Below are 57,671 nucleotides of genomic sequence, written 5' to 3' on the forward strand. Positions count from 1 at the left end.
AATTTCTGACATCACAGACTTTAACCAAATTCATCAAGCGAAGCCTATTCAAACTCTAGGCGATGAAATTCGCTCAGATAAGTTAACTCAAGGTATCTGGTCACACTGGGATTTAAATGTGGCCGAGCGCCGCATTATTCGTAAATCTATTAAGAACGGTACCTTGCTGCTCCGCGTTGAAGGCCCGAGAAAACTTCCTCTTGGTGCAGACTCGCAAATGATGCAATTTGATATTGGTTACGGAAAGTTTGGTTCAGGTATTCATTACCGACCTAACTTGGAAGTTATTTATACCCTTCCAAGCAAACAAGTAGAACTAACTCCCTCGTCAATCAATACCGTGTCTAAAGCTGAAGTAAAGCAAAATGAACTGCAGTCTGGTTTTGATAAAAACGGTGATGTGGTTTACGGGCAAATGACCTTCTTAACCGAAAATCTGCCTGATCCTAAGAAAACCGTGATCACCGAAGCCTATTTAACAATGAGCAACGAAAACGCCTTGCCCACATCGCAAGATATTCGTTTCACCATTGAATTAGCAGGCCTTGAAGATCTTGACTACCAAAGCGTTAAAAATAGAGAGAAAAAAGAGTTTATTGGCTATGAGGTGAGTAACGCTCAACTGAAAGACAAAAACTCACACAACTTTATTTTTGACAGTTATTGCCGTGAAGCACTGGAAGAAATGCACGCGAAGCATGTGCCATTTCATTTCGTGGTTCGCTCAACGTCATCAAGTGCTGAAAAGAACATGCTAGTGAATTGGCATGACTTACACAGCAACCAAGTGTGTAAGTTGGTTATTAAGTACATTGAACGCCGTAAAGAGCCTTTACCGGCACCCGCGAACTTAAGCGTAACCTTAGAGAATCGTCAGGTGAAATTGAGTTGGAGTAACCCTAAACATGCCGATTTGGTTGGCGCGTTTGTGGTAAGAAACCGCTTCCACTCACCACGTTCACCGCTTGACGGGGTGAAACTTTACGCAGGTTCTGATGAGTATACCTACGACAACTTTGGTAACCCCAATGTTGAAAAGTATTACTCTGTGTTCGCTTACGACGATGTACCTAACTATTCTGCCCCTGTCAGTGTTTATTATTCTTCTGAGGAAGTTATTCCTGTGGAAGAAGAGAAATACGAGAAGCAGGAAGAAGAAGACGACGATGAGCCGTTAATTGACTAGTCATTAGCTGCCACGCTGTACTTAAGGTAAAAGTGGTTTATCCAGTAAAAATGAGAATAGGCGCATAAAGCGCCTATTTTTTGTCCATGAACTAGGTTTACCTTAACGCTCGTTCAACGCCGTGCGTATAATTGGGCGAGCAATTTTTCTAGCCGTAACCTCTGAGGGAAAAGGCCTAATTGACCTTACACTCAGCGGTTTTTGCGGTACATCAAAATGTAGCTCCACGTCAGCAAAGCTATCGATAACGTTCTGAGTGATTAATACCACCCCCTTTTCGCTCACTGAAAATCCGAAGTGTTTGGCAATGTTCACGTCGTCAATTGCTAAGTTAGCGGGAATAGTCACACCTTTATCTACGATAACATTTTTTAATTTAGCGCCGGCCTCGATAGTCACATCAGGCAGCAATACACTGCCTTGAAGTGAGGCGCCATCACCAACTGTGCAATTGGATGACAAAACAGTGTGGTGTATTCGGCAATTGTTCAATTGGCAACCCGTGCCAATGAGTATTTGATTAAGATCGCACTGGCCTTTTTGAGCCCCGCCCCGTATTTGAGTTGGCGCGCTAGATAAGGCACTTCCCCAGATAGGCCAAGCCGGATCGGCTAAATTCAACATGTCACTGTTGTTTAGTAAATCCATATGAGCACGCCAATAGCTATCTATAGTACCTACATCGCGCCAATAGGGAATTTGGCAACCGTCGGCACCTCTAAAGCGATGCGCAAACACTTTGTGGTGTTCAATAATATTGGGAATAACGTTTTTGCCAAAGTCGTGATCTGATTCTAACGCTTTAGCGTCCGCTTTAAGCAGCCGATAAAGCACTTCAGCATTCACTACATAATTGCCCATTGAAGCTAAACAATATTCTGGAGCATCTAATAATGGGTGCGGTTTACTTGGCTTTTCATCAAAAGCGGTTACTTGCCCTTTGCTATCAGCACTTAACACACCCAGTTGATTGGCCGCATTTTTAGTAGGAACCTCTATACAAGACACTGTCATTTCAGCGCCGTTTTTCACATGTTCAGCAAGCAATTTTCGGTAATCCATTTGATAGACATGATCACCCGATAAGATCATCACATATTTAGGCGCTCTGGCTTTAATGTATTCTATATTCTGAAAACAGGCGTCGGCAGTGCCTTGATACCAGCTTTCTGACTGTTGCTGGGAAGCGGGAAGAATATCTAATCGCCCCCCAAAACTGTTATTCAACGTGCCCCAATGTTGCATTAAATGCCGTATTAAACACTGAGACTTATATTGGGTGAGTACTGCAATTCGATTTAGGCCAGAATTGACACAGTTTGAAAGGGGAAAATCGATGATTCGACAATGACTGCCAAACTCTAGTACAGGTTTAGCCCGGGTTTCAGTAAGTGCTTTTAATCGTGAGCCCTGCCCACCGGCTAGCACTAACACCATAGTATTTTCTATTATTTGCTGTAAATCAATCTCTGCATTCATAACTGGCTCCGGCTAGGATGATACCTAAATCGATGATGATTAAACTACAATCACAATTTAAATTATCTATTGAAGGAAGTTTGCCGACATTGAATTCAAAAAAATTCTACAACATGCCTTTCGCGTTAAGGCTAAGTAAACAAGGAATCTTCGTTTAGCGTATTGATCCGCATCAATACGATTGACGATGCGCGTCCATGAAGGCTTATATTCATTATAACGCCAGGCTATATAGCGTTTTCATCTGGCTTTCATTTAGCGTGCATTGGCTTGAATGAAACAAGCCAACTCCCCTCCTTGTTAATTGTAGTCACCATTGCTTAAGCCAAACAGCTTGTGCTAGTTTTAATGATTACATGCTTATAATTCAAACTAATAAGGAAAGAGAATGAGAGCAGTTTGTACGCTTGTGTTACTGGTAGTGAGTTTGCAATGTATGGCCAAGGATGTCATGGATATGCAAGCAAGGAGCGAGTTGGTCGATGAAATACTAGCACAACGATTCGAGCAGGTTTTACCCAGTCTTATGCAGCGTACTAATATTGATATGTGGGTAATCATGTCGCGGGAATACAACGAAGACCCCGTCATCAAAACCATGCTGCCATCAACGTGGCTATCGGCCCGCAGGCATACCATGTTAGTCATTTTTAACCCTGGCGAAGGAAAGCCTCTAGAACGTTTAGCGGTAGCTCGGTATGCCGTGGCTGATTTATTCGAAAAAGCATGGGACAAAGAAGCTCAGCCTAATCAGTGGGAAGCACTTGCTGATGTTATTGAAGCGCGCGACCCCAAACGAATTGCAGTGAATGTGTCAGATGCATTTGCACTTGCTGACGGCATGAGCAGCACCGAAAACAGCAAGTTCATAGCCGCCCTTTCTCCTAAATTTAAAGACCGTGTGGTATCGGGTGAAAAACTGGCCATTGCTTGGCTAGAAACTCGTAGTAAGCTTGAAATGCAACACTACCCTTCCCTGACTCAAATTGGCCACCAACTTATAGCAACGGCTTTTTCAAATGAAGTTGTTACTCCTGGAATCACTACTACCGACGATGTCATATGGTGGTTGCGTGACCAAAGCAAGGCATTAGGGTTAGAAAACTGGTTTCATCCTTCAGTGTCTATTCAACGTGCAGACAATGAAAAATTTGATCAAATAAAAGCGTTTAGTAAGCGCGCTGGTGAAAATATTATACAGCCAGGAGACCTTATCCATGTTGATTTTGGTATTACTTACCTGCGTTTAAACACCGACCAACAACAGCATGCATACGTATTAAAACCCGATGAAACCGCGCCCCCTAAAAGCATAATTGAAGCTTTTGCAGCAGGAAACCGATTGCAGGATATTCTAACCAACAATTTTAAGATGGGACGTACCGGCAATGAGATTTTGAAAATGTCTCGAGAGCAAGCCATAGAAGAAGGGCTAACCCCTGCTATTTATACTCACCCACTGGGATTTCATGGTCATGCAGCAGGCCCTACCATTGGTATGTGGGATGCACAAGAAGGGGTTCCCGTTCAGGGCGACTACCCTATGTATCCAAACACGGTTTACTCTATAGAGCTAAATGCCGCCACCTATATTCCAGAATGGGATAAAGACGTTCGTATTATGTTAGAGGAAGATGCGTTTTTTGATGGTGAAAAAGTAGAATACCTCGACGGAAGACAAAAAGTACTGCATCTTATTTCATCAGCGGAGTAGCCGTTAGTTACAACAGCGCGTTTATTTGACGCTCTCTAGTCACGATAAACGCGCTAAATTAAATGCTCAGGCGTATATGCAGTTGTTAAGCTAAACTATCACTGAGCGTTCAGCGCTTTAATATCCGCTATCAAATAATCGACAGAAGCACTATTGAGCCCGTTGTATATGCCGCGAATATGACGATTCTGATCTATTAATAAGAGGCTTTCGGTATGCAAAAAATCTTCTGTATTTTGCAAGTTACCCAAGTCGTCGCTAGCGAAGTACGCGCTTTTTGCCAGAGAATAAATAGCGTCCCGCTCTCCGGTTGCCAAATACCATTTATTACTCACAATGCCGTTTTTATCTGCATAGGCTTTTAACAATTCGACCGTGTCGGTATGGGGCCTAATCGAGTGCTGAAGAATTTTTACGTTATCGTTATCAATAAACGCCTCTTGCACCTTAGCTAATTTAGAACGGATCATGGGACATATACCAGGGCAAGTACTGAAGAAAAAGCCAGCCACGTAGATTCTATTTTCGAAATCCTTCTCGCTGACCTTTTCCCCGTCTTGATTGGTGAAGCTAAAAGCCGGTATTTGGTGAAAATCGTTAAGCGCATCACTACCGCTTTCAATCCAGTGCGGTGTGAATTCTTTACTATTATAGTAGGGTAAGTCGTCAGCGCCGTAGGCTGACGTGGCTGTTATTATACTAATGCTGCCTAACAACAGCATTGCACTAGAAACTAAGACTGGCTTGATTTTGGTAGTAATCAACAGAGATAACCTCATCTTCAAGCCCCACACAGTTGTTTGCTTTTCTAAGCCCATAAATCCGCCCATTCTTGTATTCAAAATTAGAGTATAAGGTGCCATTTTTTCGCCACGCTTGCTGCAAGCCTACCGGTTGCCCTTCGTGGTAGTTAAATTTCTTGAATTTGGCTCCACTTCTGTACCAACGCCAGCCTTCACCTTCGACCTTGCCGTTTTCATACACAAATGCCGACCGAAGGTTTCCGTTAACCCACCACGTTTTTACACTACCCTCTCTGGCGCCAGACGCATAATAGGCCTCGTAACCTAAGGTACCGTTCGAAAACCACTTTCTTGCCACCCCTGCGCGGCGACCGGCTACAAACTCATCTTCTGTAGCAAGGGCGCCTGTTGAGTGGTAGCTCACCACTTTTCCTGTAAATGGGGCGTTTTGATATATACGAACACCTTGCTTATTCAGCGATATGGCATTTTCATACACCACTAGTTGTGCTCTATCGCTAAAGGATACCGACCCAGAAGTTTCTGCCAGCCAAAGTGCACAAAACAGGAGTACTTTGTAACCTGTTGATTTAGTTAATGTCACTCGGCGTACCTTGGAAGTTACCCGGGAAAATTAGGTAATACTCGCCGTTTAAGTATTGTTCATTTGATATGTGGTAGTGATATTCAGCATCTTCCTCTGAAGCACCTGTATAAAGGGTGATTGATGTATGGCCGTTCGATTCATCTAAATCGGTGGGGTAGTCTACGGTTGAGTAGCAACGTCTCCCAAATATGAAAAATCCATCTGCCATAATACCTACCAGCGAATCATCATCATAAGAGATAGCTTGTGGCTCTAAATGGTAGTGGTAAGTTTGCGGGCCAGTATGCGCACCATTGCGATCAAAACCTTGTATCACGCCTATCGATACATCTCCTGTACCTTCGGAATCGTTGAAAATGGGCGCGCCGCTCAAAGCAATACCTATTGCACCTAACGGCGTGGCCGATGATGTGGCGGCTAGTTCCGGCGATACAGGGACGGTTAAATCAAAATCATTTAGGTAATCTTCAATATCACCCGGTGAGCGCTTTTGATTGAATAGAGTTTCATCTTCAGGCTCAACATATAAGCCGCTGGCATTGCCTGAATCCCAATATGATGATGTGTGATCGGGTTTACCTGCCGACTCGAGCGACACTGTGCATCCATCTTCAGACAACACAATAGTGACATTTGGTGCCGCAACAAATTCAAGATAGGCACTTGAAAGCTCTGTCATCGGCGAGTCGCACGTTGTGGTACTCGAGTCGCTGTCGTTACCCGTGTCTGTTCCGGTGCCCGCATCAACACTGGTGTCGCTGTCTACAGTTTCGTCAGTTGATGAGCCCCCGCCGCAAGCAGCTAACACTGATAGAATGCTTACGCATAACAATGTACGTATTGCGTAGTGACTTTTCGACATAATGATTCTCTCTATTGATATTTGTTGTCGCTGTATTCTTACGCTTATGCCCAGTGCAAACAAACGTAAGGAACGTGAGTAATCAGTAAACTAGCACAGCGCTTGCGTGCACAATGTGCATATTCAATGGAGATTTTGATGGTAAGACGGATAGGTAACTGGATACAAAAGTACAGGTGTCAAAACGAATAGCGCGGTGTTAAGGGTAAGTGGTACTTATTATTTTTAGGCTAAGAAAATGGGTTCGATTATTTATATTTCAAAGAGGGAATATCGTTCGAGTGAATATTTTCGGTGGGAGTCTTTTCGAGGGATATTTTCTAACACCAGTAAGCGTGGTGATTAAAATAAGTTACTGGCCCACCCAGTTGCCGAGTGGGCCATGAAACTGTAAACAAACGTTAAATCGGTGAGGCTATACTATTCAGAGAATGGACGTACAACAACTGTTTCAGCGTTATAAGAACGAACAAATGCTGACATTTCTTTGTGATTACAAATAATGGTTTCGCCTTCTAAGCCGTGCTTAGCAAGTGCTTTTTCTGTACCGATTGAAACAGCATCTAAACAAGCTTTAGAAGCGATATCTTCGTTCTTAGCAACAAGGGCAATGCCTTTAGTTTCATTAGTAGTTTTATCGCTGTATAAATCAGCAAACTTTCTCAAGCTTACATCGTTACAAAGCAATGATGCACTGAAAGACTCAACATTTAATCCGTTGTCACGAATTAAACGTTTTGCTGCTCTGTAGCCTTCTGTCGCGGCTGTGTAGCAAGCTTGCGTTTCAATGTTTTGATTAACTGGGTTTAAACGAACGTCTTGAGCAAAAGCATTTAAAGACGCTACTGAAGAGATAAGAGCAATGGCGAAAGTTGACAGTTTCATAATGTAATTCCTATTGTGTAACAAAATTAGAGTTTTCTTAAGCAACGAGTACATTATGACCAAAAATTACGTAAAAGAAAGCTTATTTTGTAATTAAATTACAGAAACTGACAAAAAACTGTACCTTTCACATCAATTCTGTAAGTTTTTTACAAAATTTAACCTTTTTAACAATCGTTGTTACAAAATGCGAATATATGTAACCTACATTATTGTTATCTAATATTGGATACGGCTGTATCCTGTAGCCTGAAGGTACCTATTTGAAGTAATCGACGTGCTTAAACCTTTTTACGAACTAATCGAAATAGTGCAAGAGTGATGGTAGGTATTTATAAAACGTTATTAGAAAGGCAATGAGGCTCTAGATACAAAAATGCCCACCGACTTAGTGCGGCAGGCATCAATAATTAAGTTAATAGCTGCAACTGGTTTTATACTTTCACGACTAGGTGATTAAATCGTGCATCCAGTTTAGTGAAGGAAGTTTGCGGTCTTCTTGGTAGAACAAACGATTTAGCCTACCTAAAAGGTTAACAGGTCTGGATGGATCGTGAGATTTAACCCTATGGGAACTTTCATTAAGCATAAACTCCCACGGTTGTAGATTCATATCATCAATCTCGTCCTGTTGAACACCTAAGCTTTTAAGCGTAGACAAAATACGTTCTGTCTTGCTTTCTACAACCGGCAAAATGGTATTGGCGTACAAATCAGTTAAAGGCGCATTAATCGCTGCCAGCGTGTGATTAATTGCCGCCCACACCATATCATGATCAAACTCCCAATCACGTGGTGCATAATAGCCCTCTATTTCCCACTCTAGCTCAGCGTTGCTTGCCGCAATACTGCTTTCTGCTTCTGGAGAGAAAGACAAATCAGGCCGCGCGCCAATATTGTATGCGTCTACACTCATGGCAACACAAATCACCAAATCGCCACATATTTCTTTGTTTTGGTATAAGGCTTCAAATGCTGCTCGCTTAACGCCCATCCAACCATGCACTTTTGAAGGTTGCTCTACAAAATGGCGCACATCGTTAGGTAGGTCTTCGCCATAAAGATCAATTAACAATGGTAACGGATTTTGCTCTGGCGCCTCATCGGGCATCCATACTTCATATTCTTGGCGGTTATCTGCTTTTCCGCGGCTTTTAATACCGTAAGATAAATTTACGGGTCGGCAAATACTACGATCTTCATCAACTTTATGAAAATACTCAGATCGCATTCGCTTAATAAAAGGGGCATCTAACCCCGCCAGCGCGGCGGTAGGATAGCGATAACCAATCTCGCTGTGCTCAACCATTGTGAGTGTAGGTATGGCTTTTTCAAGCTTACTCTTTACGCCCTTAAGTTGCTCTACATTAGGCAAAACAATACTTCGCTCCGGCTCAATGGTAAGCCGACGTCCATCTTCTGCAACGAACTTTGGGGTCTTGTGAAATTCGTACTGAGAAAGGCCTAAGCCCTGCACTGCGATGTTACGATAACGCGACAATTCACTGAAAAGCGCGGTGTGGTTTCGAATGTGTTTAAACAGGGGGCGGTTTGACGTCATACTACTTATTCCATGTCACGTATTTAAGTTGGAAAATCTGTGCGTATCTATGCAACCGTTTATCGGTAATTCAAATGACAGTGTGCCACAAAGATAGCATCAGGCAAGCACCTCCGTGCTCATACCTCTTTCCTCACTTCTTTATATTTAAAAATTCATACCAGACTTCAGCGCCAGCCTTATCGTACTCTTCTACTTTTGCGCGAAATGCTCTGCGAAGGTCGACATTAACCAAAGGTGCTGGAAGCAGTGGGTCGAACACTAATCGTTTTAGGGCATTATCGCCGACGATATAATATTCCTTTGCTGCATCATCTAGTGATAAGCCTTCTATACGCTTGCGTGACCGCGCGAGTTCAATTAATCCTTCTTCGTAACTGGCTTCAAGGTTTTTGGTTTGCCATAACCCTGCTGCTTTTTTTTCTGTCGCGCCTGCGAAGTCAGATGCATTAAAAACCACGGCGCTTTTATCTAACCCTAATCGGTACAATCGCTCTCGTGTTATACCAACCGTATCATTAAGATTATTTGGCCTAACATAAAAGTCCGCAGAGAGCTTTTTTAAGCCCATTAGTTTAAGCGCCCTGTCTTGTGCCCTTGTGGCCTTTCGATCACTTTTTGCTAATGCGGTAGTCAGCACGGTAAGCCAATCGCCACGCCATTCACACAACCTAGACTCTGCGGAATGCCAACTACTGATCTCCCCTGCAAATTGCTCGCCCTCTTTACCTAATTGGTAATAGCCACGTTCCACCAGCTTAAGCAATTTTGCCGATTGCAAGCGAGTAAGGGTAACGCGAATGTTATTTTCCGAAATACCAAACAAGGCGCCTACTCTTACCGCGCTGGCTGCATCCATTTTTATACCAGGACGTGAACCAAGTAACTTCATCAACAAATGGCGGGCTACGGGTTTACCGGTAGGTTTTTCGGGTAACATATTGCTTTACCAATCTATTAATAATTAAAACGAAATCAGGTAAGCACTTTACCTAAATGTCATGCATTTACAAAGATATCCTTTTTCCCTGTCTTACTTAGTCACAAGCGCATAAACATACGCACTTAAATAAGTCCTCTAGAATAACGGCGCTCGAGCAGCTTCTTTAAAGGTGACCCAACAACTAAATTACAAAAATTGACACAAAAAGACATAAAGGGTAATGTTTAATAAATTTTAAGGCGAGTTTATTATGACTTCACCGACGTCGTTCCAAACCCATGTTGTTGAGAATCAGCCAACCTTCCTTCCTTCATATAACTTATGGCACGGTGACGCACTGCTTAAGCATGCTGTGTTAACCAACTTAGTGTCGCCTAGTGCTGATGTAGAAACACAGTTAGGTGACTTCGGACAAGTCGCAGGCTTTGAATTAATGGAGCATGGCGAACTTGCTAATAAAAATAAGCCCGAGTTTCATCCTTTCGATCGGTATGGTCGCAGAATTGATGATGTAGCATTTCACCCTAGCTACCACGCACTTATGAGCGCGGCTATGCAGGGTAACGTGCATAACTACTCGTGGCAAAATGAAAGCCAGCAAGGTGCTCATGTTGTAAGAGCCGCGTTAATTTTCATGCAATATCAGGCCGATGCGGGCACAACCTGTCCACTAACCATGACCCATGCCGCCATTCCGGCACTACGACAAGCTAAAGGCTTACCTGACTATTGGGTAGATAAGGTGGTGCAAGGACAATACGATCACCGTACCTTGCCAGCAGCACACAAGAATGGCCTGTCTATTGGTATGGGAATGACCGAAAAGCAAGGTGGCTCCGATGTTCGCCGCAACACCACCACTGCGACAAAACAACAAGATGGTAGTTACCGTATTGTGGGGCACAAGTTCTTCTTTTCTGCTCCTATGTGCGATGGCCACCTAATACTTGCACAAACTGACGCTGGCCTAGGCTGCTTTCTATTACCAAGAGTAATGCCTAACGGCACCTTAAACGAAGTACGTATTCAACGTTTGAAAGACAAACTCGGAGACTGGAGCAATGCTTCATCAGAAGTGGAGTTTCAAGGCGCAACGGCCTACTTAGTCGGAGATGAAGGTCGTGGTGTACGCGTTATCATAGATATGGTGTCGCTTACACGCCTTGATTGCATGATTGGCTCGTCGGCTTCTATGAGACAAGGGTTAGTTCAAGCCCATCATCATGTCAGCAACCGTGAGGCTTTTGGTGACACGCTTATCAATCAGCCTTTAATGCAAAATGTCATCGCCGACCTTACGCTTGAATGTTCGGCGGCACTGGCTTTGACCATGCGGGTCGCTCGCGCCGTTGATGCTAGTAAAATCAATCCGAAAGAAGCCGCACTGGCTCGTATCGCAACGGCGATTGGTAAATACTGGATATGTAAGCGAACCCCTGCATTTATTAACGAAGCACAAGAGTGCTTAGGGGGGCTAGGTTATGTAGAAGAGAATATTTTGCCTAGGCTTTATCGCCAAGCTCCGCTTAATTCAATTTGGGAAGGCAGTGGTAACGTACAATGCTTAGATGTACTTCGCGCATTGCACAAAGAGCCAGAATCTAAAGCGGCGCTTTTTGATTTATTGCATAGCGCCAAAGGGAAAAACGCCTGCTACGATAACCACCTGCAAAATCTTTTAGACGCTTTCGAAGATACCGCCACCCTAGAAATTCGCAGCCGTTTAATTACAGAGCATACTGCCCTTGCCATGCAAGGTGCCTTGCTTCTGAATGAGAGCGATAGCGTGATGGCGAACACCTTTTGTGAAGCAAGGTTAGGCAAACAGCAAGGCTTGGCGTATGGAACACTGCCTGCTAACACACCTTTTTTAGATATTATTAAAAAGGGAATGCTTAGCAGTAGCAACAATTAAAACGGGTTAGTACTGAAACCCTGTTCACTTAAACGGGCATGGGCTGTCATCGCAGATAAGTCCATCTCAACGCCCTCTATTAGCATTTCAGAACTTACATCATTAGCGGCTGAGGATTGTCCGCAAACGATTACTCGTACGCCTTTATCCATAAGCGCACGCAATAAATCTAAGTTGCCGTTATCTTCACCTTTTTTCTTTTGATAGGCCGCGTTATTAATCACATCAAACGTGGCTGAGCCGTGAACCACTAACGCGAGTTGAATATTTTCAAGCTTAGCGCCATTGGTGACATGCATATTAATAAAACGAGCTAGTGAATCAAATTTGCGGTTAACCTTGCCCACATCAGCCCCTTTGGCTACATCGAAGGCGACTTTAAATTGTTGCTGAGGCGATACACTCACGCCTGGCACTGGTGCATGCTTGCCATAGTTATTAAAAACGGGGCCTGCGGCAAAATCATCAGTGCCCGCATGGGCAAACAATGGCGTCGATAAAGCAGATACTGCGGCAAGTGTTGAGGCTAAAAGAGGTAACGATTTCATGCATACTCCACGTTATTAATCAGAAATAAAAAAGCGCCCTACTCACCAAATGAATAGAGCGCGTTTTCAATTCAGTGTAACTATTTACTCGCTGTTTTCAAACTAGCAGCATAGTCTTGAGCCTGTTGAAGCACTCTTAATGCATTACCACTCCATATATCTGCTAAGTCTTCTTCGGTATAGCCCTCTTCTAACAATCGCTGTGTGATCATGGGTAAATTAACCACATCCATCATATCGTCTACACCGCCGCCGCCATCCCAGTCAGCGCCAATTCCTACATGCTTAGGCCCTACCACCGCTAACGCATGTAAAAAGTGTTTCATGTAAACATCAAAAGACGCTTTAACCGCGGGATGCTCATGCTCAATTTCCCTGCGCTTTTCTAACAAATCCTTGTGATCAGCACCTTGTTTGACCATGGCCATTAACCCCTTGTAAGCTTCTTTTCGCTCGGGGTTTTCAGGCAGTGCAGTAAGGTAGTCGCTGTAAGCATTCATTTGAATGACACCGCCAGATTCCGCAAGCTGCTTCAGTAAGTCGTCGTCAATGTTTCGCGGATGATCGTAAATTGCTTTCACGCCGGTGTGGGACAAAATGATGGGAGTTTTAGACAGCTTAATCATGTCTTTAACGGTTTCATCGTGAGCGTGGGAACCGTCAAGTACAATACCCAATCTATTGGCTTCGCTCACAAAGGTTTCACCTAACGGCGAAAGCCCGCCCCACTTCACCCCTTCGGGATCGGTAGAACTATCACCAAGCTGATTGTTTTTAAAATGTACTGGCCCCGCCATTCGTAGCCCAAACTTATAAAACGTTTCAAGTAGGCTCATATCCGTACCTAAGGGATAGGAATTTTCCATACTCATATAAACAATATGTTTGCCTGCTTTTTTAATTTCACTCGCATCATCAGGGTTAAGCGCTAACGCAAAAGTTTCAGGATGTTCAGTCACCATGGTGCGTACTGCAAGTGCGCGCAGTAAAGCAGTGTCGCGGCTTTGCTGGTAACCTTCTGTAGTTAGCGGTCCTTGCGGGGTATAAAGCACCCAAAAGCCACCGTCTAACGCTCCTTCTTGCATACGCGGTACATCAACTTGCGAAAAGTCGTGGCCATAAGTATGCCGTTCCATAATATCAAACCCAGGCCTTACCAAATGCGCAGGCGTATCTAGGTGTGTGTCTAAGGTCACCAGTTTACGCTGAATAGCTTCAGCTTCTTCTCGTGTTACAGCATCGGCTGCCTGCGTTACGGCGCTCGTTACAGTAGCTCCAAGACCTAGGGCGACCACTACCCCTAGCATTGTTTTGTTTAACTGATTTAGTTTTGTTTTCGTTGTCATGTTAGAAAGCCACCGTTAATGATGCCTGCACGTTACGAGGGCTCAAAGGGCGATAGAAAGCCGATCCTACAAACGCAAACGACAAGACTTCTTTGTCGAAAAGGTTATCTACGTTTAACCGTAAGCTCACATTTTCAGGCATACCGAAGGGGTTCACACCACCTAAATCTACATAGGCACTTACCGTGGTGTAGCTATCCATTTCATAGGTCTCGGCATAATCGGTAAAACGACTACTGGTATATTTTGCCGACACATTCGCTACTAACCATTCTGTTGGCTCGTAGGTAATGCCACCTGTCATCACCCAATCTGGACTATCAGCCAAGGCGCTGCCTTCAGGGTTACTGCCAAAGCCGTCTACTAAGCTGGCATTTTTGTACGAGACATTAGCGTTCATGTATAACTGTTTTTTGAATACTTCAGGCTGATAAACACCTGACAATTCAAATCCGTAGGCTTCTGAAGCGCCGCCATTAATATAAAAGCTCTCAGGTTGACCAGTCGCGGGGTTTAACACGTTACTGGCAAACAAACGATTATCAAAGCGGGTATAGAATAAAGCCAATGCCGCATTAAAGTTTTCTTTGTTGGTACGGTAACCTAATTCAAGGTTATCGGCTTCTTCACCTTCAGGAGTATCGGGTTCAAAGCTAACCGCATTGTCATAAATGTCGTCTGTACCATTAGGTAGCGCGTAGTTTTTCGAGTAAGATGCGAAAACTTGGTCGGTGTCATTTAGGGTGTATACCGCGCCTATTGAAGGTAAGAAATGGTTGCTAAATTTGCCGCCCACAGACTGAGGCCCATAACCTGCTTCACCGTCAATTTCGTAATCATCATAATCACGATACCCATCTAGTGAATAATCAACACTTAATGACTTTATCCCCAATTCAAGCTTCAAGTTGTCGTCCATTAAGCTAATGGTATCTTTCACGTACAACTGCGTAGTTTCACGGACCGAGGTGTAGTCTCGGCGATAATATGCCACCTCATCCCAAATCACGTCACCATCCGCACTACCGCCGGTTTTATTTAACCGCTGTTGCGTACGGTGGTAAGTGTCTTTTTCTTGCCAGCCACCAAATTGTATATCGTGGGCATCGAGTTCTAGGCTGAAATCAGCAACGAAGCCTTTTCTATCTCCCCCTACTGACGACAAACCATATTGCACACCCCGTGGGTGCACCACATCTAGCCCTGCGGCTGCCTGATCTTCGTAAATACTTAAGGTGTTACTATAAGAATCGGGAGAAACACCATAACCATCTTTGTCTTCAAAATAATAAGTACCGGTAAATAACAAGTTATCTAACAGGTAGGTTTCAAGCTGGGCAGAATAGAGTTTATCATCACGAACGTTTACGCGATCTTCGTAGTAACTTGTACAATTACTGCCGGTAAACACAGGGGTAAAATCGCTTTCATCCACTACCCCATCTTGATTGAAATCGTAAACACCCGTTAAAGGGGCAATACAGCCTTCAGGAATGGCATCTAGGTAGCTGTAATAATAGTTATCATCAAAAGTCGCTTCGGTACCGGAGGGCGAGTCGTAATCGAAGAAGTCGTTCGCCACATAGCTAACGGTAAATTTAGTCTCGTCACTAAAGGCATAAATTGCTTTACCTTCAATGTGCTCTCGGTCGATAGTACCTGGCCCGCGCCATAAATCACTGTCGGTTTTCGAGCGACTCACATAGGCTTTGAAACCATTTATGTCGCCGGTTTCCAGTTTAACGAAAGAGCGATTTAAATCATCATCGCCAATAGTGTAAGACATCATGCCACCGGCTTCGTCAGACGGGTCAACCGAATAGTAAGAAGCTATAGGCCCTAAGGTAGAATAACTTGGTGCGGAAACATCACCGGCTCCCGGAGATGCCACTACAGATGCTAAGTTCTCGTTATCTACATATCTGAAAATAGGGCTACCGCCGAAGGCATCTGAACGCCCCATGGGTACGCCGTTCAATACAAAGCCCATTTGGCTTAAATTAAATGCGCGCACATTCACAGAATTTCCAAACTCATATAATCCTAATGCACCGTCCGTTTGCACATTAAATCCAGGTAAACTTTCTAACATTTTGAGCCCAGATATACCACCTGGAGCCGACAACAACGCTTCACGTGTAACGGCTAGCGTATTGGTTACTTCACCAGTACCAATTGCTACCTCGGTAGTAGAGATACGACGACCTACTACTTGAATCTTTTCTTCTTCAGTTTCAGCACTGGCGGTTTCACTTTCTTGTGCATACGCAGGGCTGACGGCAAACATTGCCGCTATAGATACACTTAATAGTGTAGGACGCAACGGTGTATTTGTTTTTATCATGAGTGTGTTTCCTGCTTCAACTGCTACTACGTGCCCACTTGGAGGAAAACCAAGTGAGTGTTCAGTTAACACATCACAATAAACATACCAACAACGTTAAACTTTAGTATTAATTACCGCCTAAATTTTACTCAGCATAGTATTTCTCTAGCTTTAGCAACTCATCTGATGAGTTTCATCTTGACCGGTTTTGAATATAATTATTCACAACATCTTTATTTACTCTTTAACAATGCACCAAGAGATCGCTAGTAGCAATGAGAGGTGCACCACGACAGTGAACTTTTCACTTGAAAAATTAAAACACTCTTTAATTTTCAACAACTAAGATATACATTACGTAGTGGTTCTCACGCTATTTTGAAACACCTTATGAATGTTATAAACTGCGGTAAGTTTGCCATCCGCCTTTGCAATTTTTATATTGCTCAAATGATTTTACTAACTAATTGATACAAAATTCATGGAACCGAATTACGCAAATTACTCGTATCGCGAGTTACTTGAGGCATTAGAAAGTATTGACCGTGAAGCATTTCCTGGGCGAGTTAATAGCATTAAAGCTAGATTAGCCACACTAGATAAGGAAAGCGATAGCGTATCCATTCGTGGGGACTACAAAGACATTAGCCTATTACTATTTTTAATTAGTTCGGTAATTGGTGTGATATGTACATGGACACTAGTTAAAGGAAGCGAAGATGATTTTAGGCAAATAGTTGGCGCCTTAATGCTACCCGCCGCCCCCTTTTTATACTGGTACTACAAAAAAAAGTGGAAAACTCATGCTCAGGACCACTTCATTCTAAATAAAGATGGGGTGCTTTATAACTTCGAAGGGCAAGAAGCCAAGCTAGCATGGGTGGATATTACGTCTATTGAGTACTCCCGAACCAGATACCATTCCACTCTGTGCTTTGAAGCAAAAAATAGGGAAAAGAATATCTATATTGATATAGAAAAATTTCGATGTAGTCAGTCAATGGTGGACAACTTCACTAAACAAAAGGCTATCAAACACGATGTAATATACTATAAAAGCTCGAGATGGAGGGGGAAGAAACAAGTAATATAAGCAAGGCCCCAAACTTCCAAAGCCCTTGAAAAAAGAGACTTATATTAAAGACCTTGCATTAGCAATGTGGATATTAAACTAGCTTACGCCAGTTTAGCGTTAAAAAATGCTATGGTTCTAGACCATGCTAACTCAGCATTTTCTTTGTCAAACCGCCCCGTAGAATCGTTATGAAAACCATGATTTGCATTTTTGTACATATGCATTGCGTACGAGACATCATTCGCTTTTAAGTCTTCCTCGTACTCTGGCCACGTTGCATTTACTCGCTCGTCTAATTCGCCGAGCTGAATAAGTAAAGGCGCCTCAATATTTTTGCGTAACGCTTTGGCTGCTGGAGTGCCGTAAAAAGGAACACCTGCATCTATAAGGTCGCTATCGACGGCGGCTAGATAATTCACCATATAACCACCAAAACAAAAGCCCACTGCGCCAAGTTTTCCACTAGACAATTCATGCGCTTTTATAAATTCAGCGGCGGCCACAAAATCATGTTCTATTTTTGAACGGTCCAGGGTTCGCTGCATAGCGCGACCTTCATCGTCGTTGCCAGGGTAGCCTCCTAATGGAAACAAGGCATCGGGGGCAAACGCAATAAAGCCTGCCTTCGCAAGTCTTCTGGCTACATCTTTAACGTAAGGGTTTAGCCCACGATTTTCGTGTATTACCAATACTACCGGCGCTTTCTTTTGCGTGGTTTCATCTTGGGTTAAGGCGTTCGGTACGACTAAATAGCCCTTACCTTCTCCATGGCCTTTGGGTGAAGCAAAGGTTTCGTAGGTTGCGGTAATCTCAGGATCGTTAAAGGATATTTGTTCAGCCAACGCATAATTAGGCATTAATGACGAGGTTAAGAAAGACATGGAATAGCCAAGGGCAACTAATCCTGTGAGTTTGGTCATGAATGTGCGTCTATCCATACCACCGTGGGCATAAGCGTCGTACCAATCGAAAGCTTCTTGTGGAATGGCTTTGTTTTCCTGCTGCTGGCTGTTTTCCCGCTGAAGGCTCATAGTTAATCCTCAATGATACAAAGTGAAAAGGCTAGGTAAGTGAATTGCTAGTTAATAACTAAATACGTGTGGGTGTCCAGAATATTATCCAATATCTTATGAGAACAGGCATGTTTCTGCGTAGTACCGCATTTCCGGACTAGATAATCGTAAATGTAGTGCAAATAGGTTTTATTAGTCTCAATAAGGCGTTAACTTCACTCGCATATGATTATCACGATGCGTCATTATGATGTATCACACCATGAGGCTCGTATGGCAACGTTAAAAGAACAAACTGAAGCGAAGGTTGAGGCTGGCCGTAAAGGCAACCCAGATTTCATGAAAGGGGTAGATGCAGAAATAGCAAAAGCTAAGTCGTTTCAGCAAGGCAGTGATGCATTGGCAATTGGCGATAAAGCACCTGAATTCACGCTGCCAGATGCAAAAGCAAATACTGTTTCCCTCCCCACCCTTTTAAGCCATGGACCTGTTGTTGTAACTTTCTATCGTGGCAGTTGGTGCCCGTACTGTAATTTGCAGCTTCGTGCCCTACAGTCTCGATTAGATGATATTAAGAGTCTAGGCGCAACCCTAGTGGCTATAAGCCCGCAGGTACCCGATGATTCGCTCAGCGAAGATGAAATTAGCAAAATGGATTTTATCGTATTGTCAGATCAAAGTGCTAAAGTGGCAGCCAAGTACGGCGTAGCATGGGAAGTGCCTGAATTCCTAATTGAGCACATGAAAAACGATAGGCAACTTGACCTAGAAACCGTCAACAACGGCAATGGTAACATTCTGCCTATTCCAGCAACCTTTGTGCTCAATCAAAATGGCGACGTAACCTGGCGTTATGTGGATGTTGATTATAGAACTCGTTCAGAGCCGCAAGATATTATTGATGCACTTAAAAGTATGTAAGCCAATTTGGCCTACATTCTAGTAAGTAAGATACTAGGTATCGGAAGCTATATTTAAAACAGCAAAAAGGTGGCCATGGCCACCTTTTTTAGATTATGTGCTGAGCAACAACAATGTAAACGAAAACTCCATGCTCAGGCTTCAATTTACCAAATAACTACTTTTTTGTATTTGCTGCAGCCAAATCGATAATTTCAACGTTGGTATTAAATTTACCGTTAGTTAGCACGTTATTCATTTTATCTGGGTCTTCCGCATAATCTTGCACAAAGGCTAAGATATTTTGATCATTACAAGTAACATTTTCAGCAATATAGCTTTTGCTCAAACCAGAATCTTTAATCGATTTGTGCAGTTGAATTTTACTGCCTTGTGCTGCAACAACACATAATTTAGAAGACACTGAATCGTCTGCTGCAAATAATGAATCTGCTGCGTTTGCCATGCCAATAGTAGATAAAGAAAGTGTAATTGTAGCTAGTGTTTTAGTAAAAGTGTTCATCATTGTCATCCTTTAGGTTAAGTCGAAGTTAATTTTGCAACCTGGATGCCAACATTTTTAACTCTTAATAATCAATAACTTAAATAAAAAATACCTAACTCACAGATTTCAACAATTTTCATCAACACTACTGAATCGTCATTTTTACTAAATTTTAGTCTTTTGTACAATTGCATAAACGAATGCAAACACTTGCACTATTGCTAACCAATCAAAAAGTAAACTAAGGCGTTTGTGCGACAGCACTAGCTCGACACTTGTTGTAAATATTCTACTGATGCCATCTCTACCAATCGGCTTTTAGTGCGTTCAAATTCAAACATAAGCGAGCCACTGGTATAAATCTCATCCTGAGGCACGTAAGACGTTATTACCAAGTTAGTTTTACTGTCGTAACATTCATCTACCAATGCAATAAATCGACGTAATGCATCATCCATGGGTGCTAAAACCACTTCCCGCTCGCCGGTTTCGGCAGAGGCGATGTTAATATTCGAGCCGTTATCTTCTGTGCCCCGTGCCTTAATTCGCTCGTATGCCTGGCCACTCATAGGTGGCACGTTGAACACTAAAATGGTTTTGTACAACTTGGCTAATTCTACATAATCAAAGTGGCTTCGAGGCCCTTCACACAATGCCGAAAAATTGAAACAAACCGCCTTATGGCTTATGCCTGAGTTATTTGTATCCGCATCACTTTCGGCGATGATATCAATAGTTCGCCCTAACATGGTTATACTAGAAGGCGAACTATTAAATGTTAATTCAAACTGACGAAGTAGAGTTTGATGCAATGCCGCCTGCGCTTGCAATGGCTTAGGTAATTCGAAATAACGTTGAATGTAAGTGAGCGCACGCTTTCTATGGTCTTGTTTTCCATCTAGATGCAGTACGTTTAAATGAGCTTCAATTGCCGCAATAGCAGGCAAAAAGCGTGCGCGCTGCAAACCATTTCGATAAAGCTCGTTTGGTGCACAATTGCTGGTACACACCACCACCATGTTAAGTTCAAACATGTATTGCATTAAGTTACCTAGTAACATGGCATCGCCAATATCTGACACAAAGAACTCATCGAAACACAACACCTTGTATTGCTTACTTAGCTGCTTCGCAATGTGGCGCAAGGGCTCTGATTTTCCAGACAGTTCAGTGAGACGCTTATGCACGTCCTGCATAAAATGATGGAAGTGTTGCCGTTTGCATAAGGTGCTTGGCAAACTCTCGTCTAGCAAGTCCATTAGAAAGGTTTTGCCCCGCCCTACTTTGCCCCACAGATATATACCTTTACTTTGTGGTTGCGTACTTTTATGAGAAGCGTTTTCTTGAGCCTGCTGTAATGAAAGGTACAGCTGCTGTAGTAATGCTATGGCGTGTTGCTGAGAGGGATCTTTTTGAAGCTTACCCGAATCGACTAGTGCTTGATATTGCGTAAGCGGCGAGGAATGTGGCATGCAGGTTTAATATAGTGTGTTGCCAAAGAAAATAGCGTTACGCATAGTTTGAATATTCATACTTTTGCACACTTAACACGGTGCAAAGCGTAACGCCCATTAGTTATCAGTTCGCGATTAAGAGGTTTTACCCCACACTGAACTTGGCTTATTTGCTTTCTCTTTGGCTTTTTTCGCCTGAATATCCGCTTTTACGTTCTCGCGTACTTGCTCTTTTGTATGTGCTGATTTTTTCGCATCAGGGCGATACTTCTTCACCATGCCCTGTAATAAGTTACGCACTACTTGGTCGCCAGCCACTTTATAGTTTCTGTGATCTGGTTTTCTAAAAAAAGCTGAAAGCTCGTTTTTGCTTAATCTAAAATCCGCCATTTGAAGCGCGTTAATCATATCTTCGTCTTTGTAGCTCATAGCAATACGAATTTTTCGAAGCACTTCGTTGTTACTTAAACGCTCACCGGATTTTAAAATAACAGGCTCAACACCTTCTTGCTTGCCTCGTCTTTTAATAATTAAGCCGTCTAGGAACAAAGAGATAATTTTATCTCTGCAAGGCAAATAGCCCTCTTCACCTTCTTTTTTCATAATTGAATGAAGGTAGTCTACATCCATGTCGTAGTCTACTAACTTGAAAATACCAATAGCAGCGGTATCGTTAATTGCCAAAGCAAAGCGTAGGCGTCGTAGAACATCATTGTGGATCATGGTTTTTCGTCTTAATCTAGAAGGGGCTCATTTATTATGGTGTAGTTTATCGCAATGGCTAATAGACCGCGAATTAAAACCACGGGTTTACGTGAATTGATGAGGCTTAGTGTTCAATTTGCGTTATTTACGATAATAAATCGATCCTAATTGGTGGTTTTCAACTTTAAACCACTACAGCAGTTTTTTACTCGGCGTACTTATGACACCAACAAATAAAAGTAAACATATAGTAAGAAAACCCTTTTACATGCTTTTTGCCTTAGTGGCTTTAAGCTTTTTAGCAGGCTGTGCTAACAAGGGCCCGCAAATTAATATTGATGAAAGCCAGAATTTTGCTGACATTAATACGTTTTTTGTTCGACCGCCACTTAATAGCTTGAACCCCGAAATAGAAAGCCAACTCACATCGGCGATTAGCCGAGCGCTTATCGCCAAAGGTCTCAAGCCCTCGCCTGAAGAAGGTGCAGATGTACTGGTAGGTTTCCTTCCTTCAACTGCCAGTGAAGAAAATGACACCAGGTTAAACCTAGGGTTAGGCACGGGTGTATTTGGGCGTTCTGGTGGTATTTCCCTTGGCAGTATATTCAGCGTACCTATTGGTGAACGCGTGACGCAATATCAAAATCTTCAAATTGATGTGGTACGTGGCGATACGTTTATTTACAGTGCAGTAGGCAGTGTAGAGGTAGAGTCTACCGATTCCGTCACTATACAAAATAAACTAGGCGAGTTAGTGGCCAATTTACTTGAAGCCTTTCCAGCAAAATAAACGTCATTTATGTGAGGCAAATGGCATAATGGGAGTAATTAGCTTGCTTGTTACGAGATTTTTTCTTGTATTCATTGCAGGCTATAAACTCTATACAGAAGGTTTTTTATGAAAGTTATACTCTTTGCTATCACCCTTTTTCTTACCGGATGTGCAAGCACGAACGGCATAGCGGTTTTCTCTTTTTCAAATGCTGAAGTTCAATCATTGCTTAACAAGCAAATGCCGAATTTAACTGAAAACGTTAATCTTATGGGCTTGCCCGTACAGCTGAATGTGAACGACATAAATGTAAATATCGGTCCTGATAATCGCGATGTTATATCCCTTGGTTTAGACACAGGCGCAGAAATTAACGCCTTCGCGTTCAAATACCCTGTACGCTTGACCTTTCAGATTGAAGGCAGCCCTTATTATGACAGTGAGCAAAAAGCCGTATTTCTCCGCAATCTTAATTTGTTAGATTCAAGTGTAGAAGCGGGTAACTACAAAGGAAACTTAAAGCCTTTAAACAACGAAGTGATGAACTTACTTAACGCTTTTCTGGCTGCTAACCCTGTTTATAAATTAGATATGAATAATCCTAAAGTGGCACTATTGAGTAAAGTACCGCTAGACATGAAAGTTGTTGAAGGTGCTGTTCAATTAGTACCAAGAAACTGGAGCAACTAATTAATAATAATAATAATAAGAAGAAGAAGATAACGCATGAAGATTAGCTCAACACTGCTTCAAGTAGCCCCCCGATTAGTGGTTATAGGCACCTTAGCGCTAGTATCTACACCAGTGCCAGTGCTGATGGCCGCACAGAATTCTAGCGCTGAACCTATTGTTCAGCCAGCTCCGCTAGTGTCGATTGCCAGCCACGATAGCTTTTTTGACAGTATACGCGCGCTATGTGGAAAAGCGTTTGCTGGGAAAATAACGGTTGATAACCAGCCTTCTAGCAGCATGGCAGATAAACCTCTGGTCATGCATGTTCGCCACTGTACAGACGATGTATTGCACATTCCCTTTCATGTAGGCGACAATGCGTCTAGAACGTGGATCATCACTAAAACGGGCTCTGGACTATCGCTTAAGCATGATCATCGCCATGAAGATGGTAGCTATTCGGAATCGACAATGTACGGGGGTCATACCCTCGATGCTGGTTGGCCGCAGGTTCAATCCTTCCCCGCCGATGCCTACTCTAAAGCTTTGTTTGCTAAAAGTGGCATTCCCCAATCAAGCTCCAATATTTGGCAAATGTTTATTTACCCGGAAACCTTTACCTACCGATTGATTAGAGAAGGCAGAGAATTCCGGGTAGATTTTGATTTAACCCAATCAATACCCGTACCTGCAGCACCATGGGGCTACGCTGACTAAGCTTGGTTCTACAAAAATGGCGCGTCTTGCATTACTTGGTCAAGTGCGGGGCGCATACCTTTGCCGTTTGCTTAGCGTCGAAAATTTCAATCCAGTAATCATCTGGATCTCTAATAAATGCGATACCTTTCATCGAACCATCGTTAGGGCGTTTTTGGAAAGGAACATCTAGCGCTTCAAATCTTTCACATGCAGAGTCTAGATTCGGCACGTGAAAGCCAATATGACCAAAGCCTTTTGGTTCACTATTGCCATTATGATAGTGAACACTATCTGCGGTATCGCCCCAATTGTGAGTGAGTTCTAGCATAGCTGGCCTCCCAAAAGTTTGGGCGGTACGCTCACTATCGTCATCGCTAATATCAGAAAAATCATCACCCGCTGCTAAGAAATAAAGACTAAATTTCATCTCTTCAAAATCAAGGCGCTTTAACAATGTCATGCCCATTACTCGCGTGTAAAAATCGAGTGAGCGTGCAGGGTCGGCAATACGCAACATGGTTTGGTTGAAAACAAAGCCTTCAGTGGCTTTATCTTTCTGTTCACATAATCCTTCAGCGTTGTCAAAGTGTCGGCTCATTGAAATAGTATCCTTAGTTAAATGGCCCCTAGTTAAGTGGCCCCTAGTTAAGTGGCATAGTTAAGTGGCTTAGCTAAACGACTTAGTGGCTTCGTTTGTAGTGTAGGTGGGGGCAGTTAAAGCAATAGACAACAATAAAAGCAATAATAGATTATTTATTATACAACGCCTTATACTATTTGACCTTTGATAGCACCACATTCACTCTATTAGTACAAAGCGTGAGCATTTATACTTTGTACATTCAGTTGTTTTAACCCGAACCCATAGTCAATGCGCTTTTTTGTTTTCATACTGTTGTTGATTGTGCTTACTACTGCCCGTGCGCAGCAGGCTAGCCCCTTGCCTTCTCAGGATCAAGCTTCATTGCAGCGCGCTGATGCAATCCTTTCAAAAGCACAATTAGCACAAGATTCCTCACCAAAACGCAGTATTATATGGGCTAATCAAGCCTTAAAAATTTCACAAGAAATAGACGACTTCAGCACTACTGCACAAGCGCACTTTCTACTTGGAAAATTAACGAGTCGAACCGATCAAAATAAAACTTCACAGCAGCATTTTTTTGCCGCGTCAGCCATATTCGAAAAGCTCAAAGATACGGAAAATTACATATTGTCGTATGTGGGCTATATCGATGTATTGGTGAAAGATAAACAATTCACCAAAGCACAAAACGCTATTACAACGCTGGTACCTTTAGCTTTTCAATACGGTGAGTCTTTACCGATTGCCATCACATTAAGCGCCAAGGGCGATTATCATTTCGCAAAAGCTCAATACTCTATTGCGGTAGTACAATACTTGATGGCCATTGAATACCTCACCGCCAACGAAAGTCACATTCAAAAGCTAAACGCAAGAACCCACGTAAGAATTGCAGAGGCCTACAAGCGATTAGAGAACCGAGAAAAAACCGCCAAACATTACCAAACAGCATTAACCGTATTTACTGATTTAAATGAAGTAAAGTCTATGGCGCGTACCCTCAACACATTGGCTGAAGCGGAGCGATACCTAGGGAACTTAGTGCTTGCACTAGACTATGCATTACGAAGTTTGGCTCTTCACGGGCAAATAGATGATGCTAAAGGCCGTGCTAAAGCATTAATGGGAGCGGGAATTATTTACCGCCACATTGGTCGCTATGAACAGTCTTTAAAGCACGTTCACCAGGCTCATCAATATTATAAGAAAGTTAATAATACAACGGGCATTGCTAAAACGTCGAACCAGATAGGTCATATTTATTTTAGATTAGAACAGTTCGACCAAGCCCGTTCGTTTTACATGCTGTCTATTAGCTTGCCAGAGGAAAAAGTAGAGCCCAAAACCCTTGCTACCGCGCTTCGAGAAAGCGCGATTATTGATTGGAAAAAGGGTGACTACGCATCGGCAAAAACGTTAGCGAAAAAAGCAGATATTATTTATCGAAAAAGCAACGACAAGGCAAAACAATCAATAACCCAGCGAATATTGGCGAACATTCAACGAGACGAAAATAACGTTTCAAACGCGCTCAATTACTATAAAGAATCATTGGCTTTAGCCACAGAGATAGAAAGTGACTTTTACCAAATTAAAACCCTTATTCCATTCGCTACTATGCTTTTTGACACTGATATGGAAGAGGCCATAGCGCTGTTAAAAACCGCCGCAACATTAGCACACAAGAATGGCTACAAGGCCTTTATGTTAGAGAGTTATCGTTATTTACGTTTAGCAGAGAAAAACAGAGGCAATACAGAAGCATCTTTACAATACGCTGAACAAGAAATTGCCATGAGCGAAGTTATTCAAGAAGACATTAATAACAACGAACTCGCGCTTGAAAAAGCTAAACTACACTCTTTAAGACTAGAAATAGAATTAGAAACTCTGCGAGAAAAAACCAAACTCGATAAGCTCGAATTGGCTAGAAAGAACAATGAAATTGAGATAGCTCAACAGGCCACAACTATTTCAGAATTAGAACTGACTAAAAACAGATATGCCAGTGTCGCTTTAGCATTATTGTTAGCCGTTTGCTTAATACTGGTACTGCTTATTTATCGCAGGTTTATGGTATCGAAACAACGCAACCAAGAGCTGGGCTACTTAGCCACACGCGATCCATTAACGAACAGCTTTAATCGCCGTGTTTTGTTTGATTTGATGAAACGGGATTTTGCAAGAAATCCACAGCCAGAAGACTACTGCGTAATAATGGTAGACATCGACTACTTTAAATCTATCAATGATAATTACGGGCATACCATAGGTGACTCGGTACTTCGCGGGGTTGCTAATACCTTGCAAAGCTGCGTTCGCCAAAACGATGTGGTTGCACGATTCGGTGGAGAGGAGTTCTGTATTGTATTGCCAGATACCTCCTCTCACCAAGCTATGCGCATAGCTGAAAATTTGCGAGAAACCATTCAAGTTTGTCGCTTTGATGATATCGCGGTGACCTGTAGCCTAGGCGTATCATCTATTCGCTTTGATGCGAAAACGCCATCTGAACTTATAGACCAAGCAGATCTCGCGCTATTTAAGTCGAAATCGTTAGGCCGTAATAAGGTGACGTTATGGAGCGAAGCACTCGCTAGAGCGCAGGACTAACGTCACTACACTACGGTAATGACATCTTCCATTGGCAAACGAGCCTTGGGTAAACCGTGGTTCCAGTCTTGCTCTTCGTCGGCATAGCCAAGTGCTAGCGCCACTTCACAAATATGACCGTCAAGTTCTTCGCTAAACAACTCACCAATCAAGTCAGCATCTACGCCTTCCATCGGTGTAGATGCTATACCCAAGCGGGCTAATGTGTGAAGCAAGTTTCCAAATGCTAGATAAACCTGTGCTTTAGTCCATGCGCCGTTGTAGCCATTCTCATCCGTATTGGCTTCTGCAAAAGCGTAAGCGCCCATAAATGAGTCACGCATTGCTTCTGGTAAGTGACCAGACGCCACTTCTGCATCAACACGCTTAACAAATTTTTCTTTGGTGAACTTAGGGTCGTAAGCAAATAATATGGTGTGCGATGCTTCTTTTGCATGCAGTTGGTTGAACTGGTGCTTGTTAGCAAAAGTATCGTGTAGACGCTGTTTTGCACTGTCACTTTCAACTACAACAAACTTCCAAGGCTGCGAGTTTATTGAAGACGCTGATAACCTTAGTGCTTCCAATATAATGGCTAAATCTTCTGAAGAAATACGTTTGCTACTGTCGTACTTTTTAACGGTATAGCGCTGGTTTAAATCACTGATAATTTGATTAGACACAAGTAACTCCTAATATTTAATGCGAATACTTTAGATGCCGAGAAGTTTAACGAGTTATACTAATGGCGATAAGCCCATTAATGATTGAATGAGTTTACACAAATTTTTGATAATGGAAGCGCAGGCTAATTGCCAACTTTTCACTGCCGCACTAGAAATAAGAGGCATACAAAGGAAAATCGCGCTATTTTTGAAATAACTATCGATACAAAAGAGCAGTAATGACAGAGCAGCAGTCTCTATCAATTAAAAAGAATCTAACAATACGCCTGTTACGAGTACTTAGGTATAACAAGGCAAGAGTAGAACGTGCACTTATGCTTATGCCTCCTGAGCACAAGCCGTTGTTTCATGTACTGCCCTTTTTACTGCATGTAAATCATCCTGATCTTCCAGGCTATATTGAAGGTGAAGAAATTCCCTTTGGTATTCATAATTATTCATTTCGCGAAGTTGTCGAAAATGCGCTTTTGCAATGCTTCCCAGATAAGCGAGATTTATTTACTGATATCAAGTCTCTGTGGCCCCGGCACCGAGCTATTGATGCGTTAGTCCTTATGGGAAGTATTGGTACCATTGCCCAAACTAACACCTCTGATTTCGACTATTGGGTGTGTGTCGATGGCAATCAACTCTCAGAAGCGTCGCTTAATAAACTACAAGAAAAGTTAACGGCCATTGAAAGTTGGGCAGACAGCAAATTCGGTATTGAAGTGCACTTCTTCCTGTCTGAAATTGATAATATTCGACGCAACGACTTTGGCATTGCCGATGGAGAAAGCGCAGGCTCAGCTCAAGCGCTATTTCTTAAAGCTGAATTTTATACCACTAATATTGTGGTAGCAGGAAAAGCACCTTTTTGGTGGTTAACGCCAGAAAAAACCAATGACCAGCAATATATTGCGTTAAAAAGTCATCTAGAAGACGGTGGCTCTCCAGATTTAAGCTGGTTTATGGATCTTGGCAACCTTGAAAGGCTCGACGCCAGTGAATTGTTCGGTGCTGCAATATGGCAGTTAAGCAAGGCCATGGACTCGCCGTTTAAATCAGTACTGAAAATAGCAAAGTTAGAAGTTTATCTTGCTCATATTGAGCACGGTCAGCCCTTGTGTAGCTTGCTTAAAAAGCATGTTCATCGAGGTGCCGAAGCTCCTGGACAAGTCGCGGTTATCGACCCTTATGCGCTAATGTTCGACCAACTTATTGAGCATTATGAAAAAGAGGGGCAGCCTGAAGACATGTTGTTACTTCAACAGTGCCTTTACCTCAAATGTAATTGCAAACTAAGCCAACCACCACAACGTGGAGAAACCTCTACGTTTAAGCGCAAGATAATAGCGGCATATGCTAAAAAGTGGGGATGGACGAAACAAGACCTTTATCACTTAGATAATCAGCAGGAATGGACGTTTTACGAACGGGTTCAATTAAGCCGACGTATTCATCGATTTCTTTTAAAATGCTACCGACGTATTTCAAGCCAGCTTGGTGCTGAACAACAAACCATGAGTAAAGAAGACATGACCGTACTAGGTCGTCGTCTTAGTACTTTTTATGGCAAGAAGCCTAACAAAATTGAATTTCTACGCCGCGCGTTTGATGAAAACCTCTACTGCGACACGGTAACTGTGGCATTAAAGCAAAACAAAACTGGGCAAGAGATTTGGACTGTCTATGCCACAGACACGCTCAGTAAATCGGGAAAAATAGCGCAAAATCAGAAAATAACGCAGACATCCTCTGCTATTGAGTTAATCGTGTGGTGCGTAGCAAATCGTATTATCGACGCAAAAACTACCATCTATCTTGATTACAATGCAGGAGAGGTAAGCGAGCTCGATTTAAACGACTTATTGAAACATATCTGCCGCTACTTTCCGCCAATTAAAGTCTCTGGGCTGCAAAGAGATAACCTGCTCACTAGCGCCCGCATTACGACCTGCTTAGCGATTGTGAATTTCAACGCGCTGAGGCAAAAGGCGAGCGTTGAAGAAGTCTCGGTGTTGTACACCACATCGTGGGGCGAAACCTTTTTATTCCACGGGAAAGACGTGCTAGATACACTCTGGTTTGAACTTGAAGAAACAAAGCCTGCCCCGCCCTGCTTTGTCATGGTACCTCGCGGAAATCAGCAATCTCGTATTCAAGGTGAGTTTTTAGAGTCCACAGGTATAAATTTTTCCCTTATTCACTAGACCAGCCTTCTCTTTTCTACCCTTTCTATTGTGTACTTCTCTTTTTGCCAAAAAAGCCACGGTGCCAACACGTGCCATGTGATTACTTTTCTGGCGCCTGAAAAAGCTAATATTTTTTTGTTTATCTAGGTATGCTAGAAAACGAATCTACGTATTAAATTATGGCGCTATTATGCTTAAAATTAAAACCCAAAAATTCGTTCTGCCCTTTGTTTTGTCAATAACCTTGCTGTGTACCCTGTTAAGTGCCTGTACTAGCGTTACTAGCACTACGCAAGCTGCAACGTCATTAGATAAGAAACTCACTGCAGAACAGCTAATCGAGTCCCTCAATTTAACCGGGCATGTTGAAGGCGGCTTTTTTCGCCAAACCTTTAAAGCAGATCACAGGCCGCTAATAAGTACAACAAACGGCGATAGAGTGAATATGACCTCTATCTATTACCTGCTAAGTGCCAAATCCCCTATCGGGCATTTTCATATGAATCGCTCTGACATCATGCATTACTTCCACATGGGAGACCCCATTACGTATTACCTCATTAACCAAGATGGCAGCCTTGAAACTCATGTATTAGGGCCCGATCCTACCCAAGGACATAAAATGCAGATGGTGGTAAAAGGGGGCACATGGAAAGCATCAAAGATATTAACTACAGGCCCTTATGGTTATGGCCTTATAGGGGAAGCGGTAGCGCCTGGTTTCGAATATATCGATATGCAATTGGGCAAACGAACCGAACTCGTTAACCAATTCCCGCAGCATCGTGAGCTTATTACCTCGTTAACGCGATAAATAAAACCCCACGCGGTGTGTGAAAGCCAGTAAGTTAGCGCGTTTATAGCATAAGCGCTTTATTCCCTTACAGTCATAGCTACCCAAAAAAGAAAAGAAAGAAGGGAACGTGTTCCCTTCTTTTATTAAATATTGATGCTTGAATTCCCACTGCTATAGTAGGGTTTTACCTAACAAGTAACCTAACTATTACCCTAAAAACTATTTACTTTAAAAAGAAATTTACCCTACAACTACATCAACTATAACAATATAAAGGTTAACTATGAGCCCACGCACTGTCGCATTTTCAAGAACACGTTTAACTGAGCTAATGGTTCCCTCTTTTGCCAATTTTGGCGGAAAAGTTCATGGGGGAGTTATATTGTCCCTGATGGATAAAGTGGCTTACGCCTGCGCGAGTAAGCATGCTGGTGCTTATTGCGTAACGGTAACGGTAGATGGCGTTGAGTTTTTACAGCCTGTGGAAGTGGGCGAATTGCTATCGCTAGATGCTACCGTGCATTACGTTGGCAACACTTCTTTGGTGGTTGGTATTAAAGTTACGTCTGAGAACATTAAAAACAACAAAGTGAAGCACACCAACAACAGTTTTTTCACTATGGTCGCTAAAGACGACAACGGTGTGCCGGTAAAAGTACCAGAATTGGAACTCAGTAACCCTCACGAGATGCGCCACTTTGTAACAACGATTAAGCGTAATAAAGTAAAACGAGAAGCGCAGGCAAGAATACAAAAAGAACACGACGACTTCATTCCAAAAGAAGACTTTGTATTGCTTGATAAACAGCGCTGCACCATCACCTTCGACAAAGATGCGTCTTATACCCAAGAGTAAGATACAAAAAAGCCCTTGGTGTTTTGCAACAACCAAGGGCTTTCATTAATGCTTACACAGGTATGCGCTAGCCTACAATCCTGCGTGGTACTGGCTTACTGTTGACGCTGGCACCATACTATTTAGCGTGTCTTCAACTTGTTTATCACCGGCTAAGAGCTGTTCGAATTGACGAATTAGCGCTACCTTGTCTGGCGATACTTTGTCTCCCGCGCCAATGTTGGTTAAATCAATCATGAAGCCGTCGAACAAGTCAGATAAATCGTTCATTACTTCCATATTTAAAAACTGGTCTTCGTTATAAATACTCGGATAACCGGCTTTTTGCTTATCGATGGCGAACGACATACCTTTCATATTAGTAATGCTGGTTGATTTGTCACAAGAGAGCATACACCCGTTATCGATACGCGGCTTCTCGCAACCTACACTTTGCTGGAAAAAACACTGACGGCTGGTCATCAACAAAATAGGGTGATAAATACTGTAAAACAGTTTGAAGTTTTCAGGCCGTGCAATGTTCTTCATTTGCATGCGGTTTAGCTCGTTTGAAATAAACGCACCGTGACAATCGAAATCTTCTTTCATGGCCATTAAAGCATACGAGTTAGTGGTATTTAAGAAAGGCCCTGCAATCCACTTGATACCCAGTTCATTCGCTTTAAAAGCAATACCGGTATTGTTGGTTATAATTAATGGCGGCATGACTTGTTCAAGAATGTTCACTGCCACATCGTAGTCTTTGCCAATAAGCACCGCGGGGAACCAAGGTATTAAACGAGGATTATCTTTTAAGAAACCGACATACTTGGTGCAATTGCGCTTATAGGCATCTGGCAACTTAAAGTAGATATCAGCATCCGTCTCATCAGCTAAATGCACGTCTGCCTCATCACAGATTAGCAACGAAAGCGCTGGCTGTTTATCGGCTTCGCTTTTAGGGTAACTCGTGAGTTTTGGTAATATCACTTCAGGTATTAACGACTGTTCACCGTTAAGCTGCTTCATGGCTTCGTTTTTAAGCGCCGTTACATCGCGAAACGGCAAACTAAGGCCTGTACCTAATTGTGTGACATCAAGGTCGGCGATGCCATATTCGCCTGTGCCTAAACTTCTAAAACGCTTCTCTAGCAAGGTTTCGTCTAACGCATTTTTCTCGCTCTTAGACAACACACCTTCAGAACGTAGCGTAATGGTTTTAGGGGCAATGGTGTTTAAGCTGTCTTTACCAGACCCACCTTGAACAGCGCCGGATTCAAACTGGCCCGCTGCTAAGCCATGAGTTTTGATAGTCAGGGTTAAGCAACTTCCCTCTTCACCTGAAAACACTAGTGTTGTAGGTATTTTATCAATAGATAAGTATTGAATTTTCTCTCTTACCAAGTCGTGTAGCTCGTTCTTTTCTTGATAAAGAGTTTGCTTCACTTCTTGTATTTGCACCACTGAAATACGATTAACGTCTTTCGCCGACGCATCATTTGCGCTTTCCGTTTGAACCGCTTTTTCAATGGCATGATTTTTTGAGTTGTCGCGTGGGTTATCAATAAACATCGATTGATTCAAATCACCACGTAAAAACGCGTTAGAAAAGTCTCGGTTGAATACTTTATAAAGGCGTTCGCCGTCTTCTAACAATTCGCCAGTTTCCATAAAGCCATCTATCTGCTTTCTAAAACTGTCGATGACCGTATGAACGTAACTTGCGCCTTTAATCCGGCCCTCCACTTTAAACGAGTACACCCCAGCTTCTATCAATGCTGGCAGGTCGAAAAAGGCCGAGTTATCTTTAATATTTAATGGGAAATTATGCCCAGACTCTGTGGTTTCGTATTCTTCGCGACAAGCCTGACTGCAGCGCCCTCGGTTACCTGAATTCCCCGCACTGGCAGAGGTTGAATAACATAAACCTGAGAACGCCACACATAAAGAGCCATGCACAAACACTTCGGTTAGTACATCGTGCTCGCGGCTAACCTTGGCAATAGCTGTAATTTCTCGTAGGTTCAACTCTCTAGATAAGTTAACCCGTGATGCACCTAGCTTTTTAAGAAAAGGGATTTGCCCCACGTTGTGCGTAGTCATCTGGGTAGAAGCATGAATATCTAACGTAGGAAAATGCTTTTTGATAAGGTTGAACATACCAATATCTTGCACAATCACGCCATCAAGCGTGGTATTAACCAATTTACTTAATAGCTTGGCAAGCGTTGGAAATTCTTTTTCCAGAATAACGATATTCAATGTCAGAAATATTTCGCAGTCATACTGGTGCGCCAATCGAATAACGCCAATTAACGCATCGAATGAAATATTAGACGCACGATTTCGAGCGTTAAAATTATCTAACCCGCAGTACACCGCGTTGGCGCCTGCAATAATGGCGGCTTTAATCGCATCAACATCGCCACCTGGGGCTAATAATTCAATTTTCGGATTCGTGTGAGTACTGTTCATCTAGATGCTATATTGTGGGAAACTTTATGCCGAGGATTTTACCTACATATTTGCCCAATGAATATCATAACGGCTGATTAATCGAGGTAAATGGAGATAAAACACCCAATGCCAGAAGCAAAACCAGAATTCACGACTGAATTTTCACAAGAACACGGTGTTAAACCCGAATCCCACAGGGTTCAGCAACCCATACTCTATTCTTTACGCAATTGCCCTTATGCCATGCGCGGAAGAATTGGTTTGTATAAAGCGGCGCAAGACGTTGAAGTGCGCGAAGTGGTATTAAGCAATAAACCTGATGCCATGATTGAGGCCTCAGCTAAAGGTACCGTGCCCACGCTAGTGCTGCCAAATGCAGACGGCACCAATACAGTAATAGATGAAAGCTTGGATGTGATGCTGTGGGCACTGCATCAAAACGATCCCGAAGACCTACTGCATCAGCAAGACACTGCCGCTTTGCCAGCCATGCTAGCATTAATTGCAACATTCGATGATGAATTCAAAACTCAGTTAAATGCGTATAAATGCGCTAAACGTTATCGTGAAAACAACGTAGTTGAATGCAGGCAAGCCTGCGAGGTATACATCCAAGACTTGGAAGACCGTTTAGGTGCTGGTATCACTGAAGAAGCTTTTGAAGAAGGCCAAAAGAAGAGGTTTATTTTCGGCGCAAAAGAAAGCCTAGCAGATATTGCTCTACTGCCGTTCATTCGCCAATTTTCCAAAGTAGAACGTCAGTGGTATCGAGAATCTCCCTACCCAAACCTTAAACAGTGGCTAAACGGGTATTTGCAAAGTGTTATGTTTAATAAAGTGATGACACAGTATGAACTGTGGAAGCCCTAAGCTAATAATTTAAACGGCTGTCAACATAACAGTTAACAGCCCAAACCCCATTAAGTCTATATGAATTTTTTATCCATATAGTGTCTTTCACAACCAATGTCTAATGAATACTAATTTTAAACTGTCCGTCCTGCATGAAAGTGTCAAATGCGCTATTTGGATCTGACATCATCATTATTGGAATTACAGTAAAAGGCTCATCGCTATTCCGTGAAAGCGTAACTTCATCCCCTTCAAGCAACGCTAGCATGCCTTCCAACAGCATTTTTCTCGGTGGCTCTGCCTTCTCTAAAGCACGCTCTAATTCTTCTATCGCTTCGGCGCGTAAATCATCAGCATCTTTCTCATCAGTCGCCTTTGTAGCGAACATTCTGTCGACTAAGCCATCTTCTTCCAAAGAAAGTGTAAACTCACCAATTTCTATCGCAGCCATTAAGTGTTGTGCCATAAGTTCGGGCGCTGCTGATATTGGGGCTTTTGTGAAAAGGTCGGTAGAAAGCGAAATCCGTCCTGCGTCTTCCACATCGAAGGTCAGTTCTTTAATACGGTATTCGTTGTCATCTTCATTTACTTCAAAAGCAAAACGTTGATCTAGGGTTTTCCCTTCTTTCATCAGCATATGAACCAAAATTTCTTGAATATCATCTGGCGTATCATCAACACCATGACCTTTATATTCAGAAAACGAGACACCAGAAAAGTGCACTTCTCCTTCAGTAGAGTCTTCCAATTCTTTTTCAAAACCTGAAAGGGCAATATTTTTAACCACAATATGCCCTTGCCTGTCATCACCAATGCGAATGTCATCGATGGACACATCACCAAAAATAGTCGCACTCACATCGCCGTAAGAAACCTGTGTGGTAGCAGGAAGGTCGGCAATCATTTCATCTACTGCGTCTTTAGCTTTTGATGAAGCATAAATATTGCCGACGACATAACATACGCCTAGTACTACCACAACGCCTAAGGCCAGCTTGGTATTTTTACTCATTTACGTATCCTTTCTTTTACTTCTATCTCAATTTTACGTTATCAAGGTACAGCCACGTTAACCTTGCTGCGTAAGCGCAACAAGCAATAGAACTGATTGCTAAAATGAATGCAATGAAGTCATGGTAACGAATTTTAACGCAAAGGTATGCTGAAGATTTAGCACCAACATGCCATCGCTCAACACGGCAATAGTCATAAGCTTATGTTTGAAATAAGCGAATATAGAAAATAACGGGCGTGAGGAATAAATGAGCAAGGGGACAAGGGAGTTAAAGGAGAGTAAAGGAGAGTAAAGGAGAGTAAAGAAGAGAAAGGATAGTAAGAAAACTAAGATATACGGGTTTTAAACAAAGACTTCCGGTGTGTAATATCCAGTTCATAGCTTTCAATAAGCCTAACTTGTGTATTTATCTCTTTTATCGCATTAGCAACATTTGCCAACGACAGCAGAGCTAAAAGCCACCCCACGGGTGATGAGATTGTTCGTACTACTCGCTGCGCTATACCCAAAAGATGACCAACAATAGTGAGTCCTGCGGCATAAAGTTTGGCTTGAAAGCCATACTGGGTTCTATCAAAACTAATTTGGTGGGGCTGAGCCATAGGATCTATGCAGCAAAACTGATCGAAGTCATTATCATGAGCAAAGCAAGTTTTGGAAGGTGCTCCGTAATGAAAAGCACTGCCTTTTAAATACGACATGCTTGAGTAAACAATATCGAACGCTTTCACAACACTCAAATAACAATTACGGGCTTTTTTACTGATGAAGCGTGCAATATTCGCAATCACTTCCTTTGTTTTTTCAAGCACGCGTTTTACTGCGCCAAAAAGCCAGCTTACCATTCGCTTTAATCCGTCGAAAATACCATTGGCTAGCTTGTTAAACTGCGCTCTTAACGCATTTTGCTTACTTTTACTTTGCCATAATTGGCTTACCGAAACGTTTAAACTTTCATTGTCACTATCAGTCACATCTACATTGGTGGAAAGCGCAGAGAATGCCGCCATTAAATAAGCATTTAATGGATGTCCATTGTCGCTTTCGGTAGTGTTTTTTTTATCATTCCCTTCATTTCTTGGCCGCACAACAGGGTAGTCAGAATAAAACTGTTTAATCGCAAGTTGAGTTTTTGAGATGCTAATAAAAGTGCGCTTTTTAAACCTCCTTGTAGCTCTTCTAATAGTTTGATCTTTCCCCGGTGAAATATCATAACCAAGCAACCAAAGCTCTACTCTGGCTATCGATTTTACAGTTTTAGGGTACGCTGTAATTGCAGATTCAAAGTATGCATTGTCACTTAACTTCGCAACAATATTGTCGTATTCAAACATGGCATTGAGTAATTCTATATTTAATCCAGAACACGTGCTTTTTACTAATTTCAGTTGTTTGGAAAATGCACAAAATTGGTCAATCGCATGTTGAAAGTCGGCATTATCGCTGGGGTTGATTATGGTTTTAGTGTGAATGCGATGTAGCTCCCAATCAGAGAAAAAACCGAGGGTATATAAACGACAATACACCGCCCGCATCACTGCTTTGTTGTGTAGTAGCCCATTTTCAAATAGCCAAGTTTGGTGTTGATTTTCTGGCTGCGATTGCGAGGATAACTGCTGTGGTGACTGCAGCCATGAGCTTCCCCATTCCTCATTAGAAGCATGTCGCCAAACATTGCCCCATAACGCAGGACTTTGCTGATTTTCAAAACTTACTAGGCACTCCAAAGCCTGCCACGTAAGCTTTCCGGCCCAACCGTCTTGGGTAATACCAGCATCATGTTGAAACTGCTTTATTTTTTTGATCAGTATGCGGTCAATTTGCGGGTTATGGCGATTCGTAAATTTGTGCCCTTCACCTAAGTAGCCTAGTTCAATTAAACGGGCTCTAATGGCGCGGATATAGGCAGAAGAATCAGTCTCATTGGGATTATCAGAGCCTAACGTTGCGTTAGGCAAATAATGCTTAGATACCGAAGCATCAAGCCCCCTCCCCAACTTGTCGAGTATGCCAAATTTGTCACCCATTACTACAAATCCGCAATTTCCCCTACGATAGACCTTACGAATTCGATAGATGCTGCTCGAGATTCAGCACCCGCCAGCACCAAATCGGCATGAGCAAGGCGTTGTTCTTCGGTGATATCCTTATCGTAAAAAGCAACAATGTCGCCATCAATACTGGTTTGAGTACTTGCGAGGACCTTAACTGCCACAGTGGCATTTCCCATTGCAGACGACATGACATCATCAAACTTTAACGGCGCGGTATCCGCCGCATTCAGTGTTACTGAGCCTTGAAATGTCACCACATCAAGTTTAGACAAATCACCAATACCGTCTGCCATGGTTTGCATTGCGTCTTTGAACTTTCCCATCATAAAATTCCTTCTATAAATTAATAAAAAAGCAGCTTTATTGCCTTAACAAAGTTTGTATTGAATAGCGCTTTAAAAAAGGGCAAGGCGGTACCCTGAACTGCAGGTATAGAAGCAGGTATAACCGCACTTTCTTCTACCGTTTCAGGTGTAAATGGATAAGTAGCCAAATGCTTGAAATCGTGCTGATTGTCGACTTCCAATCTGCCCTGGTAAATTTCAACTCGAAACTCCCCCCTTTCTGCGAAACGTTGATGTGCTCGTGTGTAGGCTTCGTACCTTAAATGTAAATCGTGCTGAAGGGTTTTCATTACGCAACCCTCACCAGGTCGTCAACTGAATACTTTCTACCTGAATTTCTAACTAAATTAGCTTCATCGTCTCGGCGGTGTAACAAGCCATCAAGCCCTCTGCCCTGCCACAATCGTTTCATCTTCGTAATTTGCTGCGCTATTCCAATATAATCTTTGCTCGCGACCAAAGGTTTTATGGCAGCCATTTCTCGTCTTGAGTCACCTTTCAGGCTCCCTCCACGGTTATACACTAGCGATACCAAAGCAGCCTGCGCATCAGCATTCAAGTACTCGACACCAGGGAAAGTAGATTTTGTTTTTTGTGCATATTTAGGTAGCGATGAGTGCACAAATACATGCTTTGCAGCATCGAAAGGCACAGTGACAGAACGTAAAGATGAAACATGAATTTTAGCGGTTTGCCCTTTCAGGCCGCATACCCGCGTAAGCTTTACCATATCAAAGGTATTAAGAAGCGACTGCCAGTCGGATTGAAATTGGCTTTTACTGGCATAACCTAAATCGTAGCCAATACCAATAGTGATCCCCGAATCACCTTTAGGCCACGTAGGGTGGGTAAGCCTTTTCTCATAGTATTGCTTCGAACTGATCTCATGCTGCACGATAAGATCTATCCCCTTCTGTGAAAGCGTGAGGCTAATTTCATTTGAATTGGCAGGTGTTGTTGTCGAAGTAACTTGGGTTAGGCGCTCGGAAATGGGAAGTAACCGCTTTTCAAGTGCCCAAAGCGTTTCACCACCAAGTACACCATCAGGTGAAACACCCAAGTGCTGTTGAATTCGTTTTAGTCGTTCTGAAGTGGTGAAGTGCATTGGGTTGTGTCCATGCAACCTTGAAACATACTTCATTTCGATGGTTATTATTTAAACTATTATATTAACTTAACATTATTTGTACAAAATACAACCAATTCAGTTTCAACTTTACGTGCTACTTGAAGAGAGTGGTAAACGTACCTTTAAAGAGATTAGGCTTTGCGGTTATTAAGAAAGGAAACGATTTGAGTGTAATATTGAATAATCGGAAGTGACTTCGCTAGAGTAAACAAAGTCACTTCTGAATTTTTTTGCTCGGGCTAAAACAAAGACTATGCCGTGAGTTTCGCTAAAGAGAGGGTTGATTTTAAACCGCCTTCTAGCAATGTAATAGTTGCATCAAGCGTGCTCATCTCCACTCGTAACTCGGCACGATCTTCATCTAATGTCCAAACAAGCAACAAAGTACCTGTGTCTTCAGTAACAGAGAAATCGCCGTTAAACGCATTTGTGTTGTTTCGAACATGAATTAATTCAACTAGGCCTTTTACCACTGGCTTTGTGAGCGCTTCATCAATATCGCTTTCACTCAAATAAGGGCGATTAATATCTCGTCCCACATTTGTCTTCTCTAGCAATTTCATGTCGTTAGTCGCCCCTAACAAACCAGCATAATATACTTGCGGTATACCTGGGCTGAAGAACTGTATCGCACGGGCTAGCAAGTATTTATAGTCGTCTTTTCCTAACGCATCATAATAAGTACAGTTAATTTGGTACAAATCTACGTTGCTAGCCGCCTCTCCCGTAGCCTTTCTGGATTCACCATCAGAGTTGACATGAATCGTTTCTACCAAGTTATCGATTTGCGAGTGAGTTAGAAGCCCTGGCTTATCGCCACTAGCGCCTACATCTACAATGCCTATTCCATCATGGGTATCAAGTACCGTGAAGCAGTTGCGTGGCGAAATAGACAGCCAATGCGCTAATGCAGACGCGTCTTTGCTAAATAGGGTATGCAATACCAATGGCGGCAGCGCAAAGTCATAAACGCTGTCACAACGAGATGCAATAGCAATTTGGGTTTCAAAATGACTGTGAATTTCAACCAAGCTTTGAATGCCCATCTCGTGCGCACGCTTGCTTAATGCTTCGATAAACTCAAAAGTTTCTTCTAGCATGAAACAGTTAGTGCCCGCGCGTTTAATGGCATAACCTGCTGCATCTAAACGAATTAGGTCAACATTGCTTTTTGTGAAAGCTTCTAGGATTGATTCTAGATACGCTTTACCTAAATCAGATTCAACATCAATGTCGATTTGATTAGCGGTGAACGTTGTCCAAAAAGGCACAACCTCTTTGTTATCTAACTCATATTCAGAGAAAAATGGCGTAGGGCGAGGCCTAAATACTTTGGCAATATTTGCAGTGTTTGCCGCATCGTCTTCGCTGAACACCGACTGTTTAGTTAAAAATAGCGGCCAGTATTGTGATTCACGACCGTGTTTAATCACATCTAAAAATGGCTCACTTTGCGCAGACATATGATTCACTATTAGGTCTGCCATAATATTCATCGACTCACCCACTTGCTTCACATCGGCCCAGCTACCTAACCGCGAATCAACCGTAGTATGATCGATAGGGTCAAATCCAGCATCTTCACCATCGAAAGGGTAATAGAAAGGCAAAATATGAACGCCGGTAAACAGACCTTTCAACTTAGTATTAAGAAGCGTGTTAAGGCCAGACATATTTCCTTCACCTAAACGGTCTGCATAGGTAATGAGTTGAACGCCATTGCGTAAAGGCATGAGAATTCTCCAAATAACGAGGTGCTGCGCATTGAAAAAACAAAGTTGCACCGAAGATTCGCAGTACCTCTATGACAATAAGAAGTACTGCATTGATTTAAAATAATGAGTTAAACGTAAAGCTGCTCTAGCTAGGCATATTTGCTTTAGCTAGCTGTGGTTGAGTCAACCCCATATTCTCGTTTTTCAATCATGGCCAGTCGCTCTCGCGTTGGTTGTACAATAGCGTTGTAAAGTAAACCTAGGAACAACAAGATAGAAAACCCTGTGGCTACCACAAACCCATACTTGGCATCGCCACCATAGGCATCACTCACTACTCCCATAATGAAAGGCCCAGCGGCAGCACCCGCTGCAGTAAAGAATAAGATGACGCCCGCCACTGATCCGTGCTGTCGCTTCTCGAAGCAGCTAATGCCCTTAGAATTGAAAGTTGGATAAATGACCGACATAAATATGCCGCTTAATGGGAAAAGGAAAACGGCTAGCATTGGGCCTGCTATTAAGCCAACCAAGAAGCACAGCATTATCATGAAACTAAATAACAGTAGTACTTTGGTCCACTCGTAATGCTGCATCATCCAAATACCCACAAACCGACCTACTGCACGCAAAGCGAAGAAAACGGAAACCGCGTAAATAGCAAGAGTTTGGGTAGATTCATTAGCGTAGCAGCTGTACATATCTGAGGCTGAATTGGCGTCACATATTAAGTAGCTTGGCATCCACACATAAATTGCGCTCTCGGCCGCAACGTACAGAAACGCACCAATAGAGAAACCTAGCGCGTAAGGGTCTTTAAGTAGCTTTAAACTATCAACTAGGCTAGTAGGCTTTTCTTTTATCGCTTTGCTTTGTGGATATTCAACCATCAGCGCCATGCAAATTAGCACGGTACATAAACCACCGGCGATAACGTATAACCAGGTCCAGTGAACACCCTGAGTAATTAGCCAAGCAACTAAGATTGGGCCAATGATTGCGCCAACGCCAAAGAAAGCTTCGGCGCCGTTCATAGTGCCAGTATGCTCTTTGGTTGAGCGTGAAATATCACCAATTAAAGCAAGTGCAGCAGTTTTAAATACCCCAACTGCCAAGCCTGATAAGGTTACTAAACTTAGAATAAACGCAAAGGTACTGCCTACCATGAATAGATAGCAAGAAATGGCGAATAAGGCTAAGCCCAAGATTAGCGTTTTTTTGCGACCAAATTTATCGGCTAAAAATCCAAGAAACAGCCCAGAAAAAGCGATACCGATCATGAACAATGAGTGCATTAAACTCGCTTGCGTATTGGTAACTGCAAATTCAATTTTTACTTCTTTAATGATTTCGCCTACTGAGTCGGATGTCATCGCGAACATCATAAACATCAAATAGGTTAACCAGCGAATTAACCCGTAGTTATGCTCGCTCTTTTGGTTAGTAGACATGGAGATTTACCTTAGAAACTTAAGAAAGATAAACGCGTTGCTGCGCTTAAAAATCTTATCTAGCGCTTGCGCCGAAATACCAGAACTATCACTTACGGCGCTTATAAAAAAGCGCCGCAGCGAATAGTATTAACGACCATTAATAGAATGCGTATTTCAATTGAATTGAAGACGTTCTTCCACTAATTGGGCGAGCTCGAATGATATCGCCTGCTGATGCAGCACTTTCTTCAGACTCAGTAATAACAAATTCATCAGTGGCGTTGTTAACATTCAACGATACTGAGAACTGGTCAGATACATACCAAGTGGCAAATAAGTTAGCCACTACGTAAGCATCTTGCTTAAGCTCGTTTGAGTCTTGAACATAGTACTCTGTTGAACCTTGTAACGACGCACCAATACTGAAGTTTTCAAAGTCGTACTGTGGAATGACCGTATAAATAAAGTCGGCTTGGCGACGAGGAGTCTTGCCCACTAGCGCAGGGTTGAACTTGTCTTCGCTAATTTCTGCATCTGTCCACGTGGCATTTCCTGACACAGTGAAACCGTTACCAAAATCGTACTTACTTTCAAGTTCTAAACCTGTTGCTTCGTATTCACGAATAAAGGTTAAACCGCTTGTTACTTCAGCTTGAGTATCTTGGGTTACTGTATTGAACAATGTCGCATTAAATTTAAAGTCTTGCGTACCGTACTTGATACCAAACTCTAACTGCTCTGTTTCATCGAAACCACTTGTGGTACTCGTTAAGCTACCATCGGCATTAAGGGTACCGGCAATTTGAAGTAGTCTATCCGCTAACGCGCGGCCCCCTTCACTATAGCGACCAAAGAAAGTGACAGAATCGCTATAAAGGTATGAACCACCTAGCGAGAATGATGTATTACTTGCTTCGTAATCAACTATTTGGCTTGTTCCATTAGCACGATTTAGGCGAATAGCACCACCACCAAAGCCGAAACCATTTGATGCAGACGCATCTTCGGTATTGCCTGAAATGACGCCGTCGCCGTTGATGTCTACGTCAGTGTTACCGCCACAGCATGAGTTTATAAGCTCACCGTTTGCTTGCACGGTGTCACGACGTGCACTCACGTCAAACAACCAGTTGTCACCCACTTCGAAGCCAACGTTGATGTAAGGTGCGGTAGTGGTGTAGTTTAAATCCCATTCCCATGACAGGAAGCTTGGTGCCCAAAGCCCTTGGTCAACAAGTGCAGTACCGTCGGCATCTTCAATATGAAGGTACTGAGAGTTAGTGCCATCAACTGTTTGAATGAACGTGTTCCAGCTGTTCCAGCTAATCGCAATGTCTTGCTTAGAGTAGTAGTAACCAGCGGTAAGCGTTACGCCATTGTCGTACTCTTTGCGAAGGCTTAAATCGTTGATCATGTTGCCTAAATCATTGTAGGTCGTATCGAACAATAAGTTTAGGAAGGCTAATCCGTTGTATTCGTCACCGGCATTAGGCCCATTGGCAAGGGTTACGCTGGTTGAGTCACAATTAAAAGCATTACCGTCGCCATCTAGAGCTGAAGCACAAATAGCCGTTGCCATGCTGCTAGCAGACTGAGGTCCATAGGCACCAAAAGTATCTGTGAACGGAGAAACAAACCCACCGCCTACATCAGACGTTCTGAATTTATTAAGTAGGTAAAGGTCTTCTGCTACTTCCAAGTCAGCTTCAAAGCCAAATGAAGTCACTTCAGATTCAATACCATCCGTTAAATCACGATTAACTGGGTTTCCAAAAGAATCGAAAGTCGAGACATTGGTGGTATAAGCAGAGTGTAATGTTTGGCTGCTTGCATCGAAGTTATCTACTGCGCCATAGCTACCATTTCCTTTCACCATGACGGGGGCTGGTAAATAGGTCGTCACTCTGTCGTCTAAATGCTTGAAGTAAAAACGTAGATGACCATTATCTAGTAACTGAGTGAAGTTGATTTTTACTTGGCCACCTTGGTCGCCGTTATAGCCAGTGTCACGAACGCCTTCGCCGCCGCGAGCAAAACCACCAATATGGAAATACAAATCGTCGTTTATTTCTCCGCCGTAAGCGAAGTCTAAACGAAACTCTTCGTAATCAAGACCAAACGATGTGCCAATTGCACCTCCACCTTGTTCACCCGTAGCGCTGATCATGTTGATGACCCCACCCGGTGAGTTACTGGCAAATGTTGATGCAGAACCACCGCGTACAGATTCTACTCGTTCTACAGACCAATCGTAGCGCAAGAAGTTATCTGCATTACCAAAGTTTATATCGCCGTACTCTAAAACAGGAAGGCCATCTTCATGGATTTGCATGAATTTAGAGCCACCCGTTGCTAAAGGAATACCACGAATAGTGATATTTGCATTACCGCCACCGCCTGAAGATTCGGCACGAATGCCTGGAAGTGCACGGAAAACCTCAGCTGTTGAGCGAGGAGCCAGCTTCATCACTTCTTCTTCATCAAACGAACTTACAGAAACACTCGCCTCTTGCGCAGAAACACCCGCAGGGCTGGCAGTAACTACGATTTGTTCATACGTTTCTTTTGCTTTCTTTTCTTGTGCTTCTTGAGGTAAATTCTCTTGAGGTAAAGAGTCCTGAGCTAAAGCAGCGCCACTTAGGCCTAATAACACTGCTATGCCCAATGCGCTTTTATTAAATGTTGTGTGCATGGGTATTCTCCAAAGCTAAGCGAAACTCTCTTACGCTCAGTTGTATCAGAAGAAGCGAAAGAGAACTAAAAACATAAACTAACAAACATCGACTTAATCGATTAAGTAAAAGATTACTAGAAGAATGCCAGCATGTAAATTATTTGTTTAAAAAAATAGCTAAAATTATTTTAACCTTACGAAGCAAAATTCTTAAAAACTTAAATAATACAAAAAGCTAACCAGCAATGCCGACAAACAAAAAAGTTCAATTTACTTTCAAATTTCACTCCGTATTAACTTAATCGTTTTAGACAAAAGGTTTAATTTACAATGTGTCAACATAATAAAACCCACATCAACTTACCCTTTGTCATCAAGCTCGCCATATGCTTTCTTCAAATGAATCCGCAAGCCTTCGCTATTACTTTAGTTCAAAAATAGGCCTTTCGTACAAAAACGTGTTGAGGGCACAAAGGTAGGTATTGTCAATATTGCTTAATCATCTGCGGGGTATTTTTCTTCACACAAAAAAGTGTGCAGAATGAAGCCGGACATGCCGGCCATGTGTTGATTGGTTTGAATAGAGGGGGGAATGAGCTTGTGCATTATTCAATTTACGTTTGAAAACTGTCCATTTTTAGCTAACCGTTAACGGCCATACTATCTAAGACATAGTTACTCTAGGGATGCCCTTTCCGTCGCACCTTTTAACGACTCTTTCGTACTCTTTACTCATCCTTCAATTCGATTATAGCACTTACCTCAACCGCCATATTGCCTGGCAGACTGCTCATTCCTACTGCCGCTCTTGCTGCTTTGCCCTCATCGCCAAACGCGGTGACAAATATATCTGAAAAGCCGTTAATCACGAGTGAATGCCCCGTGAAGGATTCTGTGGCATTTACCATTCCGCTTATTTTAAGTACTTGCTTTACCATGCTTAAATCGCCAGTGGCATCTTTGATGGTTGCCAATGCACATAACCCCACCAACTGCGCAGCATCGTAACCTTTCTCTACCGTGACATCTTGACCTAACTTGCCAAGCACACTTTTGCCTTCACAGGCGCCATGGCCTGATAAGTACAATATGTTCCCCGCCTTGCGCCATGTAACGTAATTAGCTATCGGTTTCACGGGAGCAGGTAAGGTAAAACCAGCTGCTTTTAAGCTTTGCTCAGGCGTATTCGCGCTTGCCACTACAGGCGCAAACATTAATGAAACTGCGGTCGCTATTATAAATTTCTTCATCGTTATTCCTTTCTATAGGCTTTTTAACGCTAAGGTCAATTGCTTCATTTCTTCAGCTGAAATAAATATCTGAGGAGTCACTCTTATACAACAGCCACTGGCTAACCCTACCCTTACCACCGTAAATACATTGAATTCATTTTCCAATCTTTGTTGGATCATCTTTGCATCGTCTAGCGACACTTTACCTTTTGTACGAAATGCCCCCATTCCCGTACTTGATGCATCATCTTCGCCCCCCAGCACCTCAATATTAGGCAATTTTTTCACTTCTTCTACCCACAAATTACGCAGATACCGCAATCTAGCTTCTTTATTGGCTGCTCCAAGGGACTGGTGAAAGTCGATAGCAGCAGGAACCGTCAAGATAGATGCAAAATTTGAAGTGGCAGTATGCACCCGTTTGTGGGCCAATGTATTAGTAGGGTCGGTTTCACCTGGGTATGGAGATATTTTGTCTAACGTACCCTTCTTCATATATAGCGCCCCCACACCCACAGGGCTGCCTATCCATTTGTGCAAGTTGAAGCCTGCCCAGTCCACATTTAACTCAGCAATATTAAAGTCGAGCAAACCCCACGATTGGGCGCAATCACAAATAACATCTATCCCACGTGCTTTTGCCGCTTTTGCTATGTCGGCAACAGGCAGAATGAGCCCATGTTGATTACTTACATGGGTAAGCAACATGAGCTTCACATTAGGATTTTCATCGAATGCGGTGATGTATAAGTTGAGGATTTCAGCTTGATTAGTTTGCGCAGGTAACGTGACTTCTACAGGTTTGACGTGCTGCGTTTTAGCCAGCCAGCGCATGGTTTCTTTGAAACTTGGGTAATCGATGTCAGCAAACAGTACCGTGTCGTTGGCGTTAAAATCGTTGTACTGGCGCATTAAATTATGAATAGATTCAGTCGCGTTGCGAGTGATAACGACTTCATCACTATCAGCACCCAACGCTTGTGCAATTTTGTGAGCGCTGTTCTTTAGATCATTAGAGAAATGCTTGCGCCCATAAACAGAAAGCTGTGTATTCACCATTTCCGTCTTCTCAATGAATACTTGCTGCACCTGCTTAGACATCTTCCCCCAGTAACCATGCTCTAAATTAACAATTCCCCGCGCTTTGTCATAATTCAGTGCAACTTGTGCCCAAAATGATTCATCTTTTGCCAGCATTTCGGGCGATATATTTTTAGGTCTTTCGGGTAATCGGGGTAATTTGGCAGGTATTGATGATGTAACTTCACTACTAGCATGAACCAATTTTGTCGCCGCCAAAGTTCCTACCGTCCCACCTACCGTCCCACCTACCGCTCCTCCTACCAAGGCTTTAAGCACTTGTCTGCGGTTTAAATACTCTGGCACTTCACTCATAGGGCCCCCTTACTACTAGGCTTGAACGAAAAGAAAAAAGGTTTGTATTTCAATGAACTTGAGCCACAAAGCTTCTATTAAGGCCAATTGAAGCAATTGTTGAACCACATAATTTATTAATGTGTAATTCTGAATGTAAAGCCTCTCCTTCTCTGTTCAGTTCGAACGTGCAAAGCATGGCTATTTCGTATTTAAGGCGCGTCACAAAACACAAATACAGACTTCTGTTCGGCTGTAACCAACTGTCAATACGTGTAAATAACCAGCAATAAAATGTAAAGCGTAAGGCGAAATGGCTGGAAGTTAATTAAGGTTTTAATTAATCAGTAGCGATGAGTACTTTAATTAAAATGGATTTCTAGATGAGCAAATGGTTTTGGGGTGTATTGGTTTTCTGCTTTTTAATAGTGAATGAGACAACTGTAGATTTGATACTTGCTATCACTATTGGCGGTTTTGATTTCAAGGCAAGTATTGAACAAATCTTTCGATATTCCTCACTTCTAGGTTACTTTGAATCCACTCCTTTTCGGCTTATTCCTTACTTATTACTTACGAGCTTAGCTGCATTTCTTGGTGGCCATTATTCTTTCCATGAAAAAGTAGCTTTTTGGGGGGCGTTAATGGCTATAGCGCTCTTTCATTGTTGGGGATATTGGGGTTTAAACTACCCTTCCTATACTGGTGAGCACCTATCATCCACAGCAGGGTTAGCCCTTATTTTCATTCCCTTACACGCTATTTGGGTTGGCTTACTTGCGGGTATAGCTTCAGGACTTGCATCGTTATTATCCGCTAGTGTTTTCAAAAAAGTTCGCGGCGTTTAAAGGCGTTAAAACCAAACAAGCACCTAAGTACAAAACGCCACTAAAAACCGCGATACCATGTTGTAGGCAGCAATGGTTGCTACCGCTTCCACCTTACGCATTAAAGTGGCTAACATGGCGCAAAAGCTTAAGGGTAATTAAAGCGCTTAACCACAGAGTTCATCTTTTACTATGGTAAATAAATTCTTTACTGGACATCGCATTTAATCAGTAACCACTTACTTTCCAGCAGTAGCGACTTCTACCTCTTTGAAAAGCCAGTCTTTAAAAGCCTGAATTCTTGGCAGATCGGCACATTCGTGTCGATAAACAACATAATATGCCAAAGGTGATTGAAAACTAATATTTGGAAACAACCTTACCAACCGACCAGCTGCTACATCATCTTTTGCCATAACGCTGCGCGCTAATGCCACGCCATGACCATCAATTGCTGATTGCAGCACCGCAGCAGAGTTATTTATTTGAATACTTTTCGTGGTGAAAGGGCCTGATACTCCCGCTTTTTTTAGCCACGACGACCAAGAAGGAAATCCCGTATGTGCATCCATAGACTGGTCATGTATGAGGGTTTCATTTAACAAGCCTTCTACTGAGTTCAAGCGACTTTGATCATCTAAAAAAGTAGGCGAACACACTGGGTACACCTCTTCATCCATTAACTTTTCAGCCCTTAGGCCTTGCCAGGTGCCCACACCAAAACGTATGCCTACATCTATTCGTTGTGAAGCAAAATCAACAGGCTTTAAATTCGTGTTTAGATTAACATTGGTTTGAGCACAAATAGCTTGAAAATGATGAAGCCTAGGTAGTAGCCATTTAGCGGCAAATGCGGGACTTACCGCTACGGTTAGTGCGCCACTTATGGCATTGTCTTTTAAAATGTCTACCCCTTGAGCAAGCTTATCAAACCCTTCGCGAATAAGTGGCAGCGCACTTTGCGCGGTTTCAGTAGCTATTAGTCGTGTCTTGCCCGAGCTCATCCTATGAAACAAGGCCGTATCAAGCCATTCTTCTAATGTTTTTACGAGTTGGCCCACCGCGGCGGGCGTAACGTTAAGCTCTTGTGCCGCCGCCGAGAAACTCTGATGCCGAGCACTTGCTTCAAATGCTTTAAGCGCGTTGAGGTGTATAGGTGACTTCATACGATAAATTTTTTCTTTACTGATGATTCAGATTATCTCGTTTGTAAAAGCAAGTAAATAAGTAAAAAATACCTCTCAATCCTTCAGCAAACTATTGGCTAAATAGTCCATTCCAATCTTTCTCATTAGGTTAAATATATGCGCGTTAATTCAGATTTTCTGCAACAAGCGGCTCTGCTCTCAAGTCAATATAGTTGGAAACCAACGCCCCAAAAAGGCGTTGAACGGGTAATGCTAGACAGAATAGGTGGCGAAAAAGCCCGAGCAACTACCGTGGTGCGCTATGCGCCAGAGTCTTTTTTCCCAAGCCACGGTCACCCTGGTGGAGAGGAAATATTAGTGCTTTCCGGAACTTTTTCTGATCAAGCTGGCGACTACCCCGAAGGTTGGTATTTGCGAAACCCGCCGGGCTCTTCCCATGCACCTAGCAGTAAAAATGGCACCACTATTTTTGTGAAGCTTTGGCAAATGCAGGAAAAAGAAGCCAGCCCTGTACGCATAGACACCAATAACCCTAATGCGTGGATAACAAAAAACAACCTGCAAATTTGCCCACTTTATCAGGACGATAGCGAAGAAACTAAACTCGTAAAGCTTTCGCCGCAACAACACTTGTTTAATAAATTATCTACTCATGATGCACTAGAGCTATTTGTGCTCAGCGGCAGCGTGCTGCACCAAGGGCAAGAGTATACAAAAGGGAGTTGGCTTAGGTTACCCAGCAACAGCAAACCGCTTATTACTGCAGGAGACAGTAACGCGGCGATTTACCTAAAGGTAGGAAGTTTTAAAAACATAGGCTGCGGAGACTAACCCCATGCGAAAAAAAATTGCTATTATAGGTGGCGGGCTAAGCGGCCTTTATGCCGCCTACCAATTAGAGCAAAAAGGCATTACCGATTACGTACTGCTTGAAGCCAGAGCACATTTAGGCGGGCGAATTTCTGACTTTCTTAGCAACTCGCAGAGTAAGAGTAATAGTTTCGATCTTGGCCCTACGTGGTTTTGGCCAGAATTTCAGCCGCAGTTAAGTGAGCTTATTAAAAGCTTGAAGCTTGAAACCTTTGCCCAGTTCGAGCAAGGACACACACTGATTGAACGTTCATCTAGCCAGCCACCAACCGCCACACCGGGTTACATGCATTCTCCCACTTCTATGCGGATAAAAGGTGGCATGGGCAAACTCATTAACGCCCTGTATGCGAAGCTTCAAAACAAACACGTAGTAACCAGTGCATCTGCTGAATCAATAACCTATCAACAAGACAGTATTGAAATACGCTATAGCAATTCCGATAAGCCAAACAACACAGTCTATGTTGAACATGTCATGCTCGCACTACCGCCTCGTCTGGCGGTAGAAAAAATCGCATTTAACCCAACACTACCAAGCGATGTAATAGCAAAGTGGCAAAATACAGCAACGTGGATGGCGCCACATGCTAAATACATTGCAGTATACGATACCCCATTTTGGCGCAAGCAAGGGCTGTCGGGCAGTGCGCGCAGCAGCGCGGGGCCAATGGTTGAAATACATGATGCATCATACCCACAAGGCCAAGCAGCGTTATTCGGTTTTATTGGTGTGCCAGCAACCGACAGGCAACGTATTAACAATGAAGATTTGAAAGCGTATTGCCGGGCCCAATTGGCAAGACTTTTTGGTACGCAAGCCGCTACACCTGAAGTCGATGTTATTAAAGACTGGGCACAAGATGAACTCACTTCAACACATTTAGATAAACACGCGGCAAATGCACATGCCACAGCGCCTTACATTACCCCGCCTAATGGCCCATGGCATCAACGCTTAGTGGGTATAGGCAGTGAATGGTCGACGCAATTTCCCGGTTACCTCGCAGGCGCGGTAGATGCTGCAAGCAAGGGTGTTGAGCACTACATTCACACTTATTAGTAGCTCTTTTCATCTCTATTCACACCTTTCAAGCACTTTTCGAGGACACACCATTATGATCAATGACTCTATCTATACTTTTATACTTATAGGTATAGGGGGCACTATTGTTCTAGATATTTACGCTTGGTTACTCGCGACATTTTTCGGGTTACCTGCAACAAACTGGTTATTGGTGGGGCGCTGGGTAGGCCACATGAAATCAGGGCAATTTATTCAGCCCGCATTGCCAAAGGCCGAACGAGTACCTGGCGAACTTATCATTGGCTGGGTTGTACATTACCTAATTGGCATTACGTACGGTTTAATATTAATGCTCTGCGTAAACCCACGTTTGGGTGCAACTCCCTACCCTACTTCCCAGTTTACTTGTTGCATGGGAGCACCTCGCACTTTTCTTTATGTACTTTTACTCATATATAAAGGCCAGAGAGAAAAGCTGGCCTTTATCCTTTTTCGACAACAACATCGCTACCAAACAATACGCTTAGTTCCGCCCGGCAATAACACCACCATCAACGTCCCATATTGCACCAGTTACCCAACTGCTCTGCTCCTGAAGCAGAAACATAATACTATTGGCAATGTCATCAGAAGTACCAATGCGCCCAATAGGATGGAATCCATTAAACCCCTTTAACGCCTCATCGACATCAGCTGGGTTAATAAATGATTCGTAAATAGGTGTCTTCACTACCGCAGGCGACACTGCATTCACGCGTATATTATATTCTGCTAATTCCATCGCCATGTGTTGCGTTAATGCATGTAGCCCCGCTTTAGCCATTGAGTATGCAGAAGACGGTGTGGCTTTTATTGCCTGTTTAGCCCACATTGAACCAATATTCACCACGGCGCCCCCGCCATGCTTAATCATATTATTAGCAATCGATTGACTGATGAAAAATATTGCGCGATTCAGTGTGGCATATATATCATAGTCATCAGGTTCATGTGATAGGAATGGCTTAGGACTAAAATAACCTACTGCGTTAACCAAGTATTGAATATGTCTGTCTTCGGCGTTCAATTGCTGTATCACTTTTTCGACGTCTTGTTGTTTATGTAAATTGGCCTGAATAGTCTCAACAGTAGCACCACTTGAAGCGTATGATTCAATATCAACCTTTGCTGATGCTAGCTTGCCACTGTTATTACCTAAAATAACCGTATCAATTCCTTTTGCAGAAAGCTGTTTAGCTGTCGCCAATCCCATTCCACTTGAACCACCGACTACCACTGCAATATTAGAAGTTTGCATTATTAATGACCTTGCTTGTGTTAAAATGAAAAGCCAATTTAACGGCAATTAATAGACTTAAAAAGTAAGCACTTATCGGTAAGGTAGGTACTTTTAGGTACATCTTAATGAAAACTATAGAGAAGAATTTTTCAAAAAAAGTAGCACCGAGCAAAGCAGCATTAATGGTGCAAGCTGTTTGCGGTTGCAAATGGTCTCTTACTATTTATCAATTGCTTGGCTATGGAATAAATCGCCCAGGCGAAATGGTTCGTCGGGTAGATGGCCTTACCACGAAAGTACTTAACCAGTGTTTGCGAAAAAATATCGAATTTGGCATTTTAGCCCGTACGTCTTATAACGAAGTGCCCCCAAGAGTGGAGTACGAAGTAACCGAGTTTGGCAGTAAGTTTATGAAAGTACTGGACGAATTAGAGCAATTACAAAATGAAATTTATAGCAATGAATAGATAATGGCCCGTCACTAACTTGTGGCCATTTCCCCCGCTTCCGCCCTACACCTACAACCATTACTCAAAAAAGTGCTAAAGAAACTTGCACTTTAGAATTACACATGTAATCTTATATTTAGACTACACTTGTAATCCATTTAATTAAAAGCCACTACATGATTGGTTAAAGCGAAAATACTTATGACGACATCTAAAGCGCAGCCAGATATTAGCAATACCGAGTTTGAAGTATTAGACGTGATTTGGGACAGCAACCCGATATCATCTAACGAGGTAATTGACCGCCTTAATCAACATAAACCTTGGCATGAGAAAACAGTAAAAACTTTACTCGGCCGCCTAGTTAAAAAGGGGGCGATCAGTTTTCACAAGCAACAGCGCCAATACCTTTATTACCCCATAATTGCCCGCGAAGAATATGTTCAAGAAGAAACGAGCAGTTTTTTAAGCCGACTTTTCAAAGGTAAAGTTGCGCCTATGATTGCAGGCTTTGCCAACCAAAATGAATTATCTAAAGAAGATATCGATGAGCTTAAAGCTGTCATCAAGCAGTGGGAGCAAAACAATGATTGAGTGGGTGATTTCTCAGCAAGTTATGTTAACGGTTGTTTTGGCGCTTTTGATCTTTTGTGAACGATCCCTTACTAACCAACTAGGTACTAAGTTTGTTTATAAAGCGTGGTTGTTAATACCTGCCGCTCTTGTGATGAACAACCTGCCCGTTGATTTGGTCTCTATTCCTTCTAATAGCATCAGCCGCTATATAGTGGGTATTAACCCTAATGTGTCCAGCTCGCAATTCAGCGTGCTGTTTTGGCTATGGGCAACAGGTGCTAGTGCGGTAGCAGCTTACATATTGGTGCATCATATAAGCTTATTTCGCTCTATTGATAAAAAGCACGTTGTTCCTTTGCCTAAATCTACCGTTTCAGTAGGCTCAAATACGTCACCTTCCCTTAGCGCGTATTATTCCAATAAAGCTTCTACACCTATGCTCTTTGGTTTTTTGAAGCCTGTCGTTCTGCTGCCTAGTTATTTTGAGACTGCATTTTCAGGTACTCAACAAGCATTAATACTTGAACATGAAAGAGTACATAACCAACACAAAGACAACGTATGGAATGCTATTGCGTTAGCTTTTACAGTACTTTTTTGGTTCAACCCTGCAACTTGGGTTGCGTTAACGTCGTTTCGTAGTAGTCAAGAATTAGCATGTGATAACTCAGTGCTAGCCAACAAATCACCAGACGAGAAACTCATTTATGCAAAAGCACTTGTTTGTTGTGCCGAGCATAATTCAAAAGCAGTAAACCTGTACCCAACCTTTGGAGAGAAAAGTACAATGATTAAAAGACTGAACGCAATTAAAACCCCGCATAAAGGTAATAAGTTACTTGCCGCTGGCACAGCTGCTATTTTTGCCTTAATCACTGCCAATATGGCATTAGCTAACGCCCCACTTCACAATACTGAACACAAACAGTCGAAGGTTGACGAAGCAGCACCGGTAGAATTTGTATCGCCTGCATACCCCGAAGCGGCCGAAAAAGGCAATATTGAAGGCTTCGTTGTACTGCAATTCGATATTACCAAAACCGGTAGTACCGATAATATTACGGTGGTCAATGCCACTCCCGACGGCGTTTTTGATGAAAGTGCGAAAGCCGCGCTTAAACAATGGAAATACAAACCAGCAATTAAAGGTGGTGTTGCACACAGGCAAACAAGTTTGTTAGTACAACTCGACTATAAACTTGACCAACCATTAGCGGCGGGTACTGATAAGTAGCCGTAAACCAATCAAGAAAGAATACTAAAAGGAGCGCGCGCTCCTTTTAGTGTTTTTCTTAAATAATGCTATTTCCTTTTAGGTGATGCAAATATTGCACTGTTCTCAGTAAAAGCTGCGCTTCCAGTAGAACTGCTCACACCGTCGGCCACACTCTATTTACTCTAATCGTTTGTAATCATTATCAAAATAGCCAATCAACATGCTCGGCACTGTCTTTGCTTCATTCTATTGTTAATCGCAATACTCGCAAGTAGAGCTTAGGAGGGAATATGGCTGGTGGCTGGGCAAAAGATGGCGCAGTGCAAGATCAAATAGACGCAAGCATTGAAGATGCGGTATCGCGCGCTAAAAACAACATGTATCAAGGCGCAAGCGCTGAATTCTGTGAAGAGTGCGACGCCCCAATTCCTGAGCGCAGACGCATAGCAGTGCCTGGCGTTCAATTGTGTATTAACTGCCAAGCTGAAATGGAAAAAACAAGCAAAGTTGAGTCGTTGTTTAACCGAAGGGGCAGTAAAGATAGCCAACTAAGATAGACCGTGAAAATAATCGAATTATACAAAGGCGCCTTTATCAAAAATAGGATTAGTCACGCGGCCAGTTACCGTCTTTCATCTTACTTACCCCCGCATTAACCGTTTACTCATTGCATTGTATTGAGACTTTTGTGAAAGATAAGTTATTGATTTATCTTGCTCCTGTTCGTATAACAATAAGAACGGAATAACAAATTCACAATAATAAAAACGGAAAGAACATGAAATTAAAAATGCTTGCCTTAGCGTGTGCCTCATCATTTATTGTTGGGTGTGCGACTCAGCCAGCTTCTTCAGTAAATCCCATACACGCTGCCGAGCTATCAACACCCTACACGTTAAAAACTGGGGGAGAAATTCCTGAAAGGCAACAGAACCTATCTATTAGCCATGCAACGCTCGCCTTTTCCTTTGATTTCGACAAAGAGATTTTGTTTGGAGATACTACCCTCACCCTGCAAGCGCCTTCACCGCAACAAGAAATTTCGGTGGACTTAGACACTCGTTTTGCTATCGAAAGCGTGTGGTTGAACGGCACCAAATTACCCGAACAGCAGTTTAGTAATCCCGAAGGTGAGCTTATAGTCTCGCCGAATAGCGATGTGGCGTTTCCTGCCACCTTGCGTGTTGTGTATTCAGGCCATCCTCGCACGCCGATTAGAGCCCCTTGGGATGGCGGTGTGATGTGGGAAGAAACCCCTGATGGACATCCATGGTTAGCTACTGCAGTGCAAGGTGAAGGTTGCGATCTTTTCTGGCCTTGTATCGACCAACCTTATGGTGAACCGGCAACTACTGAGCTTTTAATTACTGTCCCTAACCCCCTTGTGGCCGCCAGTAATGGCGTATTAATCGACACCCAAGAAAAGGGTAACGATCGCACTTTTCATTGGAAAACCAAGTCGATGCATAATACGTACGGCATTGCCTTAAACATAGCGCCTTATGAAAAGCTCACACAGAATTTTACTAGTATATACGGTAATACCTACCCGTTAACCTACTACCATCTTCCAGAAAACGAAGACAAAGCTAAGGCCTTATTTGCCGAGCTACCAGAAATGATTACTTTCTTTGAACGTATGATTGGCCCTTACCCGTTTGCGGACGAGAAAGTAGGCATAGTACAAACGCCTCACTTGGGTATGGAGCACCAAACAATAAACGCCTATGGCAATGAATATAGAAAAGATGATGCTGGGTACGATTGGTTAATGCAGCACGAGTTTGCCCATGAGTGGTTTGGTAATCAGCTGACCAACGACAATTGGGATCATATGTGGCTACACGAAGGATTTGGCACCTACATGCAGCCGCTATATGCCCAATATCTTCATGGTAATGAAGCCTATTTTGTAAAACTGAATGCCCAGAGAAAAGGGTTAGCCAATGCTCACCCCATTGTAAGTAATGAATTAATGTCTGAAGAAGATGTGTATGAAAAAGGCCCTGCGGGTGATATTTATGCCAAAGGTTCATGGGTTATTCATACGCTTAGAGGGCTAATGGGCGACGAAGATTTCTTCCGCTCTGTAACCGAATTAGTGTATGGGCGCGTTGACCCTAAGCCTGGAAATTTCAAACCGATTTTCGCCAATACTCAAGACTTTATCGATATCGTCAATAAAAACAGCACGCACAATCTAGATTGGTTTTTTGACGTGTATTTATTCAGTGCGGCTTTACCTAAATTAGATGTTGCTCGCACCGAAAATGACGTCACCTTTACGTGGAAAACAGAAGGTGATTTACCCTTCCCTATGCCCCTAGAGGTTAGCATAAACGGTAAAGTAACCACGCTTGATATGCAAAACCAAACCAGCTTAACAGTAAGCCAATATGATGTAGTGATTGCCGATCCTAA

At 42.7% G+C, this 57,671-nt stretch carries 49 protein-coding genes and 2 pseudogenes (2 of these 51 only partly in view); 22 read left to right on the plus strand and 29 right to left on the minus strand.

What is annotated here, in order from left to right; translation table 11 throughout:
* A protein-coding gene (locus AVL57_RS14070; protein WP_057790360.1) for a M14 family metallopeptidase crosses the window boundary here: on the plus strand, positions 1 to 1,186 show its 3' portion. 1,469 nt of this gene lie to the left of the window's left edge; the window shows 1,186 of its 2,655 coding nt (coding positions 1,470–2,655); its start codon lies off the left edge, out of view; it ends in the stop codon at positions 1,184 to 1,186.
* Between the two features lie 102 nt (positions 1,187 to 1,288).
* On the opposite strand, the gene glgC is transcribed toward AVL57_RS14070, so the two are convergent.
* Positions 1,289 to 2,665 carry a glucose-1-phosphate adenylyltransferase gene (gene glgC / locus AVL57_RS14075; RefSeq protein WP_057790358.1) on the minus strand — a complete coding sequence of 459 codons (1,377 nt, stop codon included), beginning with the start codon at positions 2,663 to 2,665 and terminating at the stop codon, positions 1,289 to 1,291.
* A gap of 388 nt (positions 2,666 to 3,053) precedes the next feature.
* Between glgC and AVL57_RS14080 the strand changes: the two genes are divergently transcribed.
* Positions 3,054 to 4,379 carry a M24 family metallopeptidase gene (locus AVL57_RS14080; protein ID WP_057790356.1) on the plus strand — a complete coding sequence of 442 codons (1,326 nt, stop codon included), beginning with the start codon at positions 3,054 to 3,056 and terminating at the stop codon, positions 4,377 to 4,379.
* A gap of 98 nt (positions 4,380 to 4,477) precedes the next feature.
* Here AVL57_RS14080 and AVL57_RS14085 read toward each other — a convergent pair whose 3' ends face one another.
* The 6 genes from AVL57_RS14085 to AVL57_RS14110 form a co-directional block, all read right to left on the minus strand.
* Positions 4,478 to 5,158: an SCO family protein gene (locus AVL57_RS14085; RefSeq protein ID WP_057790354.1), complete on the minus strand. Its 681-nt coding sequence runs from the start codon at positions 5,156 to 5,158 to the stop codon at positions 4,478 to 4,480.
* Positions 5,106 to 5,726, minus strand: coding sequence for a toxin-antitoxin system YwqK family antitoxin (locus AVL57_RS14090; RefSeq protein WP_057790352.1), 621 nt, complete (start codon positions 5,724 to 5,726; stop codon positions 5,106 to 5,108). The genes AVL57_RS14085 and AVL57_RS14090 overlap by 53 nt, the downstream gene beginning before the upstream one ends.
* A complete protein-coding gene (locus tag AVL57_RS14095) occupies positions 5,713 to 6,591 on the minus strand; it encodes a YHYH protein (protein WP_057790350.1) in 879 nt (292 codons plus the stop codon). Before AVL57_RS14095 ends, AVL57_RS14090 begins: the two co-directional genes overlap by 14 nt.
* Before the next feature lie 420 nt (positions 6,592 to 7,011).
* Positions 7,012 to 7,476: a hypothetical protein gene (locus AVL57_RS14100; protein ID WP_057790348.1), complete on the minus strand. Its 465-nt coding sequence runs from the start codon at positions 7,474 to 7,476 to the stop codon at positions 7,012 to 7,014.
* A 448-nt stretch (positions 7,477 to 7,924) separates the two neighbouring features.
* Entirely contained in the window at positions 7,925 to 9,037 is a 1,113-nt protein-coding gene (locus AVL57_RS14105) for a hypothetical protein (RefSeq protein ID WP_057790346.1), read from the minus strand.
* A 133-nt stretch (positions 9,038 to 9,170) separates the two neighbouring features.
* Positions 9,171 to 9,977: a PaaX family transcriptional regulator gene (locus tag AVL57_RS14110; protein WP_057790344.1), complete on the minus strand. Its 807-nt coding sequence runs from the start codon at positions 9,975 to 9,977 to the stop codon at positions 9,171 to 9,173.
* 253 nt (positions 9,978 to 10,230) lie between these two features.
* On the opposite strand from AVL57_RS14110, the gene AVL57_RS14115 reads away from it, so the two are divergent.
* Positions 10,231 to 11,895 carry an isovaleryl-CoA dehydrogenase gene (locus tag AVL57_RS14115; RefSeq protein ID WP_057790342.1) on the plus strand — a complete coding sequence of 555 codons (1,665 nt, stop codon included), beginning with the start codon at positions 10,231 to 10,233 and terminating at the stop codon, positions 11,893 to 11,895.
* Here the strand turns inward: AVL57_RS14115 and AVL57_RS14120 are convergent.
* From AVL57_RS14120 to AVL57_RS14130, 3 genes are all read right to left on the minus strand, one after another.
* Complete coding sequence (locus AVL57_RS14120; RefSeq protein ID WP_057790339.1) at positions 11,892 to 12,443, minus strand: DsrE family protein; 552 nt, start codon at positions 12,441 to 12,443, stop codon at positions 11,892 to 11,894. The two genes, AVL57_RS14115 and AVL57_RS14120, sit on opposite strands and share 4 nt — an antisense overlap.
* Positions 12,444 to 12,523: 80 nt before the next feature.
* Positions 12,524 to 13,750 carry a dipeptidase gene (locus tag AVL57_RS14125; protein WP_167347548.1) on the minus strand — a complete coding sequence of 409 codons (1,227 nt, stop codon included), beginning with the start codon at positions 13,748 to 13,750 and terminating at the stop codon, positions 12,524 to 12,526.
* A 40-nt stretch (positions 13,751 to 13,790) separates the two neighbouring features.
* Positions 13,791 to 16,133 carry a TonB-dependent receptor gene (locus tag AVL57_RS14130; RefSeq protein ID WP_057790337.1) on the minus strand — a complete coding sequence of 781 codons (2,343 nt, stop codon included), beginning with the start codon at positions 16,131 to 16,133 and terminating at the stop codon, positions 13,791 to 13,793.
* A gap of 463 nt (positions 16,134 to 16,596) precedes the next feature.
* Here AVL57_RS14130 and AVL57_RS14135 point away from each other — a divergent pair, with 463 nt between their 5' ends.
* Positions 16,597 to 17,208, plus strand: a complete 612-nt coding sequence (locus AVL57_RS14135; RefSeq protein ID WP_057790335.1) for a hypothetical protein — start codon at positions 16,597 to 16,599, stop codon at positions 17,206 to 17,208.
* A gap of 83 nt (positions 17,209 to 17,291) precedes the next feature.
* On the opposite strand, the gene AVL57_RS14140 is transcribed toward AVL57_RS14135, so the two are convergent.
* Entirely contained in the window at positions 17,292 to 18,221 is a 930-nt protein-coding gene (locus AVL57_RS14140) for a dienelactone hydrolase family protein (protein ID WP_057790332.1), read from the minus strand.
* Between the two features lie 255 nt (positions 18,222 to 18,476).
* On the opposite strand from AVL57_RS14140, the gene AVL57_RS14145 reads away from it, so the two are divergent.
* Entirely contained in the window at positions 18,477 to 19,124 is a 648-nt protein-coding gene (locus tag AVL57_RS14145) for a peroxiredoxin-like family protein (protein WP_057795997.1), read from the plus strand.
* A 157-nt stretch (positions 19,125 to 19,281) separates the two neighbouring features.
* Here the strand turns inward: AVL57_RS14145 and AVL57_RS14150 are convergent, their stop codons facing one another.
* The 3 genes from AVL57_RS14150 to AVL57_RS14160 form a co-directional block, all read right to left on the minus strand.
* Entirely contained in the window at positions 19,282 to 19,629 is a 348-nt protein-coding gene (locus tag AVL57_RS14150) for a DUF3718 domain-containing protein (RefSeq protein WP_231518136.1), read from the minus strand.
* Positions 19,630 to 19,871: 242 nt separating this feature from the next.
* A complete protein-coding gene (gene zapE, locus AVL57_RS14155; RefSeq protein ID WP_057790328.1) occupies positions 19,872 to 21,080 on the minus strand; it encodes a cell division protein ZapE in 1,209 nt (402 codons plus the stop codon).
* Between the two features lie 117 nt (positions 21,081 to 21,197).
* Positions 21,198 to 21,785, minus strand: coding sequence for a YehS family protein (locus AVL57_RS14160; RefSeq protein ID WP_057790327.1), 588 nt, complete (start codon positions 21,783 to 21,785; stop codon positions 21,198 to 21,200).
* 202 nt (positions 21,786 to 21,987) lie between these two features.
* On the opposite strand from AVL57_RS14160, the gene AVL57_RS14165 reads away from it, so the two are divergent.
* From AVL57_RS14165 to AVL57_RS14175, 3 genes are all read left to right on the plus strand, one after another.
* Complete coding sequence (locus AVL57_RS14165; protein WP_057790325.1) at positions 21,988 to 22,557, plus strand: DUF4136 domain-containing protein; 570 nt, start codon at positions 21,988 to 21,990, stop codon at positions 22,555 to 22,557.
* 108 nt (positions 22,558 to 22,665) lie between these two features.
* Positions 22,666 to 23,229 carry a YceB family lipoprotein gene (locus tag AVL57_RS14170; protein ID WP_057790322.1) on the plus strand — a complete coding sequence of 188 codons (564 nt, stop codon included), beginning with the start codon at positions 22,666 to 22,668 and terminating at the stop codon, positions 23,227 to 23,229.
* Between the two features lie 126 nt (positions 23,230 to 23,355).
* Positions 23,356 to 23,928, plus strand: a complete 573-nt coding sequence (locus tag AVL57_RS14175) for a hypothetical protein (protein WP_057795995.1) — start codon at positions 23,356 to 23,358, stop codon at positions 23,926 to 23,928.
* 31 nt (positions 23,929 to 23,959) lie between these two features.
* Here AVL57_RS14175 and gloA read toward each other — a convergent pair whose 3' ends face one another.
* Positions 23,960 to 24,508, minus strand: coding sequence for a lactoylglutathione lyase (gene gloA, locus AVL57_RS14180; RefSeq protein ID WP_057790320.1), 549 nt, complete (start codon positions 24,506 to 24,508; stop codon positions 23,960 to 23,962).
* A gap of 273 nt (positions 24,509 to 24,781) precedes the next feature.
* On the opposite strand from gloA, the gene AVL57_RS14185 reads away from it, so the two are divergent.
* On the plus strand, positions 24,782 to 27,109 hold the full coding sequence (locus AVL57_RS14185; RefSeq protein ID WP_231884917.1) for a tetratricopeptide repeat-containing diguanylate cyclase: 2,328 nt from the start codon (positions 24,782 to 24,784) through the stop codon (positions 27,107 to 27,109).
* A gap of 5 nt (positions 27,110 to 27,114) precedes the next feature.
* Here AVL57_RS14185 and AVL57_RS14190 read toward each other — a convergent pair whose 3' ends face one another.
* On the minus strand, positions 27,115 to 27,771 hold the full coding sequence (locus tag AVL57_RS14190; protein WP_057790318.1) for an NAD(P)H-dependent oxidoreductase: 657 nt from the start codon (positions 27,769 to 27,771) through the stop codon (positions 27,115 to 27,117).
* Between the two features lie 221 nt (positions 27,772 to 27,992).
* Here AVL57_RS14190 and AVL57_RS14195 point away from each other — a divergent pair, with 221 nt between their 5' ends.
* From AVL57_RS14195 to AVL57_RS14205, 3 genes and pseudogenes are all read left to right on the plus strand, one after another.
* Complete coding sequence (locus AVL57_RS14195) at positions 27,993 to 29,966, plus strand: class I adenylate cyclase (protein ID WP_057790316.1); 1,974 nt, start codon at positions 27,993 to 27,995, stop codon at positions 29,964 to 29,966.
* Positions 29,967 to 30,258: 292 nt separating this feature from the next.
* Positions 30,259 to 30,762, plus strand: a pseudogene (locus AVL57_RS14200) (cupin domain-containing protein); the annotation flags it as partial.
* A 265-nt stretch (positions 30,763 to 31,027) separates the two neighbouring features.
* Positions 31,028 to 31,600: an acyl-CoA thioesterase gene (locus AVL57_RS14205; RefSeq protein ID WP_057790312.1), complete on the plus strand. Its 573-nt coding sequence runs from the start codon at positions 31,028 to 31,030 to the stop codon at positions 31,598 to 31,600.
* Positions 31,601 to 31,672: 72 nt separating this feature from the next.
* Here the strand turns inward: AVL57_RS14205 and AVL57_RS14210 are convergent, their stop codons facing one another.
* Positions 31,673 to 34,054, minus strand: a complete 2,382-nt coding sequence (locus AVL57_RS14210; RefSeq protein ID WP_057790310.1) for a peptidase U32 family protein — start codon at positions 34,052 to 34,054, stop codon at positions 31,673 to 31,675.
* Positions 34,055 to 34,162: 108 nt separating this feature from the next.
* Between AVL57_RS14210 and AVL57_RS14215 the strand changes: the two genes are divergently transcribed.
* Positions 34,163 to 34,906, plus strand: coding sequence for a glutathione S-transferase (locus tag AVL57_RS14215; RefSeq protein ID WP_082604860.1), 744 nt, complete (start codon positions 34,163 to 34,165; stop codon positions 34,904 to 34,906).
* 100 nt (positions 34,907 to 35,006) lie between these two features.
* Here the strand turns inward: AVL57_RS14215 and AVL57_RS14220 are convergent, their stop codons facing one another.
* From AVL57_RS14220 to AVL57_RS14265, 10 genes are all read right to left on the minus strand, one after another.
* Positions 35,007 to 35,900 (minus strand): aq_1923 C-terminal domain, encoded by an 894-nt coding sequence (locus AVL57_RS14220; protein ID WP_057790308.1) that lies wholly within the window; start codon positions 35,898 to 35,900, stop codon positions 35,007 to 35,009.
* Positions 35,901 to 36,229: 329 nt separating this feature from the next.
* A complete protein-coding gene (locus tag AVL57_RS14225; RefSeq protein ID WP_057790306.1) occupies positions 36,230 to 37,930 on the minus strand; it encodes a peptidoglycan-binding domain-containing protein in 1,701 nt (566 codons plus the stop codon).
* 2 nt (positions 37,931 to 37,932) lie between these two features.
* The gene (locus AVL57_RS14230) at positions 37,933 to 38,283 is read right to left on the minus strand and encodes a hypothetical protein (protein WP_138118201.1); all 351 of its coding nucleotides are present in this window, start codon (positions 38,281 to 38,283) and stop codon (positions 37,933 to 37,935) included.
* Positions 38,284 to 38,300: 17 nt separating this feature from the next.
* Entirely contained in the window at positions 38,301 to 38,591 is a 291-nt protein-coding gene (locus AVL57_RS14235; RefSeq protein WP_057790302.1) for a hypothetical protein, read from the minus strand.
* Complete coding sequence (locus AVL57_RS14240; RefSeq protein ID WP_057790300.1) at positions 38,591 to 39,406, minus strand: DUF8812 domain-containing protein; 816 nt, start codon at positions 39,404 to 39,406, stop codon at positions 38,591 to 38,593. Before AVL57_RS14240 ends, AVL57_RS14235 begins: the two co-directional genes overlap by 1 nt.
* Positions 39,407 to 39,681: 275 nt before the next feature.
* Entirely contained in the window at positions 39,682 to 41,163 is a 1,482-nt protein-coding gene (gtfA, locus tag AVL57_RS14245) for a sucrose phosphorylase (protein ID WP_057790297.1), read from the minus strand.
* Positions 41,164 to 41,309: 146 nt separating this feature from the next.
* A complete protein-coding gene (locus tag AVL57_RS14250) occupies positions 41,310 to 42,536 on the minus strand; it encodes an MFS transporter (protein WP_231751194.1) in 1,227 nt (408 codons plus the stop codon).
* 199 nt (positions 42,537 to 42,735) lie between these two features.
* Positions 42,736 to 45,270: a TonB-dependent receptor gene (locus AVL57_RS14255; RefSeq protein WP_057790294.1), complete on the minus strand. Its 2,535-nt coding sequence runs from the start codon at positions 45,268 to 45,270 to the stop codon at positions 42,736 to 42,738.
* Positions 45,271 to 45,980: 710 nt separating this feature from the next.
* Complete coding sequence (locus tag AVL57_RS14260; protein ID WP_057790292.1) at positions 45,981 to 46,502, minus strand: RidA family protein; 522 nt, start codon at positions 46,500 to 46,502, stop codon at positions 45,981 to 45,983.
* A 12-nt stretch (positions 46,503 to 46,514) separates the two neighbouring features.
* Positions 46,515 to 47,879, minus strand: coding sequence for an aminotransferase class V-fold PLP-dependent enzyme (locus tag AVL57_RS14265; protein ID WP_057790290.1), 1,365 nt, complete (start codon positions 47,877 to 47,879; stop codon positions 46,515 to 46,517).
* 362 nt (positions 47,880 to 48,241) lie between these two features.
* Between AVL57_RS14265 and AVL57_RS14270 the strand changes: the two genes are divergently transcribed.
* A complete protein-coding gene (locus tag AVL57_RS14270; RefSeq protein ID WP_057790288.1) occupies positions 48,242 to 48,706 on the plus strand; it encodes a hypothetical protein in 465 nt (154 codons plus the stop codon).
* Between the two features lie 218 nt (positions 48,707 to 48,924).
* Here AVL57_RS14270 and gcvA read toward each other — a convergent pair whose 3' ends face one another.
* Entirely contained in the window at positions 48,925 to 49,851 is a 927-nt protein-coding gene (gene gcvA / locus AVL57_RS14275; protein ID WP_057790286.1) for a transcriptional regulator GcvA, read from the minus strand.
* Between the two features lie 138 nt (positions 49,852 to 49,989).
* Here gcvA and AVL57_RS14280 point away from each other — a divergent pair, with 138 nt between their 5' ends.
* From AVL57_RS14280 to AVL57_RS21515, 3 genes and pseudogenes are all read left to right on the plus strand, one after another.
* A complete protein-coding gene (locus AVL57_RS14280) occupies positions 49,990 to 50,664 on the plus strand; it encodes a cupin domain-containing protein (protein ID WP_057790284.1) in 675 nt (224 codons plus the stop codon).
* A 4-nt stretch (positions 50,665 to 50,668) separates the two neighbouring features.
* Positions 50,669 to 51,766 carry a flavin monoamine oxidase family protein gene (locus AVL57_RS14285; RefSeq protein ID WP_057790281.1) on the plus strand — a complete coding sequence of 366 codons (1,098 nt, stop codon included), beginning with the start codon at positions 50,669 to 50,671 and terminating at the stop codon, positions 51,764 to 51,766.
* Between the two features lie 55 nt (positions 51,767 to 51,821).
* Positions 51,822 to 52,091 (plus strand): annotated as a pseudogene (locus AVL57_RS21515) (DUF2938 family protein); the annotation flags it as partial.
* Positions 52,092 to 52,253: 162 nt separating this feature from the next.
* Here the strand turns inward: AVL57_RS21515 and AVL57_RS14290 are convergent.
* Entirely contained in the window at positions 52,254 to 53,027 is a 774-nt protein-coding gene (locus AVL57_RS14290; RefSeq protein ID WP_057790280.1) for an SDR family NAD(P)-dependent oxidoreductase, read from the minus strand.
* Positions 53,028 to 53,134: 107 nt separating this feature from the next.
* Between AVL57_RS14290 and AVL57_RS14295 the strand changes: the two genes are divergently transcribed.
* The 5 genes from AVL57_RS14295 to AVL57_RS14315 form a co-directional block, all read left to right on the plus strand.
* Entirely contained in the window at positions 53,135 to 53,476 is a 342-nt protein-coding gene (locus tag AVL57_RS14295) for a winged helix-turn-helix transcriptional regulator (RefSeq protein ID WP_057790278.1), read from the plus strand.
* Positions 53,477 to 53,659: 183 nt separating this feature from the next.
* On the plus strand, positions 53,660 to 54,052 hold the full coding sequence (locus AVL57_RS14300) for a BlaI/MecI/CopY family transcriptional regulator (RefSeq protein WP_057790275.1): 393 nt from the start codon (positions 53,660 to 53,662) through the stop codon (positions 54,050 to 54,052).
* Positions 54,045 to 55,268: a M56 family metallopeptidase gene (locus AVL57_RS14305; protein WP_057790273.1), complete on the plus strand. Its 1,224-nt coding sequence runs from the start codon at positions 54,045 to 54,047 to the stop codon at positions 55,266 to 55,268. Before AVL57_RS14300 ends, AVL57_RS14305 begins: the two co-directional genes overlap by 8 nt.
* A gap of 272 nt (positions 55,269 to 55,540) precedes the next feature.
* The gene (locus tag AVL57_RS14310; RefSeq protein ID WP_057790271.1) at positions 55,541 to 55,807 is read left to right on the plus strand and encodes a DksA/TraR family C4-type zinc finger protein; all 267 of its coding nucleotides are present in this window, start codon (positions 55,541 to 55,543) and stop codon (positions 55,805 to 55,807) included.
* A gap of 221 nt (positions 55,808 to 56,028) precedes the next feature.
* Positions 56,029 to 57,671: the 5' portion of a M1 family metallopeptidase gene (locus AVL57_RS14315; RefSeq protein WP_057790269.1), read on the plus strand. It continues 94 nt past the right edge of the window; 1,643 of the gene's 1,737 nt are visible here — the first part of the coding sequence; its start codon is at positions 56,029 to 56,031; its stop codon lies beyond the right edge, outside the window.

The organism is Alteromonas stellipolaris (assembly GCF_001562115.1).
Lineage (GTDB): Bacteria > Pseudomonadota > Gammaproteobacteria > Enterobacterales > Alteromonadaceae > Alteromonas > Alteromonas stellipolaris.

Excerpts from the sequence above, each read along its gene's own strand:
- glgC (WP_057790358.1), bottom strand. The coding sequence starts at position 2,665 with ATGAATGCAGAGATTGATTTACAGCAAATAATAGAAAATACTATGGTG.
- AVL57_RS14080 (WP_057790356.1), top strand. The coding sequence starts at position 3,054 with ATGAGAGCAGTTTGTACGCTTGTGTTACTGGTAGTGAGTTTGCAATGT.
- AVL57_RS14085 (WP_057790354.1), bottom strand. The coding sequence starts at position 5,158 with ATGAGGTTATCTCTGTTGATTACTACCAAAATCAAGCCAGTCTTAGTT.
- AVL57_RS14095 (WP_057790350.1), bottom strand. The coding sequence starts at position 6,591 with ATGTCGAAAAGTCACTACGCAATACGTACATTGTTATGCGTAAGCATT.
- AVL57_RS14100 (WP_057790348.1), bottom strand. The coding sequence starts at position 7,476 with ATGAAACTGTCAACTTTCGCCATTGCTCTTATCTCTTCAGTAGCGTCT.
- AVL57_RS14105 (WP_057790346.1), bottom strand. The coding sequence starts at position 9,037 with ATGACGTCAAACCGCCCCCTGTTTAAACACATTCGAAACCACACCGCG.
- AVL57_RS14110 (WP_057790344.1), bottom strand. The coding sequence starts at position 9,977 with ATGTTACCCGAAAAACCTACCGGTAAACCCGTAGCCCGCCATTTGTTG.
- AVL57_RS14115 (WP_057790342.1), top strand. The coding sequence starts at position 10,231 with ATGACTTCACCGACGTCGTTCCAAACCCATGTTGTTGAGAATCAGCCA.
- AVL57_RS14120 (WP_057790339.1), bottom strand. The coding sequence starts at position 12,443 with ATGAAATCGTTACCTCTTTTAGCCTCAACACTTGCCGCAGTATCTGCT.
- AVL57_RS14125 (WP_167347548.1), bottom strand. The coding sequence starts at position 13,750 with ATGCTAGGGGTAGTGGTCGCCCTAGGTCTTGGAGCTACTGTAACGAGC.
- AVL57_RS14130 (WP_057790337.1), bottom strand. The coding sequence starts at position 16,133 with ATGATAAAAACAAATACACCGTTGCGTCCTACACTATTAAGTGTATCT.
- AVL57_RS14135 (WP_057790335.1), top strand. The coding sequence starts at position 16,597 with ATGGAACCGAATTACGCAAATTACTCGTATCGCGAGTTACTTGAGGCA.
- AVL57_RS14140 (WP_057790332.1), bottom strand. The coding sequence starts at position 18,221 with ATGAGCCTTCAGCGGGAAAACAGCCAGCAGCAGGAAAACAAAGCCATT.
- AVL57_RS14145 (WP_057795997.1), top strand. The coding sequence starts at position 18,477 with ATGGCAACGTTAAAAGAACAAACTGAAGCGAAGGTTGAGGCTGGCCGT.
- AVL57_RS14150 (WP_231518136.1), bottom strand. The coding sequence starts at position 19,629 with ATGATGAACACTTTTACTAAAACACTAGCTACAATTACACTTTCTTTA.
- zapE (WP_057790328.1), bottom strand. The coding sequence starts at position 21,080 with ATGCCACATTCCTCGCCGCTTACGCAATATCAAGCACTAGTCGATTCG.
- AVL57_RS14160 (WP_057790327.1), bottom strand. The coding sequence starts at position 21,785 with ATGATCCACAATGATGTTCTACGACGCCTACGCTTTGCTTTGGCAATT.
- AVL57_RS14165 (WP_057790325.1), top strand. The coding sequence starts at position 21,988 with ATGACACCAACAAATAAAAGTAAACATATAGTAAGAAAACCCTTTTAC.
- AVL57_RS14170 (WP_057790322.1), top strand. The coding sequence starts at position 22,666 with ATGAAAGTTATACTCTTTGCTATCACCCTTTTTCTTACCGGATGTGCA.
- AVL57_RS14175 (WP_057795995.1), top strand. The coding sequence starts at position 23,356 with ATGGCCGCACAGAATTCTAGCGCTGAACCTATTGTTCAGCCAGCTCCG.
- gloA (WP_057790320.1), bottom strand. The coding sequence starts at position 24,508 with ATGAGCCGACACTTTGACAACGCTGAAGGATTATGTGAACAGAAAGAT.
- AVL57_RS14185 (WP_231884917.1), top strand. The coding sequence starts at position 24,782 with ATGCGCTTTTTTGTTTTCATACTGTTGTTGATTGTGCTTACTACTGCC.
- AVL57_RS14195 (WP_057790316.1), top strand. The coding sequence starts at position 27,993 with ATGACAGAGCAGCAGTCTCTATCAATTAAAAAGAATCTAACAATACGC.
- AVL57_RS14205 (WP_057790312.1), top strand. The coding sequence starts at position 31,028 with ATGAGCCCACGCACTGTCGCATTTTCAAGAACACGTTTAACTGAGCTA.
- AVL57_RS14210 (WP_057790310.1), bottom strand. The coding sequence starts at position 34,054 with ATGAACAGTACTCACACGAATCCGAAAATTGAATTATTAGCCCCAGGT.
- AVL57_RS14215 (WP_082604860.1), top strand. The coding sequence starts at position 34,163 with ATGCCAGAAGCAAAACCAGAATTCACGACTGAATTTTCACAAGAACAC.
- AVL57_RS14220 (WP_057790308.1), bottom strand. The coding sequence starts at position 35,900 with ATGAGTAAAAATACCAAGCTGGCCTTAGGCGTTGTGGTAGTACTAGGC.
- AVL57_RS14225 (WP_057790306.1), bottom strand. The coding sequence starts at position 37,930 with ATGGGTGACAAATTTGGCATACTCGACAAGTTGGGGAGGGGGCTTGAT.
- AVL57_RS14230 (WP_138118201.1), bottom strand. The coding sequence starts at position 38,283 with ATGATGGGAAAGTTCAAAGACGCAATGCAAACCATGGCAGACGGTATT.
- AVL57_RS14235 (WP_057790302.1), bottom strand. The coding sequence starts at position 38,591 with ATGAAAACCCTTCAGCACGATTTACATTTAAGGTACGAAGCCTACACA.
- AVL57_RS14240 (WP_057790300.1), bottom strand. The coding sequence starts at position 39,406 with ATGCACTTCACCACTTCAGAACGACTAAAACGAATTCAACAGCACTTG.
- gtfA (WP_057790297.1), bottom strand. The coding sequence starts at position 41,163 with ATGCCTTTACGCAATGGCGTTCAACTCATTACCTATGCAGACCGTTTA.
- AVL57_RS14250 (WP_231751194.1), bottom strand. The coding sequence starts at position 42,536 with ATGTTTATGATGTTCGCGATGACATCCGACTCAGTAGGCGAAATCATT.
- AVL57_RS14255 (WP_057790294.1), bottom strand. The coding sequence starts at position 45,270 with ATGCACACAACATTTAATAAAAGCGCATTGGGCATAGCAGTGTTATTA.
- AVL57_RS14260 (WP_057790292.1), bottom strand. The coding sequence starts at position 46,502 with ATGAAGAAATTTATAATAGCGACCGCAGTTTCATTAATGTTTGCGCCT.
- AVL57_RS14265 (WP_057790290.1), bottom strand. The coding sequence starts at position 47,879 with ATGAGTGAAGTGCCAGAGTATTTAAACCGCAGACAAGTGCTTAAAGCC.
- AVL57_RS14270 (WP_057790288.1), top strand. The coding sequence starts at position 48,242 with ATGAGCAAATGGTTTTGGGGTGTATTGGTTTTCTGCTTTTTAATAGTG.
- gcvA (WP_057790286.1), bottom strand. The coding sequence starts at position 49,851 with ATGAAGTCACCTATACACCTCAACGCGCTTAAAGCATTTGAAGCAAGT.
- AVL57_RS14280 (WP_057790284.1), top strand. The coding sequence starts at position 49,990 with ATGCGCGTTAATTCAGATTTTCTGCAACAAGCGGCTCTGCTCTCAAGT.
- AVL57_RS14285 (WP_057790281.1), top strand. The coding sequence starts at position 50,669 with ATGCGAAAAAAAATTGCTATTATAGGTGGCGGGCTAAGCGGCCTTTAT.
- AVL57_RS14290 (WP_057790280.1), bottom strand. The coding sequence starts at position 53,027 with ATGCAAACTTCTAATATTGCAGTGGTAGTCGGTGGTTCAAGTGGAATG.
- AVL57_RS14295 (WP_057790278.1), top strand. The coding sequence starts at position 53,135 with ATGAAAACTATAGAGAAGAATTTTTCAAAAAAAGTAGCACCGAGCAAA.
- AVL57_RS14300 (WP_057790275.1), top strand. The coding sequence starts at position 53,660 with ATGACGACATCTAAAGCGCAGCCAGATATTAGCAATACCGAGTTTGAA.
- AVL57_RS14305 (WP_057790273.1), top strand. The coding sequence starts at position 54,045 with ATGATTGAGTGGGTGATTTCTCAGCAAGTTATGTTAACGGTTGTTTTG.
- AVL57_RS14310 (WP_057790271.1), top strand. The coding sequence starts at position 55,541 with ATGGCTGGTGGCTGGGCAAAAGATGGCGCAGTGCAAGATCAAATAGAC.